This window comes from Bradyrhizobium sp. USDA 4502 (assembly GCF_054063355.1).
In genome coordinates this window covers 3690298-3747968 of record NZ_JBSSGF010000001.1, presented here as the reverse complement: position 1 = coordinate 3747968, position 57671 = coordinate 3690298, and the positions used below count along the sequence as shown (strand labels likewise).

Below are 57671 nucleotides of genomic sequence, written 5' to 3'. Positions count from 1 at the left end.
ATCGCCGGTCACCGGCAAATCGAGGATCGGCAGCGTCGCGATCGCGTGGGTAAGGTCGTCGCGGTCCGCCGGCGGCAGGTCGACGACGTCGAGCACCAGCGCGGTCGTGTTGTCGCTGCTGCCGGCCGCGAGGGCGGCGTCGACGATGCTGCGCGCGGACTCGTCGGGCGGCGTGCGTTCCTCCAGCAATTGCTGGAGACGCAAATCGCCGAGCGCGCCGTGAACCCCGTCGCTGCAGATCAGCAGGCGATCATGTTGCCGGAGCCCGAGGGACGTGTAGTCGAAGCGGGCGAACTCCTCGAAACCGATGGCGCGGCTCAGCATGTGGGCGAGGTCGCCGCGGCCGGCGATATGGTCCTGCGTCAGGCGTTCCAGCCGGCCGTCGCTCAGGCGATAGGCACGGGTGTCGCCGATATGGATCACATGGCATTGCCGCCGTGACAGGATGATCGAGGAGAACGCGCAGGCCATGCCGCTGCGCGCGGCATCGACGCGGCCCTGGCCGTGGATCCAGCTGTTGGCGGCTTCCAGCGCCCGCGCGGCGCGGCGGCGGACACCGAGCGTCTCGGGCAACGAATAATAGGCGTCGATGAAGCTGCGGACCGCAACCTCCGCGGCCTCGCGCCCGCCCTTGTGGCCGCCGACGCCGTCGGCGACCGCGGCGACCACATCGCGATGCAGCGTGCCCGGCTGGCCCAAGCAGGCCGCGACATAGTCCTCATTGGCGGCGCGCTTGCCGGTCTCGCTGGCAAAGCCGACGCGCACCCCCAAGTCCCGTTGCGAACCGTTCGCCACGTCCGGGCCCCGTCATGTTGCGGAGCGGAGTCCTCAGACGCGCGCTCCCGATACCGCGCCCCAGGTGGTGCGCCAGCGAACCTTGACCATGGCAAGTCCGATGAAGCCAAGCAACGCCAGCCCGCCGAAGAACAGGAAGCCGGCGCCGAAGCCGCCGGTCATGCCCTTGGCGGCGCCGAGCGTCTGGGCGAGGAAGAAGCCGCCGACGCCGCCGGCGCAACCGACCAGCCCGGTCATCAGGCCGATCTCGTGACGGAAGCGCAGCGGGATTAGCTGGAACACCGCGCCGTTGCCCATGCCGAGCGCCAGCACGCCGATCGAGAACAGCAGCACCGAGATCCAGGCGATGCGCGGCAGTTCCGTCAACGCCCAGCCGGCCTGCGTCGGCGCCGTCGGGCCCTCCGGCATGAAGGCAATGACGAGATAGGCCGCGACCACGACACCGAACAGGATCGACAGCGAACGGATGCCGCCGATCCGGTCGGCGATCATGCCGCCGACGGGACGGAATCCCGAGCCGAACGCGACGATCAGCGCGACCAGCATGCCGGCCGCGACGCCGGAGACATGATACTGCACGGTGAAATAGAGCGGCAGCGCGTTGGCGAGGCCGACGAAGCCGCCGAAGGTGATGAAGTAGAAGAACATGAACCAGCGGCTGTCGGAATCCTTCAGCAGTGCGCCGTAGGCCTGCAGCGAGACCTTCTTGCGCTCGCCCGGCGCGTCCTTGGCTGCGACCGCGTAATAGGCGAGCACCATCAGCATCGGAATAAGCAGGCAGCCGAACACGGCCTGCCAGCCCCAATGCTCGGCAATGGTCGGCGCGAGCAGCGTGTCGAGCACGACGCCCATATTGCCGGCACCGGCAATCCCCATCACCACGCCCTGATATTGCGGCGGATACCAGCGGCTCGCCTGGGGCAGGGCGACGGCGAACGAGGCGCCGCCGACGCCGAGCGCAAGCCCGAACAGCTCGATCGCGAGCTTGCTGGTCAGCCCGAAGTGCCACACCGCAGCAGTCGCGGCGATCACGACGAGCTGGGCGATGATGCCGGTGCGCTTGGCGCCGATGATGTCGGCGAGAATGCCCATCGGCACGCGCAGCAGCGCGCCGGCCAGCACGGGAATGGCGACCAGGGTGAACTTCTCGTTCACGGCCAGATTCATGTCTCGCGCGATGTAGACGATCAGCGGTCCGAGCGCGACCCACGCCATGAAACTGATGTCGAAGTACAGGAACGCGGCAAGCAGTGTCGGCCAGTGACCTGCCTTCTTGAACTCGGCTAGCTTCATCGCAAGCATCTCGCGTTGATGCGGCGGAGGCAGCCGCGAAAGCGCGGCCATCTCAGGCGCAGACAAATGGAATGTTGGTGAATCGTGAGTGCGCTCGTCGTTGAGACGCACTCCGTCAACAGCTGGGGTCAGCAATTACCGTGCCATCGATCAGGTCGCGTCGCTTTGCCGTGCAGTCGCAAGACGTTGCCGCGCAATCGCGAACAGCGTTCCGCCGCCGCGCGTGGCGTGGCTTGCGGCAAGTGCCGCTGCGCAAACGTGCATGCTGGTGCTTTTTTGTGCGATGCGCCAAGTCCGTGCGATCGCGCATCAAATGCGATTTCGCGATCGCCATCGCGGCCCGCGATGCTGTGATGCACAAGAGATCATCGGCGTGGCTAAAATTTCGGCCGGCTGTCGGCGCGGCGCGCGGACCGGTGGATTTTGATCGGCCGGAAACCTATTGATTTTGCAGCCGGATTCGCCCGCCACGAGTTGGCACGCGTTTTGAATATCAATCAATAACGGAACATTGGTCGTCATCGAAGACGGTCTGCGCCCGCGGCTGGGCTTCCTACAACTCCAAACCTTTATCGGTGCCCATCAACGACGCACGCCGCGTCGCTGCGCAGCGCCGTCGGAATTGAAAGGCAGACCATGCTCGACAAAGTGACCAAGCAGAAGCTCGTGGTGATCGGCAACGGGATGGCCGGCATCCGGACGGTCGAGGCGCTGCTGGAGCGCGCGCCCGATCTCTACGACATCACGGTGTTCGGCTCCGAGCCCTACGGCAATTACAACCGCATCCTGCTGTCGCCGGTGCTCGCCGGCGAGAAGACCGTCGACGACATCATGCTCAACACCGTCGACTGGTACGAGGACAACAACATCACGCTGCGCAAGGGCGAGACGATCACCATGATCGATCGCCGGACCTGCGAAGTCGTCACCGAGGCCGGCGAACGGGTGCCCTATGACCGCCTGCTGATCGCGACGGGCTCAAACCCGATCATGCTGCCGCTGCCGGGCAAGGAACTGCCGGGCGTGATCGGCTTCCGCGACATCTATGACGTCGATCGCATGATCAAGGCCTCGACCGACTATCGCAACGCGGTGGTGATCGGCGGCGGCCTGTTGGGCCTCGAGGCCGCCAACGGGCTGATGAAGCGCGGCATGAACGTCACGGTCGTGCATCTGCTCGACACGCTGATGGAGCGTCAGCTCGATCCGGTGGCCGGCGGTCTCTTGCGCAAGTCGCTGGAAGAGCGCGGCATGGTGTTCAAGATGCCCGCACAAACCCAGGCGATCCTGGGCGAGGATCGCGTCACCGGCGTGCGCTTCGGCGACGGCACCGAGCTGCCGGCCGATCTCGTGGTGATGGCGGTCGGCATCCGCCCGAATTTCGAGCTCGCCAAGAAGGCCGGGCTGTACTGCGAGCGCGGCATCGTCGTCTCAGACACCATGCAGACCTATGACGGCCGCATCTACGCGGTCGGCGAGTGCGTGCAGCACCGCCGCCAGACCTACGGTCTCGTCGCGCCGCTGTTCGACCAGGCCAAGGTCTGCGCCAACCACCTCGCGATGAAGGGGTTTGCCACCTATGACGGCTCGGTCACCTCGACCAAGCTGAAGGTCACCGGCATCGACCTGTTCTCCGCCGGCGACTTCGCGCCGGGGCCGGACAAGGAGGAGATCGTGCTGCAGGACGCCAACCGCGGCGTCTACAAGCGCATCATCCTGAAGGACAAGAAGATCGTCGGCGCCGTGCTCTATGGCGACACCATCGACGGTCCCTGGTACTTCCAGCACCTGCGTGACGGCACCGACGTCTCGCATATGCGCGAGCGCCTGGTGTTCGGCGCCGCCAATCTCGGCGATGGCGGCGTCAGCGGCCAGAGCTCGGTTGCCGCGATGAGCGACGAGACCGAAATCTGCGGCTGCAACGGCGTCTGCAAGGGTGCCATCGTCAAGGCGATCAGCGAGAAGAAGCTGTTCACGCTCGATGATGTCCGCGCTCACACCAAGGCATCGTCGTCCTGCGGGTCCTGCACCGGCCTTGTCGAGCAGGTGCTGGCGTTCACGCTCGGCGGCGACTATTCGGCGGCGCCGAAGGTCAAGCCGCTGTGCAAATGCACCGATCACAGCCACGACGACGTTCGCCGCGTGATCGTCGAGCAGCAGCTCAAGACCATTCCCGCGGTCATGCGCTTCATGGAGTGGAAGACCCTGAACGGCTGCCACTCCTGCCGTCCGGCGTTGAATTACTATCTGCTCGCGACCTGGCCCGGCGAATATCGCGACGATCAGCAGTCGCGCTTCATCAATGAGCGCGTCCACGCCAACATCCAGAAGGACGGCACCTATTCGGTGGTGCCGCGGATGTGGGGCGGCGTCACGACGCCGAGCGAGCTGCGCGCGATCGCCGACGTCGCCGAGAAGTTCAGCATCCCGACGGTAAAGGTCACCGGCGGCCAGCGCATCGACCTGCTCGGCGTCAAGAAGGAGGACCTGCCGGCGGTGTGGGCCGACCTCAACGACGCCGGCATGGTGTCGGGCCATGCCTACGCCAAGGGCCTGCGCACGGTGAAGACCTGCGTCGGCTCCGAATGGTGTCGCTTCGGCACCCAGGATTCCACCGGCCTCGGCGTCAAGCTCGAGAAGTTCATGTGGGGCTCGTGGACGCCGGCCAAGGTCAAGCTCGGCGTCTCCGGCTGCCCGCGCAACTGCGCGGAAGCGACCTGCAAGGACGTCGGCGTGGTCTGCGTCGATTCCGGTTACGAGATCCATTTCGCCGGTGCCGCCGGACTGCACATCAAGGGCACCGAGTTCCTGACCAAGGTCGAGACCGAAGACGAATGCCTCGAGGTGATCGTGGCGCTGACCCAGCTCTACCGCGAGGAGGGCTGGTATCTCGAGCGCATGTACAAATGGTGCGACCGCGTCGGTCTCGAGCAGATCAGGAAGCGGGTGGTCGATGACGTTGCGAACCGCAAGGCGCTGTTCGCTCGCTTTGCCTATTCACAGCAGTTCGCGCAGACCGATCCGTGGGCCGAGCGTGCCAGCCGCGGCGTCGATCGCAACGAGTTCGCGCCTCTCGCCGAATTGGAGCTCGCATGACCCAGTGGATCGAAATCGGCGCATTGACCGACATTCCGCGGCTCGGCTCGCGCGTGGTGCGCACGCCGGGCGGCAACATCGCGGTGTTCCGGACCGAGAGCGACGAGGTGTTCGCGCTCGACGACCGCTGCCCGCACAAGGGCGGGCCGCTGTCGCAGGGCATCGTGCACAACAAGCGCGTGACCTGTCCGCTGCATAACTTCGTCATCGAGCTGGCGAGCGGGCAGGCGGTCGCGCCCGACGAAGGCTGCACGCATACCCACCCGGCCAAGGTCGAGAACGGCGTTGTCTGGCTGTCGGTGCGGCAGGCGGCGGCGGTGAGCTGAGCGGTCAGGCAATGTCCGTCAAGACCACGTGTCCCTATTGCGGTGTCGGCTGTGGCGTCATCGCGTCGAAGGACGCGGCGGGCGCCGTCCAGGTCGAGGGCGACAAGCAGCATCCGGCCAATTTCGGCCGGCTCTGCAGCAAGGGTTCGGCGCTCGCCGAGACCATCGATCTCGACGGGCGTCTGCTCGAGCCGATGGTGGACGGCGCGCCGGCGGCGTGGGACGACGCGCTCGATCGCGTCGCCGATGGCTTTAGCAGGATCATTCGTGAGCACGGGCCCGACGCGGTTGCGTTCTATGTTTCCGGCCAGCTCCTGACCGAGGACTATTACGTCATCAACAAGCTCGCCAAGGGCTTCGTCGGCACCGCCAATATCGACACCAATTCGCGGCTGTGCATGGCCTCCAGCGTCGCCGGGCACAAGCGCGCCTTCGGCAGCGACACCGTGCCGGGCTGCTACGAGGATCTCGAGCAGGCGGAGCTTCTGGTGCTGGTGGGCTCCAACGCCGCCTGGTGCCATCCGATCCTGCACCAGCGCATGCTGGCGGCGAAGGAGAAGAATCCGGCCTGCAAGATCGTGGTGATCGATCCGCGCCGCACCGCGACCTGCGAGGGCGCCGATCTGCATCTGCCGCTGCGCTCGGGCAGCGATTCCGTGCTGTTCAACGGCCTGTTCGCCTTCCTCGCCGGCAGCAACGCGGTCGACCGCGGCTTTGTCGGCAATTGCACGACGGGTGTGGTCGACGCGCTGAAGCAGGTCGGCGGCCAGACCGTGGCGCAGACCGCGGCGACCTGCGGCCTGACCGAAGGCGCGGTCGGGCTGTTCTTCGACTGGTTCACGCGCACCGAGCGCGTCGTCACGCTCTATTCGCAAGGCATCAACCAGTCGTCGAGCGGCGTCGACAAGGTCAACGCCATCATCAATTGCCATCTCTTGACTGGACGCATCGGCCGTCCCGGCATGGGGCCGTTCTCGCTGACCGGCCAGCCCAACGCGATGGGCGGCCGCGAGGTCGGCGGGCTCGCCAACCAGCTCGCCGCGCATATGGAGATCGAGAATCCCGCGCATCGCGAGCTGGTGCAGCGGTTCTGGCGTGCGCCAGTGATCGCGGAGAAGGCCGGGCTGAAAGCGGTCGACATGTTCGACGCGATCGCCGACGGCCGCATCAAGGCGGTGTGGATCATCTCGACCAATCCGGTGGTGAGCCTGCCGGATGCCGATCGCGCGCGCGCCGCGCTCGACGCCTGCGAGCTCGTCGTGGTGACGGATTGCATGCGCGACACCGACACCACGCGCCATGCCGACGTGCTGCTGCCGGCGCTGGCGTGGGGCGAGAAGGACGGCACCGTCACCAATTCCGAGCGCCGGATCTCGCGGCAGCGGCCGTTTCTCGCAGCGCCGGGCGAGGCGCGCGCCGACTGGCGCATTATCTGCGACGTCGCCGGTCGCATGGGATATTCGGGCTTCGATTATGCCTCGGTGGCCGAGGTGTTCCGCGAGCACGCCGAACTGTCCGGCTTCGAGAATAGCGGCCGGCGCGATTTCGACATCTCGGCGCTGGCGGCGCTGGACGATACCGCCTATGACGCGCTGGCGCCGGTGCAGTGGCCGGTGACGTCGGACCATCCGGCCGGCACGTCGCGGATGTTCGAGAGCCAGCAATTCTTCACGCCGGACCGCAAGGCGCGCTTCGTGCCGGTGGCGCCGCGCGCGGCGCGCCACGCCACCAGCCGCGACTTTCCGTTGGTGCTCAACACCGGCCGCGTGCGCGATCAGTGGCACACCATGACCCGGACCGGCAAAACCGGCCGGCTGCTGGCGCATGTGTTCGAGCCCTATGCCGAGTTTCACCCCGAGGATGCGCGGCAGGCCGGGCTGCAAAACGAGGGATTGGTGCGGCTGACCAGCAGCTGGGGCGAGATGATCGCGCGCGTCGTGGTCAGCGCCGACCAGCGCCGCGGCTGCGTGTTCGTGCCGATGCACTGGAACGCGGAGTTCGCCGGCGAGGGGCGCGTCAACGCGCTGGTCAATCCGGCGACAGATCCAGTGTCCGGCCAGCCGGAGTCCAAGCACACGCCGGTCAAGGCCGATCGCTATACGCCGAAATGGCACGCCTTCATCCTGAGCCGCGACGCGATCAGGCGTCCGGCAAGCGGCTATTGGGTCTACGGCAAGGCCGGCGATTGCACGCGGCTGGAGCTCGCGCTCGACACTCGCCCGGAGAGCTGGCGCGACTGGGCGAGGGCGCAGCTCGGCCTCGAAGGTGTCGAGATCGAGTGGATCGCCTATCGCGATCCGGCGGCGGGACGCTTCCGCTACGCGGCGGTGCGCGACGGCCGGCTCGAGGGCTGCGTGTTCATCGCGCCCGATCACGCGCTGCCGTCGCGGGCCTGGCTGACCGGGCTGTTCGCCGAGCAGCAATTGTCGGCCAATGCGCGGATGTCGCTGCTCGCGGGACGGCCGTTCGGCGCGGGCGAGGATGTCGGCCCGATCGTCTGCTCCTGTTTCAGCGTCGGACGGCACCAGATCACCGCCGAGATCAAAAAGGGCGCCGACAGCGTCGATGCGATCGGCCGCTGTCTGAAGGCCGGCACCAATTGCGGCGGCTGCAAGCCCGAGATCGGCAAGCTGATCGGCGCCACCGCGCAGCCGCGGCAGGCGATCGCGTCGTAGGTCGCCGCGCCAGGGCCCAGCCGAGAAATGCGCGATTCAAGATTGTTGCGGCGCAAATTGACCGTGAGCCCTATTTCTACGGCCGCAATTTCCTGATGTGATCTTCAATATTGCGAGCCAGTTTGCGGTTACCCCTGCTGAGGCGCGCCGTGCCGATCACCATCATGTCGTGACCAAAGCCATAGAACAGGAAGGACATTACATGCCTTCACGCCGTCATCTTCTGACCGGCGCCGTCGCGACCGGTGTCGCGCTGTCAATGCAACGCGCCACTGTAGCAGTCGCGCAGCAAAAACGAGTGATCGTCGATTCGCAGGTTCACTTGTGGCCGGCAAGCACTCCGGAGAGACCCTGGCTCCCCGGTGCCAAGCCGCAGCTCCCGGAGCCCTTCACCATCGAGCGAGTCATTCCACTGATGGACGAGGCTGGCGTCGATCGCGTTGTCATCGTTCCGCCAGTGTCGCTTGAAGGTGAGCGCATCGATTATGCCCAGGAGGCAGTCAGACGGTACCCGGGCCGCTTCGCCATCATGGCGCGTGTCGCCCTCGACAAGCCCGACCGCGCGGCACGGCTTGCGACTTGGCGCGACCAGCCCGGCGTACTGGGCGTGAGGTTGAACGTCGGCCCCGGCGAAGCGGCGTGGCTGACAGACGGAACCGCGGACTGGTTCTGGCCGGCGGCGGAGAAGGCCCGCCTGCCGGTGATGTTTCTCACTGAGGGGCAGACGTCGCTGTTCGCCCGCATCGCCGAGCGGCACCCGCAACTTACGCTCATCATCGATCACATGGGCGTCGGCGCGGGACTTCGCCCTCGTCCCGGCTCATCGGAAAACAACATGGTGCCGGAGGCTATCGTCCAGGCGGCCGCGCTCGCAAAATATGCGAATGTATCGGTGAAGTTGTCGTCGGTCCCGCTGATTTCGACTGAGCGATATCCATTCCGCGACGTGATCCCGCACATCCACCGCCTGTTCGACGCCTACGGCCCGGAGCGCTGCCACTGGGGGACCGATCTAACCAACTCATTCGCCCGGGCCACTTACCGGCAGCGCGTGACGCAATTCACGGAGGAGCTTCCGTTCCTCAGCGAAAGCGACAAGGACTGGATCATGGGCCGCGCGATCCTGGCGCGGCTTCGCTGGACGTCGTCCTAGCAGCCGCGGCAGATGCTCTTCAGCTTGCTGTTGAGCAGGCGGTCCTCTTCGTCGGAGGCCGCCTTGGTGTAGGGGTCGTTGCCGTGGCGCTTGTCGTCGGCAAAACTGCCGGCGCCAGTGGCGCCGCCCACGTGCATGCCGTGCATCGCGTGCCCGCCGCCATGGCCGTGGCTGCCGCGCGCGTCCACCGGCGGCATCGCGGCCGCAAGCAGCGTCAGCAGCAACCCGACCGTCGTGATCGTCCGCATGTTTTCCTCCTCGTCGCGGCAAAATACCGCTGACGCTGAGGCAAATGGGTGTCGGCCATCTTCACAATTTCGCGTGGCGGCAATCGGGGCGGGGGCCGGCCGGTTCCGGCCAAATACCGCCGGTGCGCCGCACATAGGCCGCCCGGGGATGGCTTCATGCCGACAATGCAGTGCTCGTCACACCAAAATGGTGTATCGGCAGGCTTGAGCGCGCGCGGGCAGCGGCCCGGTGCGACACAATCAAGATATCGCAAGATTTGGAGGAAGGTTCATGTCGGCTCTGCCACTCTCGGGCATCAAGATTCTCGACCTGACGCGGGTGCTCGCGGGCCCGCTGTCGGCCCAGATGCTGGCGGATCTCGGCGCCGAGGTGATCAAGATCGAGCGGCCCGGCGGCGGCGACGATGCCCGCGCCTTCGGCCCGCCCTATCTCACCGATCCCGAAGGCAAGCAGAACAACAACAACTCGTTCTACCTCTGCGCCAACCGCAACAAGAAGTCGGTCACCGTCAACATCGCCAAGCCGGAAGGGCAGGCGATCATCCGCGAGCTCGCCAAGACGGCCGACGTGATGATGGAGAACTACAAGGTCGGCGACCTCAAGCGTTACGGTCTCGACTACGAGACCATCAAGCAGCTCAACCCCGGTATCATCTATTGCTCGGTGACGGGTTTCGGCCAGACCGGACCTTACGCGCCGCGCGCGGGCTATGATGCGATCCTGCAGGCGATGGGCGGCCTGATGAGCGTCACCGGCCATATCGACGGCGAGCCGGGCGAGGGCCCGATGAAGGTCGGCCCCTCGATCGTCGACTACATGACCGGCATGAACACCTCGATCGGCATCCTCTCGGCGCTCTACCATCGCGACGCCAACAACGGGGAAGGGCAGCACATCGACGTCTGCCTGTTCGACACGGTGATCGCATCGCTGTCGCACTGGCTGCAGATCTACCTCGTCAATGGCAAGACCCCGCCGCGCCGCGGCACCTGGGGCAATGGCGGCATGCCGGCCGGCGTGTTCCGCTGCACTGATGGCGAGCTGATGCTGGTGGTCGGCAATGACGGCCAGTTCCAGCGCACCTGCGCCGTGCTCGGCGAGCCCGAGCTCGCGAACGACAAGCGCTTCGTCAAGAACAACGACCGCGTCGTGCACGGCAAGGAGATCATGGCGATCTTCGCCGGGCTGTTCCTGAAGAAGCCGGTCGCCTACTGGCTGGAGAAGCTCGAGGAGGCCGGCGTGCCGTCGGGCCCGATCAACAATTTCGAGCAGGTGTTCAGCGATCCGCACGTGCAATCGCGCGGCATGCGGGTCAAGGTCGACCATCCGTTCGAGCCGAACCTGTCGCTGATCCGGAACGCGCTGACCTTCTCGGGCACGCCGATCACCGAATACCGCGCCCCGCCGCTGTTGGGGGCCGACACCAAGGAGATCCTGGCGACCATCGGCTATGACGACGCCAAGGTCGAGGGACTGAAGGCGCAGGGGATTCTGTAGGCACTGACTTCGAGGCCGCGGGCGGTGGAGTTTCTCCGTCATCCTGAGAGCCTGACTGAAAAATGGGTGAGTGATCTCAGTGGGGTGTGATTCCATCGGATTTGCAAAGATTCGAGGGAGAGCACGATGCCCTGGACCAAGATCACTCGGGAGCAATATCGGCGGGACGATCTGCGTTATGCAAGCGATATGACCGATGCGGAGTGGGCGGTGATCAGACGCCTGTTGCCGCGAGCGAACCGGCGCGGCCGGCCGCGTAAGACGGAGCTGCGTCGTGTGATCGAAGCGATCCTCTATATCGTTTCGACCGGCTGCCAGTGGCGGGCGTTGCCGCAGGAGTTCCCGCCCTATTCGACGGTGCAGGGCTATTTTTATAGATGGCGGGATACAGGCCGGTGGCAGAGGATTGTCAGCGTGCTTGTCCGACGGGCGCGAAAAAAGCTTGGACGGACACCGAAGCCGACGGCAGCCGTGATCGACAGTCAAAGTGCGCCGACCACGCAAGCTGGCGGACCGCGCGGCTACGATGCAGGCAAGCGCATCTACGGCCGCAAGCGGCATATCGTGACGGATACCAATGGCCTCCTCCTCGGGGTTCATGTTCATCCGGCCAACGTTCAGGACTGCCATGGCGCCGTACCGCTGCTGAAGAACGTGCGGATGAACTTCCCCCGGCTGCGCCACGTCTTTGCCGACCGGGTCTACCGCGGAAATCAACTCCTCGACGCGCTCTCAGACTGCGGTCCATGGACTGTCGAGATCGTCGAGCGGCCTCAAGGCGTCAAAGGCTTCCAGCTTCTGCCGAGGCGGTGGGTGGTTGAACGCACATTCGCTTGGTTCGGCAGATGCCGCCGCCTCGCCAAGGACTTCGAGGCGACGGTGGCAACCGAAGCTGCCTGGCTGCTGATTGCACACATCAGGCTCCTGACCCGCAGACTCGCGGCTGCAGCTAAGGTTGGGTGATTTATGAGTCAGACTCTGAGGTGCGAGCTCTTGCGAGCCTCGAAGGATGAACGGCCCCGCTGGTGGCCGTCGACCCTTCGAGACGCGCGCAAGGGCGCGCTCCTCAGGGTGACGGGACCAGGGTCGTCATTCCGCAACAACACTTCGACCAGCATCGAGGCATCATTGACATCCGCCTGCTAGGTTGGCGCCATCGATCCCTCATCGAAGGTGCCAATCATGAAACGGGAAGTGGTCCGCGTCGAACCGATCTCGAGTTGGCTGGAGCGCTGGAAGGCGCCGGCGTCGCCGGTGACCCGGGCCGGCAACATGGTGTTCGTCTCCGGCCTGCCGCCGTTCGATCCCGCGACCGGCGAGTTCGCCGCCGGCGCGTCGATCGAGCTGCAAAGCGAGCTGGTCATGGAGCAGCTCAAGCAATGCCTCGAGGCGGCCGGCGCCACGCTCGACAATGTGATGAAGTGCAACGTGTTCTGCACTTCGGCAAAGCACTTCACAACCTTCAATGCAGTCTATGCAAGGTACTTCCCACACCAGCCGCCGGCGCGGATCTTCGTCTGCATCCCGGAATGGACCGGGCCGTTCGACGTCGAGATCGACTGCATCGCGATGGTGTAAGGGCAGGGCGCCGCAGCGGCGCCCTCGCTTCACAAATCCTGCCGCGTCAGCCGCCCGTGCATCGCGACCGGTCGCGGCGCCGGCTTGCTCGGCACGTCGCCCATCGTCAGCGCCATCACCGAGACCGTGACCACGCGATCGATGATGCCGCGGACGTCGTCGAGATCGCATTTGCCTTCCGACAGCCGCAGCAGGCGTTCCTTCTCGCGGATGGTGTGGTGCGCCATCGCGAGCGCGAAGTGCAGGCCCCAATAGAGCTCGGTGTCGCTGCTGGCCGGCATCGCGCGGCGCATCGCCGCGGCGAACTTGCGCAGGTGATCGACCTCGCGATTCTTGATGCGGCGGATCGGCGGCACGGATTCGATCGAGGCGCGGATCATGAACCGCGCCGCGGTCGAGCCCTCGCGATCCGGCCCGAGGCAGCCGCGCAGGGTGGGGCCGACGAGGGCGCGCATGATGTCCTCGATCGCGGCGCGGCCGCCGCCTTTTTCCTCCGCCGCCCGCAATTCGTTGAGGCGCTCGCGGTTGGTCTGGATGCTGCGGGTGACGAACAGCTCCGCGATCAATTCGTCCTTGGAGCCGAAATGATAGTTCACCGCCGCGAGGTTGACGTTCGCTTCCGCGACGATGTCGCGCAGCGTGACGTCGCCGAAGCCGCGGTCGGCATAGAGCCGCTCGGCGGCGGCGAGAATGGCGGATCGGGTCTGGTCGCTGGCCATGGCTGAGAGCCTCCGGTCATTCCGGGGCGATGCGCAGCATCGAACCCGGAATCTCGCTCCACAATTTCCGGATTCCGGGTTCAGCCCTGCGGGCTGCCCCGGAATGACGAACGCAAGGTTGCATTTCAAACATTTGTATGAAACTATCGTTTGAACGGTCGGAAATGTCAATCCGCGGATCGCGGGGCAGCATTCTGGCACACCGCCGCCGCCCTTTCGCGAACGCCCTTGCGAGCCGCGGAGGCGGGGTCAACAATGTCGGCAAATGGCTACGGCCCAGGTCATCGGCCCAGGTCAGCGGCCCAAGTCTAGGAAACGAGGAGCGTCCCATGGATTTCACGATGTCGCCCAAGCAGAAGGAGTGGCTGGAGCGCGTTCAGGCCTTCATGAAAACGCACGTTCGGCCCGCCGTGCCGATCTACGACAAGCAGGATGCCGAGGGCCCGCGCTGGAAGGTGATCCCGATCCTCGAGGATCTGAAGAAGAAGGCGAAGGCCGAAGGCCTCTGGAATATGTTCATGCCGCCGTCCTCGCATGAGGACGATGAATTCCACGGCGCGGGATTGACCAATCTCGAATACGCGCTGCTGTCGGAAGAGATGGGTCGCATCTCCTGGGCTTCGGAAGTGTTCAACTGCTCCGCTCCCGATACCGGCAACATGGAAGTGTTCATCCGCTACGGCACCAAGGAGCAGAAGCGCAAATGGCTGCGCCCGCTGATGGACGGCGAGATCCGCTCCGCCTTCCTGATGACCGAGCCGGCGGTCGCTTCGTCCGACGCCACCAACATCGAGACCCGGATCGAGAAGGACGGCGATCACTACGTCATCAACGGCCGCAAATGGTGGTCGTCGGGCGTCGGCGATCCTCGTTGCAAGATCGCGATCCTGATGGGCAAGACCGACTTCAACGCCGCCAAGCATCAGCAGCAGTCGCAGATCCTGGTGCCGCTCGATACCCCCGGCATCAAGGTCGAGAAGATGCTGCCGGTGTTCGGCTTCGACGATGCGCCGCACGGCCACGCCCAGGTGCTGCTCGAGAACGTCCGCGTGCCGAAGGAAAACATCCTGCTCGGCGAAGGCCGCGGCTTCGAGATCGCCCAGGGCCGTCTCGGTCCGGGCCGCATCCATCACTGCATGCGCACCATCGGCCAGGCCGAGGAGGCGCTGGAGAAGATGGTGAAGCGGCTCGCCTCGCGCACCGCGTTCGGCAAGAAGATCATCGAGCATTCGGTCTGGGAGCAGCGCATCGGCGATGCCCGCACCGACATCGAGATGAACCGTCTGCTCTGCCTCAAGGCCGCCGACATGATGGACAAGGTCGGCAACAAGACCGCACAGGCCGAGATCGCGATGATCAAGGTCGCAGCTCCCAACATGGCGCTCAAGATCATCGACCAGGCGATCCAGGCCTTTGGCGGCGGCGGCGTCGCCGACGAAGCAGGGCTCGCCCGCGCCTATGCCCACATCCGCACGCTGCGCCTGGCGGACGGTCCGGACGAGGTGCACAATCGCGCCATTGCCAGACTTGAACTTCGGAAGTATGCAAACACGTCGCACTGAGCATGATGCGGAACGCATGGCGTTCGCGCGCACATCGTGCTCAGAATGAAAAAGAGAGATCAGGCTGGCGTGCCAGCCTGATTGATGGAGCGCCCCGACGCGCTCTTTGAAAAATCGAGTTGAGGGAGCGTCATCGTGGCGGACGGCGTCAGGAAAGACGAAGAATTTTCCGGCACAAGGGAAGTCGAGGAGCGCCATCGTATCAACGAGGCTAGTCTCGACGCCTGGATGAGGGAACACGTCGAAGGCTATCAGGGGCCGCTCACGGTCCTGCAGTTCAAGGGTGGCCAGTCCAACCCGACCTACAAGCTCGAGACCCCCGGCCGCAACTACGTGATGCGGCGCAAGCCGTTCGGTAAATTATTGCCGTCGGCGCATGCGGTCGATCGCGAGTTCCGCGTGATCGCGGCGCTCGGCAAGCAGAATTTCCCGGTTGCGAAAGCCTACGCGCTGTGCACCGACGACGCGGTGATCGGCTCGGCCTTCTACATCATGTCGATGGAAGAGGGGCGGGTGTTCTGGGATCCGACGCTGCCGACCCAGGAGCCCGACGCGCGCCGAAAGATCTTCGCCAGCAAGATCGAGACGCTGGCCAAGCTTCATCTGTTCAATCCCGAGGCGATCGGCCTCGGCGATTTCGGCAAGCCCGGCAATTATTTTGCGCGACAGGTCGATCGCTGGACCAAGCAGTACCGCGCCTCCGAAACGCAGCACATTCCCGAATTCGAGAAGCTCGCCGAGTGGCTGCCGAAAACCGTTCCGGAGCAGAAGCGCGTCTCGATCGTGCATGGCGACTATCGCCTCGACAACATGATCTTCCACGCCACCGAGCCGCGGGTGCAGGCGGTGCTCGACTGGGAATTGTCGACGCTCGGCGATCCCATGGCCGACTTCACCTACCTGTTGATGCAGTGGACCATGCCGGGCCTCGTCAATGCCGACCTCAAGGCATTGAACATTCCGAGCCAGGATGAAGCGGCGCAGATCTATTGCGACGTGACCGGCATCCCGGTGCCGGACCTGAACTGGTATTTCTCCTACAACCTGTTCCGCCTTGCCGGCATCACGCAGGGCATCGCGGGCCGGGTTCGCGACGGCACCGCGGCGAATGCCAAGGCCCTCGAGTCGGCCAAGCGCACCGTGCCGCTGTCGCAGGCGTCATGGGAATACGCGCAGAAGGCCGGCGCAACCTGATCCAAGAATGCGGCGCGATCCAACAGGGCTCGCGCCGCTTTTCTTTTTACCTCGCCCCGCTTGCGGGGAGAGGTCGGATCGCATGCAGCGAAGCGAAGTGCGATCCGGGTGAGGGGGAGTCTCCGCAACTCGTTTGCCGCCGTCTGTGCGGAGCAAGCCCTTCACTCAACCCACTAAGAGCGAGCTGCGCTCGTCTTGACCCGGCAAGAGCGGCGCGAGGGAGCAGCAGGCCGATCGCGATTCCAAAGGCTCGCGCCGCCGCTGCAAGGTGCGGCATGTTTCCGCATTGTAGCCATCTGTGACTTGAGTTCGCGCTGCCGCTTTGGCAAGTCAGTCCGGTCAACGCCCGCCCTGGTCCTGATCGGACATTTTCATTTTGGCTCTTTCCTCCAATCTTCGCGGCAGCCTGTTCATGGCTGCGGCCATGGCCAGCTTCACGGTCAACGACACCATCACCAAGGCGGTGTCGGCGGAGCTCAACATCGGCGAGATCCTGCTGGTGCGCGGCCTGGTTGCGATGGTGCTGGTCGCGGCGCTCGCCTGGTACCGTGACGCGCTGCGCAGTTTCAGCGTGCTGCTGATCTGGCCGGTCGGGCTGCGCGTCCTTGGCGAGATCGGCGGCACGCTAACCTATCTCTCCGCGATCGCGCAGATCCCGCTCGCCAACGCCTCGGCGATCTTCCAGGCGCTGCCGCTGGTCATCACGCTCGGTGCGGCGCTGGTGTTCGGCGAGCCGGTCGGCTGGCGGCGCTGGCTTGCGATCGCGGCCGGCTTCATCGGGGTGCTTGTCATCGTTCGGCCCGGTGCGGAAGGCTTTAGCCAGGCTGCGCTCTTGGCGCTGGCGTCGGTCGGCTTCTGCGCGGTGCGCGATCTCGCCACCCGCCGTATCCCGAAAGAGCTGCCGACCGTGTTCATCACGCTGCTCACCACCGTGACCGTGACGACGGCGGGTGCTGTCGTCCTTGTCCCGCTCGGCGGCTGGCGGCCGCCGTCCGGCACCGCGCTCGGCCTGCTCATATTGGCCGCGGTCCTGATCCTGATCGGTTATCAGTGCATCATCGTGTCGCTGCGCACAGGCGACATCTCGGCGGTGGCGCCGTTCCGCTATACCGCGCTGCCGTGGGCGATGCTGACGGGCTATCTCGCCTTCGGCCACAAGCCCGACGGTCCGATGCTCGCGGGTGCCGCGATCATCGTGGCCTCCGGCCTCTATGCCTTCTACCGCGAGCGCAAGCGCGACAAGCTCCGTCCCGCCGCAACGGGACCGGGGCTACCGCCGGACGGGTTGTGAGGCGTCCGTGATCCTACGCAATCATTTGCAAATCACTTGGCGCAATGTGCGATCAGCCGTGCGACGAATGCGCCGCACGCCTCGAGCTGCGACATCTCGACGAACTCATCCGGCGTATGCGCCTGTGCGATCGAGCCGGGGCCGATCACAACGGACGGCACGTCCGCCATGCTGACGAACAGGCTGGCCTCGGTGCCGAAGGCGACCTTGGCGTGGTCGTTGCGGCCGGCAAATTGCTTGGCGAGCGTGACGATGGCGGCGTCGGCGGCGGTGTCGAGCGCGGGGTAGTCGAGGATCTCCTCGAATTCGATGCCGCATTCGGGATGTCGCTTGCGCATGTCAGGCTCGATCTCGGCCTTGGCCCAGGCGATGATCGCGTCCGTCACCTCTCTCGACTCGGTGATGCCGATGCCGCGGCACTCGAATTCCACCACGCATTGGTCGGGCACGATGTTCAGCGCGGCGCCGCCATGCACGATGCTGGTGAGCAGGGTCGAGTGCGGGACATCGTAGAGGCTGCCTTGTTCGGCATCCGCGGTCAGCAACGCGGCGCGGCGGCGGATCTCGGTGATCAGGTCAGCGGCATATTCGATGGCGTTGACGCCGTCGGGCGCAATCGAGGAATGGCGGGCAAGCCCGCGGAACGTGGCGCGCACGCCGTGCTTGCCCTTGTGCCCGATGATGACCTGCATCTGGGTCGGCTCGCCGACGAAACAACCGAGCGGCTTGATCGGCTTGCGCGCGACCTCGCGCAGCATCGGACGTACGCCGACGCAACCGATCTCCTCGTCATAGGAGATGGCAAGATTGATCGGCGTCTTCAGATCGGCCGCGAGCATCTCGGGAACCATCGCGAGGCAGACGGCGACAAAGCCCTTCATGTCGGTGGTGCCGCGGCCGTACAGCCGGCCGTCGCGCTCGACGAGCTCGAACGGGTTGTGGCTCCAGTCCTGTCCCACAACTGGCACGACATCGGTATGCCCCGACAGCACCAGCCCGGCCTTGTCCTCAGGGCCGACAGTGACCCACAACGAGGATTTCTGCCCGGTTTCATCGACGATGCGTTGCCCCGCGAGGCCAAGCGAGGCGAGGTAGCGCTCGATGTAGTCGATCAGGGGCAGATTGCTGCGGTCGCTGACGGTGTCGAACGCGACGAGGTCGGCCAATAGCTTGCGGATGCGGTCGGAACGTTGATTTTGCATTGCCTGTTCGTTTGCGAGGGATTGTGCGAGGAATGACGAGTGTGCGAGCGATCCTGCCAGCGAAGTATAACAGCTGGTTGGCCTGCCGAGGCCAAGCAATATTCGGACCGTTGCCGGCGGTTATTGCGGTCCAGGCGTGTGGGATGGGTTGGGTAGAGCGAAGCGAAACCCATCGAATATATCCGCGCGGTGAGATGATGGGTTTCGTGGAGTTTATCATCGGGTCGCGCGTTGCGCGGACCTAGAGCGGAACGAAAGGCAAGACTCGGGCGATTCATGTCGCGAGAATGCGAAACTGTATCCCCATTCTCGGCTGTCATCGCCCGGCTCGGACCGGGCGATCCAGTACGCCGCGGCCTCTCGGCTCAAGCACAGAGGTCTCTGGAATACTGGATCACCCGCATGCGTATGCGCAGGTGATGACACCGCATTGTTTGGCACCTTGAATGCGAACCATCTCCAGCGTCGTCCCGGCGAAGGCCGGGACCCATTACCCCAAATGCCAATGAATGCGCGACGCTGGGGCAACAGCCTTCTTCAACTACTCGACCCTGTGGTTATGGGTCCCGGCCTTCGCCGGGACGACGGTCGTGAATGTGGAGCCATCGGGGCCGCAGCCGGGATAACCACGGAGACTGCCCTCGCTAGATCGGCTTGCCCGTATACGGCATCGATGCGGTGAGGCCGCCGTCGACCGGGATGGCCTGGCCGTTGACGTAGGACGCTTCATCGCTCGCCAAAAACAATCCCATCGCGGCGAGCTCATGCGGTTGGCCGGCGCGCTTCAGCGGATTGAGCTGGCCGATCTTGTCCTGGGTGCCGCGCTCCTTGGCGCGATCGAACACCGGTTTGGTCATGCCGGTCTCGATCAGGCCCGGGCACACCGCATTGATGCGGACGCCGGTGCCGGAGAGCGAGTAGGCGGTGGTCTGCACCAGGCTGATGACGCCGGCCTTGCTCGCGCCGTAGGGATGTCCGCTGGCACCCGACTTCAGGCCCGCGACGGAGGCGGTGCAGACGATCGAGCCGGAACCTTGCTTCGTCATATGCGGAATCGAATGCTTGATCGCGAGGAATGGGCCGATCAGATTGACGCGCAGCACCTCCTGCCAGTGTTCGACGGTCTGGTCGGCGAGTGGGACGAGACCGCCGCTGACGCCGGCATTGGCCCAGATCGCATCGAGCTTGCCGTACTTCGAGACCGCCTTCTCGATGAAGGCCTTCACGTCGCTCTCCGAGCCGGCATCGGCGGTGACGGCCTCGACAGTGCCGCCGGCATCGCGCACCAGCTTGGCGGTCTCGTTGACGCCCTCGGTGCGATCGACCGCGATCAGCTTGGCGCCTTCACTGGTGAACAGCAGCGAGGCGGCGCGGCCGATGCCGCTGCCAGCGCCGGTGATGATGACGGATTTGCCTTCGAGGCGGCCCATGAGTTTCTCCCTGTTCACGTGATTAGTTCGGGTGGTCCTTGGCGCGTCTGCCGCGCGACGGAATTCAAACAAAATTTCAAACGTCCGAAGCACTTGAGACGGTGTGCGGCGTGACGTACAGCGAGACGGGACACTATTGAAGGGCTCATCCGATGTCCAATCCAGACAAGCCTGAGGTGACGGTGACGCGGTGGTGGTGGGTTCGTCACGCGCCGGTGCGCAGCGACGGCGGCAACATCTACGGACAAGAGGATATCGACTGCGACACCGGCGATGTCGAGGTGTTCGAGGCGGTCGCCAAGATGCTGCCGCGCGATGCGGTCTGGTATTCGAGCAATTTGAAGCGCACACACAAGACTGCGGACGCGATCTGGGCTGCCGGGTTTCCAAAGCCTGAAAGCATGACGCAGGAACGCGACTTCGCCGAGCAGCATCTCGGCCAATGGCAGGGTATGAACCGCGCCGCGTTTCTCGCCAGTCGCCCGCCGGGTACGGCCTGGTTCGCCGACGTCAACGATCCCGCGCCCGGCGGCGAGAGCTACATGGATCTCTACACCCGCGTCTGCCGCACCATTGTGCGGATCACCGCCGCGGAAGCGGGCAGGAATATCATCGCCGTCGGCCATGGCGGCGTGATCAAGGCCGCGGTCGGGCTGGCGCTCGGCGGCCAGCCGGACAGGGGGCTGTCGTTCGATATCGATAATGTCTCGGTGACGCGGCTCGATCACATCGCGAGCGCCGGCCTGTCGACCTGGCGCTTGCCGATGGTGAACCAGCAGCCGTGGATTGCCGATCCGCGCCACGCCGCGATGCATCAGCCGTCCGGGCCTGAAGTCAGGCCGGCGAGCAAGCTTGCGTGATCGTCATACCGGGATGGTCCGAAGGACCAGACCGCAGATGCGCAATTGCGCATCGGGGAATCTCGAGATCCCGGGTCGACGCTGGTGCGTCGCCCCGGAATGACGCTAAGACGAACACTTAACATCAGGGAGAGAAACATGACCTTGTTCGACATGAAGGGAAAAGTCGCCGTCATCACCGGCTCGACGCGCGGCATCGGACGCGCGATCGCCGAGCGCATGGCCGAGCACGGCGCCAAGGTCGTGATCTCCTCGCGCAAGGCTGACGTCTGCGAGCAGGTGGCGAAGGAGATCAACGACAGCTACGGCAAGGGCACCGCGGTTGCGATCGCGGCAAACATCTCGTCGAAGGAAAACCTGCAGAACCTGGTTGACGAGAGCAACCGCGCCTTCGGCAAGATCGACGTGCTGGTCTGCAACGCGGCGTCCAATCCTTACTACGGTCCGCTCGCCGGCATCTCCGACGATCAGTTCCGCAAGATCCTCGACAACAACATCGTCGCCAACAACTGGCTGATCTCGATGGTGGTGCCGCAGATGATCGAGCGCAAGGACGGCTCGATCATCATCGTGTCCTCGATCGGCGGCCTGAAGGGCTCGACCATCCTCGGCGCCTACGCGATCTCCAAGGCCGCCGACATGCAGCTCGCGCGCAACCTCGCCTGCGAATACGGCAAGCACAATATCCGCGTGAACTGCATCGCGCCGGGCCTGATCAAGACCGACTTTGCGAAGGCGCTGTGGGACAATCCGGACAATCTGAAGGCCTCGACCGCGCGCTCGCCGCTGCTGCGGATCGGCGTGCCGGACGAGATCGCGGGCGCCGCCGTGATGATGGGCTCGCGGGCCGGCGACTTCATGACCGGCCAGACCATCGTGATCGACGGCGGCGCGACGATCAGCTGAGCATCACTCGTCATTCCGGGGCAGCCCGCAGGGCTGAACCCGGAATCTCGATGTTGTTGCGCGAGATTCCCCGATGCGCGATTGCGCATCTTAGGTTCGCGCCCCGGAATGACGGACTACTCCACCGCCGCGTACACCCCGTTGCGCACCAGCGAGCGGGTATATTCGCGCTGGCCCGGGCCCTGCATCATGAAGACCGCGATCAGGTCTTCGCTCGGATCGATCCAGAAGAATGTGCCGGCCATGCCGCTCCAGAAGTACTGGCCGACCGAGCCGGAGAACGGCGCGATGCCCTGCTGCATGCGCACGGCGAAGCCGAGGCCAAAACTGTGGCCGGGCGACACCAACGTGCCCTGGATTGCCACGCCGGCGCCGAGGTGATCGGAGGCCATGAATTCGAGCGTCTTGCGGCCGATGATCCTGGTGCCGTCGAGCGAGCCGCCGTTCAGCAGCATCTGCGCGAAGCGGGCATAGTCCATCGTGGTCGAAACCAGGCCGCCGCCGCCGGATTCCATCGCCGGCTTCTCCAGCATGTTGAACAGCTGCACCTTCTCGTTGGTCCAGGGATCGTTGGCAAAGGCCTCGGCGAGGCGGCCGGCATTGGCTTCCCCGGTGTGGAAGGCGGTCTCGGTCATCTGCAGCGGCGAGAGGATGTGCTCAGTGAGGTACGCGCCGAGCGTCTTGCCGCTGACGACCTCGATGATGCGGCCGAGTATGTCGGTGGAGCGGCTGTAGTTCCACTCGGCGCCGGGCTGGCAAACCAGCGGCATGCCGGCGAGCATGGTGGCGTGCTCGGCATTGGTGATCTTGCGGCTGCGCAGCCGCGACTGCTGGTAGAGCTGCTGCACCGGGCCGTTGCCGGTGTGGTCATAAGTAAGCCCAGACGTGTGGCGAAGCAGGTCCTGGATCGTCATCTGCCGCTGCACGGGTACCAGCTCGAGCTTGCCGTTGTTGTCGACGCCGACCTTGGTCTCGGCGAATTCGGGGATGAACTTCGCGACGGGGTCGTTGAGCAGGAAGTGGCCGTCCTCCAGCAGCTGCATGATGCCGATCGAGGCGATCGGCTTGGTCATCGAGAAGATGCGGAAGATCGTGTCATGCGCCATCGGCGCCGAGGCGGTCGGGCTTTGCCGGCCGATCGCGTCGAACCAGCCGATCTGGCCGCGCCGCGCCACCAGCACCGTCACGCCAGGCACGGTTCCCTTGTCGACCTCGCGGCGGAAGGTGTCGGACATCGCCTGCAGCCGCGCGCTCGACAATCCGATCGATTCGGGCTTGGCGAGGGGAAGAGAGGGGGTGGTCGGGCTGGCGGCGTGCTTGGTGGCGGTTTGGGCGTTCATGGTCTCTCCCTGGTTCTTGATTCTTGCGGCGAGGTGCCGACACGGGGTGATCGCCGAAGTCTGGCGCAGAAGTTTTGCAATGAACAGAAGCTTCACCGCTTCGCCCTTGCAAACCGGCCATGCCCTGTGCTTGAAACGGCGCGAACCGGCGGCGACGCCGGTTCCCTGCAGGAGTGTAGCTCAATTGGTAGAGCACCGGTCTCCAAAACCGGGGGTCGCAGGTTCGAGCCCTGCCACTCCTGCCAGCCTTTTCCCAATCATTTTAATGTCTTGGCCGAGGTCCCGGACCCCGGCCATGATCATGTTTGCCTACTTGATCAGCGGGCAGCCGCCGTCCTTCAGCGGCCGGAACGCCTGGTCGCCGGGCACTTCGGCGAGCACCTTGTAGTAATCCCACGGCGCCTTCGATTCCTCGGGCTTCTTGACCTCGAACAGGAACATCGAGTGCACCATGCGGCCGTCCTCGCGCACCACGCCGTTGTCGGTGAAGGCGTCGCGGACCGGGGTCGCGCGCATCTTGGCCAGCACCGGCCTGGTCTCCTTGGTGCCGGCGGCCTTCACCGCGTTGAGGTAGTGCAGGGTGGCGCTGTAGGTCGCGGCCTGGTTCATCGTCGGCATCCGCTTCATGCGCTCGAAGAAGCGCTTGCCGAAGGCGCGGGTGCGGTCGTTGAGGTCCCAGTAGTAGGCCTCGGTGATGATCAGGCCCTGCGCGAGCTTGAGCCCGAGGCTGTGGATATCCGAGATGAACATCACGATGCCGGCGAGGTTCTGGCCGCCCGCGACGATGCCGAATTCGGAGGCCTGCTTGATGGTGTTGATGGTGTCGGCGCCGCCATTGGCCATGCCAATGATCTTGGCCTTCGAGGCCTGCGCCTGCAGCAGGAAGGACGAGAAGTCCGGCGTGTTGAGCGGATGCCGCGCACTGCCGAGCACCTTGCCGCCGGCGGCGCGGACCACGTCGCCGGTGTCGCGTTCGATCGAATGACCGAACAGATAGTCGGCGGTGATGAAGAACCAGGTATCGCCGCCGTTCTTCACGATCGCGCTGCCGACGGTGTGGGCGTTGGCGTAGGTGTCGTAAGTCCAGTGCAGCGTGTAGGGCGAGCAGGACTTGCCGGTGATGTCGGAGCTCGCCGCATCCGTCACGATCATGATCTTCTCGAACTGCTTCGACATCTCCATGCCGGCGAGCGCGGTCGCCGAGGTCGGCATGTCGATGATCATGTCGACATTCTCGGCCTCGTACCATTTGCGGGTGATGGTGGCGGCGACGTCGGCCTTGTTGAGGGCGTCGGCGGTGACGAGCTCGATCGGCTTGCCGAACATCGACCCGCCGAACTCCTCGATCGCCATCTTGGTGGCCTCGACATTGCCGGCGCCGCCGATGTCCGAATAGACCGACTGGAAATCCGTGAGCACGCCGATCTTGAGCGGCGCCTGCTGGGCGAGCGCCGGCCCTGCCAGCACAGCCGCGATCAGGCCGGCGGCGGACAGACTCGTGACGATGGATTTCATGATGGTGTGCCTCCCCGAGGTGCTCTTATCAGTTTGTCCGACAAAGCTAGATTTGCCTGGTTCCGGTGTCAATTCCGCCCGCCTGGGTGCGACAATCAGGCTGGATATCGCTCATTTGACGCCCCAAAGGCCTTCGCCTATCCTTTGTCCGACAAACGACAATCGGGAGCCCCGGGGAGCTGAAGATGCCCACCACGCCGCTGTTCCGGCGCATCGATGTCGCGCCGGCCTATCAGAAGGTCGCCGACGCGATCGAACGCGAGATCATCAACGGGCGGATCAAGCCGGGCGAGCCGATCGGCACCGAGCAGCAGCTGGTTGCGCAGTTCGGCGTCAACCGCTCGACGGTGCGCGAAGGCATTCGCGTGCTCGAGGAGGGCGGACTGATCCGCCGCGATTCCAGCCGCCGGCTGCAGGCCTGCCTGCCGCGCTACAACAAGCTCGCGACGCGACTGTCCCGCGCGCTGATCCTGCACGAGGTGACGTTCCGCGAATTGTTCGAGACCTCGATGACGCTGGAGGTCGCGAGCGTCGAGGGCGCGGTGGAGCGCGCGACCGAGGAGAACATCGCCGAGCTCGCCGGCAATCTCGAGCGCAGCGCAGCTGTCGTTGGCAATCCCGCTGCGCTTGCCGAGCTCGATGCGGAATTCCATGTGCTGATGGCCAAGGCCTCGCAGAACCGCGTGCTGCAGCTGGCGCGCGAGCCCGCCGCGCAACTGTTCTTTCCGACCACCGAGATGATCGTGGGCGGCGTGCCTGAGGGCGGCGCGCGGCTGGTCGAGGCGCACCATCATCTGCTCGACGCGATCAAGCGGCGCGACAAGGAGGCCGGCGTGCTGTGGACGCGGCGGCACCTGCAGGACTGGCGGCGCGGTTTCGAGAAGATCGCCTCGCTCGATCGCTCGGTCGAGCACACCTACATGGAACACGCTTACGCCGCGCGGCAATAGCGACGGCGCGGCCGAGACAAGACAAAGACAACGACAACAAGCACATTCGGGAGGGACAAATGAGCGGAGACATCGCAGCAACCATCCAGCGCGCCCGCGAGCACAGCATCGGCGATCTGCTGCGCCGGTCGGCGAAGCGCTACCCCGGCAAGACCGCGCTGATCTGCGGCGCGGTGAGCTGGAGCTTTGCGGAGATGGACGCGATCTGCAATCGGCTCGGCCGCGGCTTGCTCGCGCTCGGCGTTGCGAAGGGCGATCGCGTCGCGGTGCTGTCGCGCAACTCGCACGGCTTCGCCGCGCTACGCTTTGCGGTGGCCCGGATCGGCGCCATCCTGGTGCCGATCAACTTCATGCTCAATCCGGACGAGATCAATTTCATCCTCGCCAATTCCGGCGCCAGGCTGCTCGCGGTCGGCCCCGATTTCGTGGAGACGGCGCACGCTGCGGCCGCCAAGGGCTCGGCGGTCGAGACCCTGGTCTGGCTGCCCGGCGAGGATCCGGCCACCGCGCCCAACGGCATCACGACGTTCGACAGCCTGTTGCACAGCGACGCGTCGGCGCCGGAGGCGTCGGTGGACAGCCTCGATCCCGCGCAGATCATCTACACCAGCGGCACCGAGTCGCTGCCGAAGGGCGCGATCCTCACCCACGAAGCCGTCATGTGGCAGTATGTCAGCTGCATCATCGACGGCGGCATGGCGACGGACGACACGGTGCTGCACGCGCTGCCGCTCTATCACTGTGCGCAGCTCGACGTCTTTCTGGGGCCCGCGATCTATCTCGGCGCCACCAGCCTCATTACCGGCAAGCCGGTGCCTGACAATGTCCTGGCGCTGATCGCGGCCCACAAGATCAATTCGTTCTTCGCTCCGCCGACGATCTGGATCGCGATGCTGCGCTCGGGCGCGTTCGACCGCACCGACCTGTCGACCCTGCGCAAGGGCTATTACGGCGCTTCGATCATGCCGGTCGAGGTGCTGCTCGAGTTGCAGCGCCGGCTGCCCGACGTGAAGTTCTGGAATTTCTACGGCCAGACCGAGATCGCACCGCTCGCGACCGTGCTGTCGCCGGAGGACCAGCTGCCGAAGGCCGGCTCGGCCGGCAAGCCCGCGATCAATGTCGAGACGCGGGTGGTCAGGCCTGATATGACCGACGTCGGGGTGGGGGAGGTCGGCGAGATCGTGCATCGCTCGCCGCATCTGTTGTCAGGCTATTACAACGATCCGGTCAAGACTGCGGCCGCGTTCGCCGGCGGCTGGTTTCATTCCGGCGATCTCGCGACCATCGATGCCGACGGCTACATCACCGTCGTCGATCGCGTGAAGGACATGATCAAGAGCGGCGGCGAGAATGTCGCGAGCCGCGAGGTCGAGGAGATGATCTACCGGTTGCCTTCGGTGTCGGAGGTCGCGGTGGTCGGGCTGCCTGATCCGCGCTGGATCGAGGCGGTGACCGCGATCGTCGTGGTCAAGGCCGGCCAGAGCCTCGATGCCGACGCCGTCATCAAGCATTGCGCGGCGTCGATGGCCCATTTCAAGGTGCCGAAGCAGGTCATCTTCGTGGATGCCTTGCCGAAGAATCCGAGCGGCAAGCTGCTCAAGCGCGAGCTGCGCCAGCGCTATCTCGGCGGCGCCACGCTCGACCAGGCGGTGCAGAAGAGCTTCGCCGGCTAGGCTGTCTATTGGCCAGCTGTCGCCGGCGCCTTGTCCGACCATTCCGGCGGCAAGCCGAGCTTGCCGGCGGCCATTCCGACCAGGCCGGGATTGCGGCCGAACGCCTCGCAGGCCGCGTATTTCGGCTTGCCGCCGAGCGTTGCGCCAATCTTGTCGAACGACGGCAGCTCCGGCGCCTTTCCGAATGGCGTGCTGCCGGTGACGACGAGCTTGCTGAAGTCGTCGCTGAAGGAAGGGGCGAGATCGTAGGCGTCACCGGCGCTCGAGACCATCGGCGAGTTGGTGAACGAATTCGCCCCGCGGGCCCAGATCATCGCCGCCTGCTGGCGGCTGGCCTGATCGCGCACCTCGGCTTCGACGGTCAGGCTGCCAAGCCCGACTGGCAACCGCGGCACCGGCACCGGCACGCCTGCGCCGAGCGCGCTCGGCAGGAAGCTGACCACCTTGGAAGTGCCCGCCGCGACCTCGTCGGTGGGCGCCGCCTGGGTGACAAGCGCGTGCACGGACAGATCCGCAGGCTGATCGGCACCAACGACCTGAAGCCGCTCGCTTAGGCCGACGCACAGCGAACGATCGATCGCGTTGGCCACCAGGTGCCGCTGCTCCTGGGACAGCGTCGGCGACGCTGCCTGCGAGAAGGTCGTCGGGACGATCCGCACCGTCTTCGCAGCGAGGACCTCGTCCTTGTTGACGCGAACCAGCGATTTCGCCAGCACGCCGTCGGACGGCGTGAGATTGTCGTAGGATGCCAGTGACCCGCCCCGCGTCATCGGTGCGCTGGCACAGCCCGACAACAACGCCACCACAACCGCAGCGCCCGGCAGAAATTCGATTCTCATGTACCCCTCGAACGACCGCTCACCCCACGAACGATCGCACGTCACGATAGGGCAGGGCCGCCCGGGTCGGGATTAAGAGATATTAAGTCAGATGTAGCTCGCGAAACCGCGCGACCTATTTGAGCCACATTTGGCCGTGCAGGCTTAACAAAACGCTATATTTGCGCACTGCGCATCCGGGGCCGAGGCCTCTAAAATGCCGTGATGCAAATCCTGGAATACGACCTCGTGGCTTTCCCCGTCACCAACGCACGCATCCTCTGCGTCGAGGACGATGCCGATATCGCGCGCATGCTGGCCGAGGTGCTTGAGGACAACGGCTTCAGGCCGGTGCTGGTCGGCTCGGCCGTGGAGATGGATGCGCTGCTCAAGCGCGAGAGCTTTGATCTCGTCGTACTCGACGTGATGCTGCCGGGCGAGGATGGGCTGAGCATCTGCCGGCGCCTGCGCATGTCGTCTTCGATTCCGATCATCATGGTCACCGCGCGCGGCGAGGACATCGACCGCATCCTCGGCCTCGAGCTCGGTGCCGACGACTACGTCACCAAGCCGTTCAATTCGCGCGAACTGGTCGCCCGCATCCGGGCGCTGCTGCGCCGCGTCGAGAGCGGCGCCACGTCGCGGTCACGGCCGCGTCCGCTGACCTTTGCCGGATGGCGCATCAACCCCACCACCCGTGAGCTGCATGACCCCGCGGGCGTCCGGATCACGCTGACCGGTGCCGAGTTCGATCTGCTGCTGGCGTTCTGCCGCAATCCTGGGCAGGTGCTGTCACGCGAGCAATTGATCGAGCAGGCCTTCGGCGGCCTGATCGCCTCAGTCGAGCGCAGCGTCGACGTTCATATCAGCCGCATCAGGCAGAAGATCGAACCGGATCCGAAGGACCGCTCGATGATCAAGACGGTGCGGCTCGGCGGCTACCTCTTCACGCCTGCGGTCGAGCAGATATGATGGGATGGGCGCAGCGGCTGATGCCGCGCAGCGTCGCTGCGCAACTCATGAGCCTCGTCGCGCTCTCGGAACTGATCGGCATCACGCTCGCGGCGGTGACCATCATTTTTCTGTTCGATTCTCCCTCGATCACCGACACGCAGAAGTTTCTTGCCGGGCAGGTCGCGGAGCTCACGCAGCTTGTGCGTTCCACGAAGACGCCGGCAGACGCGGATGAACTGCTGGCCGCAGCCAGGCGCGGCGGTCTCGACGTCAGGCGCGTCGCCTTGGGCGAACTGGTGCCTCGAACAGCCGCAGAGACGCGGTCGTTTTCCATGCGAGCGTTCCGGCAACTGGCTGCCGAGCCCGGAATTGAATTAATGGAGGATCTGCGCCATCCCGCAGGCTCGTCGTCACAGGTGATCGTGAGACTCGACGATGGCCACGCGCTGATGGCCGACGTTGCGGTCAAAGGCGGCCTTTGGTCTACTTTGCTCCGCCCGCTGGCCGGGGGGACGATCATCGTGCTGATCTCGATGCTGCTGCTGTCGGTCTATGCGGTGCGTTGGGTGATCGCGCCGCTGGCCGACGTCGCGCGTGCCGCGACCTCGTTCGGCCGCTCGCCGCGGGCTCCCGAGGTGCTGCGCCGGCGCGGTCCGCTCGAGATCGCCCAGGTCGCCGACGCGCTGAACGACATGCGCACGCGTATCGCAGCGCTGCTCGACGACCGCACCCGCATGCTCGCCGCCATCAGTCATGACCTGCGGACGCCGCTGACCCGGCTCAGGCTGCGTACCGAGCGCGTCGGCGACGACACCCTGCGCCCGGCGATGCTGGGCGATATCGCCAAGATGACGCGCATGATCAACGAGACCCTGGAGTATCTGCGCGAGGATGCCCGCTCGGAGGCGGCGTTGTTCATCGACCTGCCGAGCTTCCTGCAGACCATCTGTTCGGACTTCGCCGACATGGGCCACGCGGTATCCTATGCTGGGCCGGCGCGTCTGCCTTATGCCTGCCGGCCCCGCGCGCTGTCGCGCGCCGTCACCAATATCGTGGAGAATGCGGTCAAGCACGGCAGCAAGGTCGTGGTGACGCTTCGCCCCATGGAGGCCGGCCACATCGAGATCGAGGTGGCGGACGACGGTCCAGGCATCCCACCTGCGCTGCACGACAAGGTATTCGAGCCCTTCTTCAAGGCCGACAGCGCCCGGCATGAGGGGGGCTTCGGGCTGGGGCTATCGATCGCGCAGGATATCGCCAAGCGCCATGGCGGCAGCATCGCGTTGAGGCTGCGGGAGCCGAGCGGACTGCTCGTATCGATGCTGCTGCCGCCAAAACCCGGCCTGGCCTAGAGGGGCGAGACGAACGACGCTGATCGCGCCAGGACGCCAGGGGATCGCAGGGCGCCGGCTAAGCCCTTGATTTGGAGAGACCAATGCCCGATCTGCCCGAACCGGGCGGGAGCCGGACCCGACCCCGCCGACCTTGACGTTTGGCCGGTCTCGCAGTAGATACTCGCCACTCGCAGCCGGCCCGCTTTGATGGCGGATATCCGGCGCGGCCTAATTCCCCGAACATTCGAGCTCGTTTATCGGCTCAACCTTCCAAACGAGGGCTGGGTCCGCAAGGTCGGCTGTTCGGATTCCTTGAAACGTTGCAATCGTCCGGAGACGGACGCGGATCTCACGATGGCTTTCAGCCCGTTCAAATTCCTGCAGGAAGTGCGCTCGGAGACCGCCAAGGTCACCTGGCCGACGCGCCGCGAGACGACCATCACCACCATCATGGTGTTCGTGATGGTGGCGCTGGCCTCGGTCTTCTTCTTCGCCGCAGATCAGATCATCCGCTATCTGATTACCCTGATACTGGGCATCCACTGATGAGCATGGGAACTCAATTGATGGACAAGCGCTGGTACATCGTCCACGCCTATTCGAACTTCGAGAAGAAGGTTCAGGAATCGATCCGCGAGCAGGCCAAGCAGCGTGGGCTGGAAGAACTGTTCGAGCAGATTCTAGTGCCGACCGAGAAGGTCACAGAGGTGCGCCGCGGCCGCAAGATCGACGCCGAGCGCAAGTTCTTCCCGGGCTATGTGCTGGTGAAGATGAAGCTGACCGACGAGGCGTTCCATCTAATCAAGAACACCCCGAAGGTGACCGGCTTCCTCGGCGCGGAAAACAAGCCGATGCCGATCTCGGAAGCGGAGGCGATGCGGATCCTGCACCAGGTGCAGGAGGGCGTGGAGCGTCCGAAGGCGTCGGTGTCGTTCGAGATCGGGGAGAACGTACGCGTGGCCGACGGCCCGTTCGCTTCGTTCTCCGGCGTGGTGGAAGAAATCGACGAGGCGCGCTCGCGCGTCAAGGTCGCGGTGTCGATCTTCGGCCGCGCGACGCCCGTGGAACTGGAATTCGGTCAGGTCGAAAAGGTGGTCTGACCGGACGGCGCGGGGTATATGCCTCGCGTCAAGTCGAGAGGCCGTGGGAGGGAGGAGGCGGTCGCCAGCCCCTTCAACCGAACCACGGAACCTGAAACCGCCGGCCCGTCCGGCACAACAGGAGTGATAAATGGCAAAGAAAGTGACCGGATACCTGAAGCTTCAGGTCCCGGCCGGTGCGGCGAATCCTTCGCCCCCGATCGGCCCCGCGCTTGGTCAGCGCGGTCTCAACATCATGGAGTTCTGCAAGGCGTTCAACGCGCAGACCCAGAAGGAAGAGAAGAACACCCCGATCCCGGTGATCATCACCATCTATGCGGACCGGTCCTTCACCTTCGAGATGAAGACCCCTCCGATGTCCTACTTCCTCAAGCAGGCCGCCAAGATCCAGTCCGGATCGAAGGCGCCGGGCCGTGACAAGGCCGGCCAGGTGACCAAGGCGCAAGTGCGCGAGATCGCCGAGAAGAAGATGAAGGACTTGAATTGCGACACCATCGAATCGGCCATGAAGATGGTCGAGGGCTCTGCCCGTTCGATGGGTCTGGAAGTTGCGGGGTAACGGGCCATGTCAATCGGAAAGCGTTTGAAGAAGGCCCGCGAGGGCGTCGATCGCGAGAAGCTCTATCCGCTCGCGGATGCCATCAAGATGGTCAAGGAGCGCGCCAAGTCGAAGTTCGACGAGACGATCGAGATCGCGATCAATCTCGGCGTCGACCCGCGCCACGCCGACCAGATGGTCCGCGGCGTCGTCAACCTGCCGAACGGAACCGGCCGTACGCTTCGTGTCGGCGTGTTCGCGCGCGGCGCCAAGGCTGAGGAAGCCAAGGCCGCCGGTGCCGACGTCGTCGGTGCGGAAGACCTGGTCGAGAAGGTGCAGGGCGGCGCGATCGATTTCGATCGTTGTATCGCCACGCCCGACATGATGCCCCTGGTCGGCCGCCTCGGTAAGGTGCTCGGTCCGCGCGGCATGATGCCGAACCCGAAGATCGGCACCGTGACCATGGACGTCACCAACGCCGTGAAGGGCGCCAAGGGCGGCTCGGTCGAGTTCCGCGTCGAGAAGGCGGGCATCGTGCAGGCCGGCATCGGCAAGGCCTCGTTCTCCGAGGACAAGCTGGTCGAGAACGTCAAGGCGCTCGCGGACGCGGTCTCCAAGGCGAAGCCGGCGGGCTCCAAGGGCACCTACATCCAGCGCGTGGCGGTTTCCTCCACCATGGGCCCGGGCGTGAAGGTCGAGCCGGGCACAATCCTCGGCTGAGGTCTCTGGCCGTGACGAGATAAAGAGGGGCGGGACCGGGCAACCGGTTCCGCCCTTTGTTTTGCCAAAGCGTTTTCGAGCGAAGTGGCTACCGGTTCGCGTGAAGAAAACGCGCCAAGACAAGATCTGAAGCCTCTCGCAAGAAAGAACAACAATGCCCGATAAGGTCCTGGTCTATTCACGCTTTCCCAAGGCCCAGCTGATCCGCTTCGGCGAGCGCTATGAGCTGCTGAACGCGGCGGGCAAGCGATTGGATGAAGCGTTCCCGGCGGCCGAGCTCGCCGATATCCGCGCCATGATCACCGCGGGCGGCACGGCGCTCGGCACGGAGGCCATGGACATGCTGCCGAAGCTCGGCGCAATCGTCTGCTACGGCACCGGTTATGACGGCGTCGATCTCGCCGCGGCCGCCAGGCGCGGCATCGCGGTCGGCCACAGCCCGGGGGCCAATGCGGCCTCCGTCGCCGACACGGCGGTGACCTTGATGCTGGCGTCGGTGCGGCGGCTGCTGGTGGCTGACAATTACGTGCGGAGCGGCGACTGGGCCGGTGCAAAGCCGTCGCCGATGATGCGGCCGCAGGCCGGCATGCGCGGCCGCAAGGTCGGCGTCTACGGCATGGGCGAGATCGGCCGCAAGATCGCCGCCCGCGTCGCGGCCTTCGAGACCGAGGTCGGCTATTTCAGCCGCTCGAAGCAGGACGTGCCCTATCAATACTTTCCGACGCTGGAGGCGCTCGCCGATTGGTGCTGCGTGCTGCTGGTGGCCGTCCGCGCCGGCGCCGAGACCGAGCATGCGGTCAATGCCGACATCCTGCGCCGGCTCGGCAGCGACGGGTTCGTCGTCAACATCGCGCGCGGCTCGGTCATCGACGAGAAGGCGCTGGTCGCAGCGTTGACCGACGGCGTGATCGCCGGTGCCGGCCTCGACGTGTTCGCGAGGGAGCCGCATGGGCCCGATGCGCTGACGGCGTTGCCGAACGTGGTGCTGTCGCCGCATCTCGGCGGCCACACGCTGGAATCGCACGTCGCCATGCAGGATTGCGTGCTGGCCAATCTCGACGCGTTCTTTGCCGGCAAGCCGCTCGCCTATCCGGTGGCGACGGCGGCCTGACCGGAGCTTCAGCTCCGGCGCGGCGCGTGGCGCAGCTTGTCCGGGTTGCGGACGATGTAGATCGCCGCGATCCGGCCGGTCTCGCCGTCGATCGCCATGCTCAATGTGTGGTCGACTTCGCCATCGAGGAAGATCAGCGCGCCCGCGCTGCCATTGACCATCATCGGTTCGACGCGAACCTCGCTGCCGGCGTTCTTGCCGGCGATGCCGATGATGAAGCGGACGATCTTCTCTGCCCCCTTGATCGGCTTCAGCGCCGCCAGCTTGCGGCCGCCGCCGTCGGTGATCGCGATGGCATCCTCGCGCAGCAGGTTGGCGAGGGCGGAGACGTCGCCGCTGGCCGCGGCCTTGCAGAATGCCGTCAGCAGCCGTGCGTGGCCTTCGGGCGGCTCGGCGGGAACAGGGCGGTTGTCGCGGACCGATCGGCGGGCGCGCGCGGCGAGCTGCCGGCAGGCCGCCTCGCTGCGCTCGAGGGTGCGGGCGACTTCCGCGAACGGCCGGTCGAACACGTCGTGCAGCAGGAACGCGGCGCGCTCGAGCGGCGTCAGGGCGTCGAGCGCCAGCATCAGCGCGAAGGAGAGATCGTCGGCGAGTTCGGTCGCCGCCTCGGCCGACAGCGCCTCGTCGAACACCGGCTCGGGCAACCAGGCACCGACATAGACCTCGCGCTGGGCGCGGGCGCTCTTCAGCCGGTCGAGACAAAGCCGGGTCACCACCGTGACGAGGAACGCCTCGGGATTGCGGACGTCGTCGACCGCGGCGAACCGCAGCCAGGCGTCCTGGACCACATCGTCGGCATCGCCGCGGCTGCCGAGCATGCGATAGGCAAGCCCGGTCAGCCGCGCCCGATACGGCGCCAGCGGGTCGCGCTCAGGCCGCCTGCTTGATGACATCGATCTGATGGCCGGCCACGGTCACGCGGCGACACTCCCTGGCATATCCCAGCGCCAGCTTCATCATGGGGAAGATCCGGCCGATTTGTAGGGCCATGGCGAGGTCGATCACGCCTTTTTCGCCCCAGCGCGCGCGAACGGCGTCGCGGCAGGCGTCATCGTCGGTCGAGCGCTGCACGATGGCGTCGGCGAAGTGGAAGCCGAGCGCGGTGTCCGCGGTCATGGCGGCAACGTCACGACGGAGCACGGCGGTGACCTGCTGTTCCGCCATTCCGGCTCCGATCGCCATGTCGGCGACTAGTTGCGCACAGGGACCGCAATCTTCCGCCAGGGCGCCGGTCAGCTTGGCAGCATAGAAGGCCTCAACCGGCGCGACCGCGCGGTAGGCGGCGGCCTTCATCGCGCCGGCGAATTTGAAGAACGCGGCGGGCGATTCCTTCAGCATGATCTCGAGATAGGTGGTGTCGTAGCCGTAGCGCCTGGAATAGGCGCGCAGCATGCGGCGCGCGATGAAGCTACGCATGTCGTTCTCCTTGATTTGGCAGGGCGGAATAGAGGGCGAGCGCCGCGGGCAGGACGACCGCCACCAGATCGGATGCGGCATGGCGGTCGTGGCCGCCGGCGATCATCACGAGATGCAGCAGGCCGTGGCCGGCCAGGAACGCGGCGCCCGCGACCGCTGCCGGCCACCAGGCCGGCCACAAGGCTCGCGCGGCCAGGCCGAGCCCGGCCGCGATGAAGGCAATGCCGACGTCCTGGACCAAATGAGGGTTGAACGGACCGGTATCGGCGGCGCCGGGCACCAGCTGCCACCAGAGGGAACCGGCCGACAGCATCACCAGCCCATTGGCGAGGTTGAAGAGGGCGAGAATTCCTGCAATCCATCGTTTCATGCGAGCCTCCAGCGCCCAGACGAGCGGCGGCATTGGAGCGTGACGCCGTCCGGGAAGAAATTTTTCGCTGGGCCGGGCAGGTCGCCGAACTGGTCTGAAATTTGCTCTTGGCAAGCAGGGCAGGACCGGCTACATAGCGCCTTCCGGGCGTGCTGGCACTTGCTGGCATGTCCGTGCTCGCAATCCGAAAACCTGAGATGATAGGAGATCATTCCTTTCCGCATGCCCGCAAGGATGCTCGAAAGGAAGGAGACCCATCGCCTTCAGAGGAATGAGAGCAGGGGCCTTCAGCGTGCTGAAGTGCCTCGATCCTGTCCAAGACTGCAGGCGCCCGCGAGAACTTCGTGTTTTCAACGGCTTAATCGCATGGCCTGCATAGACGGGTGAAGACCGGATTTTGCACTCCACGTCGCGATCAGTTCGCGGCCGGGAGGCTGGTTTGGTTCGAACCTCGACAGCCCATGGCCGCAAGGCTTGGGAGGGCAGGCTTCTAGATGTCGTCTTGCCCGGCATGTCCGAAGGGTCTTGCGCCCCAAGGATCAGGTTTAGGGCGGGACGATGGGTGCAACCCGGCGGTCCTGCCTTCGCGGAAAGGCCGCCAACCGGAAAGAGCTTGCTGTGGAACGAGCGGCAAAAAAAGAGTCGGTCGAACAACTTAACGAGGTCTTCAAGACCACGTCGGTTGCGATCGTTGCTCACTATTCCGGCCTCACCGTGGCCCAGATGCAGAAGCTGCGCATGCAGATGAAGCAGGCGGGTGCGTCGGTGAAGGTCTCGAAGAACCGTCTCGCCAAAATTGCTCTTGAAGGCACTGACGTCGCTGCCATCGGCTCCCTGCTGAAGGGACCGACCGTGATCGCTACTTCGAACGATCCGGTTGCGGCGCCAAAGGTTGCCATCGAATTCGCCAAGGCGAACGAGAAGTTCGTCATCCTCGGCGGCTCGATGGGTAAAACCGTCCTGAATGTCGACAGCGTGAAGGCGCTTGCCTCACTGCCGTCGCTCGACGAACTGCGCGGCAAGATCGTTGGCCTCCTCGTGGCGCCGGCGACCAAGCTTGCTCAGCTCTCCAACGCGCCCGCGGCCAAGCTCGCACGCGTCATTCAGGCTCATGCCTCAAAGGGCGAAGCGGCCTGACCCTTCGCTAATCTCAAACCTGGTTCGAACCAAACGTTTAAGGAACTGAACAATGGCTGACTTGCAGAAAATCGTCGACGACCTCTCGAGCCTCACCGTGCTCGAAGCGGCCGAACTCGCCAAGCTCCTCGAAGAAAAGTGGGGCGTGTCCGCCGCTGCCGCCGTTGCGGTTGCCGGCCCGGCTGCTGGTGGTGGCGGTGCCGCTGCTCCGGCTGAAGAGAAGACCGACTTCACCGTCGTGCTGGCTGGGGCCGGCGACAAGAAGATCGAAGTCATCAAGGAAGTCCGCGCCATCACCGGCCTGGGCCTGAAGGAAGCCAAGGACCTCGTCGAAGGCGCTCCGAAGCCCGTCAAGGAAGGCGTCAACAAGGAAGAAGCCGACAAGATCAAGGCCCAGCTCGAGAAGGCTGGCGCCAAGGTCGAGCTCAAGTAATGCGCGATCCGGGAGCGCCGCAGGGCGCTCCCGGGCCATGCAAACGGCGTGCGACAGGTTGTCGCGTGGCACGCCGGACACAAAAAAGTGTGGGGATCCGTGGACTTAACCCTCGAATCTCCTTTATTGCCATCCCATATCGGGTTGGCAGCGGAAAAACACGGTAGGCGGCGGGGACGGCAGGGTCCTCGGCGGAAGCCGTTGGGAGACAGTCAGATTTCGGGCTTTTTCAGTCCGTAAAGCGGAGCGTTTGGACGAGCGGGTGCAGTGATGCGCCCCGCGCGTTGTTTTGCGTTTTGGAGGTGGTCGGGGCCGGGACGGGGATTTAATTCCTGACTTTGCGCTTCGTTCCTTCGAGACGATTCGAAATTCAACCCGGGGCCGATGGCAGTCGCTCCCGGAAGGTTCGCCCCACAAAGGCGACGAAAATGAGAGGCCACGATGGCGCAGCAGACATTCACCGGTCGCAAACGCGTACGCAAGTTTTTCGGTCACATCAAGGAAGTCGCCGAGATGCCGAACCTCATCGAGGTACAAAAGGCGTCCTATGACCAGTTCCTGATGGTCGACGAGCCGACCGGCGGTCGGCTCGACGAGGGCCTGCAGGCGGTGTTCCGCTCGGTGTTCCCGATCTCGGATTTCTCCGGCACCTCGATGCTCGAATTCGTCCGCTACGAGTTCGAGCAGCCGAAATATGACGTCGACGAGTGTCGCCAGCGCGGCATGACCTTCGCTGCGCCGCTCAAGGTGACGCTGCGCCTCATCGTGTTTGATATCGACGAGGAAACCGGCGCCAAGTCGGTGAAGGACATCAAGGAGCAGGACGTCTACATGGGCGATATCCCGCTCATGACGATGAACGGCACCTTCGTCGTCAACGGCACCGAGCGCGTCATCGTCTCGCAGATGCACCGTTCGCCGGGCGTGTTCTTCGACCACGACAAGGGCAAGACCCATTCGTCCGGCAAGCTGCTGTTTGCCGCGCGCGTGATTCCGTATCGCGGTTCCTGGCTCGACATCGAGTTCGACGCCAAGGACATCGTGTTCGCGCGCATCGACCGCCGCCGCAAGCTGCCCGTGACCTCGCTGATGTACGCGCTCGGTCTCGACGGCGAGCAGATCCTGTCGACCTTCTACAAGAAGATCACCTACAAGCGGACCAAGGACGGATGGCGCGTGCCGTTCGATGCCAACCGCTTCCGCGGCTATTCGACCGTCAACGACCTGATCGACGCCGACACCGGCAAGGTGGTGCTCGAGGCCGGCAAGAAGCTGACAGTGCGCCAGGCGCGCCAGCTTCAGGAGAAGGGCCTGAAGGCGCTGCGCATGTCGGACGAGGAACTCGTCGGCAACTATCTCGCCGAGGATCTCGTCAACCCGAAGACCGGTGAGATCTACGCCGAAGCCGGCGAGGAGATCACCGAGAAGTCGCTCAAGGTGCTGAACGAGCAGGGTTACAAGGACCTGCCGCTGCTCGACATCGACCACGTCAATGTCGGCGCCTACATCCGCAACACGCTGTCTGCCGACAAGAACATGACGCGCGAGGACGCGCTGTTCGACATCTACCGCGTGATGCGTCCGGGCGAGCCGCCGACGCTGGATTCGGCGCAGGCGATGTTCCAGTCGCTGTTCTTCGACGCCGAGCGCTACGACCTCTCCGCGGTCGGCCGCGTCAAGATGAACATGCGCCTCGAGCTCGATGCGCCCGATACCCATCGCACGCTGCGCAAGGAAGACATCCTGGCGGTCATCAAGACGCTGGTCGACCTGCGCGACGGCAAGGGCGAGATCGACGACATCGACCACCTCGGCAACCGCCGGGTGCGCTCGGTCGGCGAGCTCATGGAGAACCAGTACCGGATCGGCCTGCTCCGCATGGAGCGCGCGATCAAGGAGCGCATGTCGAGCGTCGATATCGACACCGTGATGCCGCAGGACCTGATCAACGCCAAGCCCGCGGCTGCCGCGGTGCGCGAGTTCTTCGGCTCATCGCAGCTGTCGCAGTTCATGGACCAGACCAACCCGCTGTCGGAAATCACCCACAAGCGGCGCCTGTCGGCGCTTGGCCCGGGCGGTCTGACCCGCGAGCGCGCCGGCTTCGAAGTCCGCGACGTGCATCCGACGCATTACGGCCGCATCTGCCCGATCGAGACGCCGGAAGGTCCGAACATCGGCCTGATCAACTCGCTGGCGACGTTCGCGCGCGTCAACAAGTACGGCTTCGTCGAGACGCCCTATCGCAAGATCAAGGACGGCCGGGTCACCGACGAGGTGATCTATCTGTCGGCGATGGAAGAGGGCCGCTACCGCGTCGCGCAGGCCAACGTGCCGCTCGATGCCAAGGGCCGCTTCACCGACGACCTCGTGGTCTGCCGTCACGCCGGCGAAGTGCTGCCGGTGACGCCGGACAAGGTCGACTACATGGACGTGTCGCCGAAGCAGCTGGTTTCGGTCGCCGCGGCGCTGATCCCGTTCCTCGAGAACGACGACGCCAACCGCGCGCTGATGGGCTCGAACATGCAGCGCCAGGCGGTGCCACTGGTCCGCGCCGAGGCGCCGTTCGTCGGCACCGGCATGGAAGGCGTGGTCGCCCGTGACTCGGGCGCGGCGATTGCCGCGCGCCGCTCGGGCGTGATCGACCAGATCGACGCCACCCGCGTCGTGATCCGCGCCACCGAGGATCTCGATCCGACCAAGTCGGGCGTCGATATCTACCGGCTGATGAAGTACCAGCGCTCCAACCAGTCGACCTGCATCAACCAGCGTCCGCTGGTGAAGGTCGGCGACATCGTCAAGAAGGGCGACATCATCGCCGACGGTCCGTCGACCGATCTCGGCGAGCTCGCGCTCGGCCGCAACGTGCTGGTCGCGTTCATGCCGTGGAACGGCTACAACTTCGAAGACTCGATCCTGCTCTCCGAGCGGATCGTGAAGGACGATGTCTTCACCTCGATTCACATCGAAGAGTTCGAGGTGATGGCCCGCGACACCAAGCTCGGTCCTGAGGAAATTACCCGCGACATTCCGAACGTCTCGGAAGAAGCGCTGAAGAACCTCGACGAAGCCGGTATCGTCTATATCGGTGCGGAAGTCCGCGCCGGCGACATCCTGGTCGGCAAGATCACGCCGAAGGGCGAGAGCCCGATGACGCCGGAAGAGAAGCTGCTGCGCGCCATCTTCGGCGAGAAGGCCTCCGACGTCCGCGACACCTCGCTGCGCGTGCCTCCGGGCGTGCAGGGCACCATCGTGGAAGTCCGCGTGTTCAACCGCCACGGCGTCGACAAGGACGAGCGTGCGCTGGCGATCGAGCGCGAGGAGATCGAGCGTCTCGCCAAGGACCGCGACGACGAGCAGGCGATCCTGGACCGCAACGTCTACAACCGCCTCGCCGAGCTGCTGGAGAACCGCCAGGGCATCGCCGGCCCGAAGGGCTTCAAGAAGGATACCAAGATCACCCGCGCGGTGCTCGACGAGTATCCGAAGTCGCAGTGGTGGCTGTTCGCCTCGCCGAACGACAAGCTGATGGCCGAGATCGAGGCCATGCGGAAGCAGTACGACGAGTCGAAGAAGGGCCTCGAGCAGCGCTTCCTCGACAAGGTCGAGAAGCTGCAGCGTGGCGACGAGCTGCCGCCCGGCGTGATGAAGATGGTCAAGGTCTTCGTCGCGGTGAAGCGCAAGATCCAGCCCGGCGACAAGATGGCCGGCCGTCACGGCAACAAGGGTGTGGTGTCGAAGATCGTGCCGATCGAGGACATGCCGTTCCTCGAGGACGGAACGCACGCCGACATCGTGCTCAATCCGCTCGGCGTGCCTTCGCGCATGAACGTCGGTCAGATCCTTGAGACCCATCTCGGTTGGGCCTGCGCCGGCCTCGGCAAGCGCATCGGGCAGACCATCGACGCCTATTATCACAAGCAGGATCTCAAGCCGCTGCGCGAGACCCTGAAGAAGATCTACGGCGAGGATGAAACCATCAAGTCGCTGAACGACAACGAGCTGGTCGAACTCGGCCGCAATCTGAGCCACGGCGTGCCGATCGCAACGCCGGTGTTCGACGGCGCCAAGGAAGCAGACATCGAGGAGATGCTGAAGCTCGCGGGCTTCGACGCCTCCGGCCAGTCGACCGTTTATGACGGCCGTACCGGTGATCAGTTCGATCGTAAGGTGACGATGGGCTACATCTACATGCTCAAGCTGCACCATCTCGTGGACGACAAGATCCACGCGCGTTCGATCGGTCCGTACTCGCTCGTCACCCAGCAGCCGCTGGGCGGCAAGGCGCAGTTCGGCGGCCAGCGCTTCGGCGAAATGGAGGTCTGGGCGCTGGAAGCCTACGGCGCCGCCTACACGCTGCAGGAGATGCTGACCGTGAAGTCGGACGACGTCGCCGGCCGTACCAAGGTGTACGAGGCGATCGTGCGCGGCGACGACACCTTCGAGGCCGGTATTCCGGAATCGTTCAACGTGCTGGTCAAGGAAATGCGCTCGCTCGGCCTCAACGTCGACCTGCACAATTCCAAGGTGGGACCGGCGTCGACGTCGGAAGCGGCCGAGTAACGCTGTGATCATGCCCGGCGCCAAACGCGCCGGGCCTCCGCACCCCGCTCGGACGTTGGGCGGGGCGCGCGCTGAATAAAAGTTTCGAATTTGCTGCCGGTGACGATCGGCACGCGAGGAGAAGACCATGAATCAAGAGATTATGAATCTTTTCAATCCGACGACCCCGGCCCAGGTCTTCGACCAGATCCGGATTTCGATCGCGTCTCCGGAGAAGATTCTGTCCTGGTCCTACGGCGAGATCAAGAAGCCGGAGACCATCAACTACCGCACCTTCAAGCCGGAGCGTGACGGCCTGTTCTGCGCGCGCATCTTCGGGCCGATCAAGGACTACGAATGCTTGTGCGGCAAGTACAAGCGGATGAAGTACAAGGGCATCATCTGCGAGAAGTGCTCGGTCGAGGTGACACTGTCGCGCGTCCGGCGCGAGCGCATGGGCCATATCGAGCTGGCGGCGCCGGTCGCCCACATCTGGTTCCTGAAGTCGCTGCCCTCGCGCATCGGCCTCCTGCTCGACATGACGCTGAAGGATCTCGAGCGGATCCTGTACTTCGAATACTACGTTGTGCTCGAGCCGGGTCTCACCGCGCTGAAGGACCGTCAGCTGCTGTCGGAAGACGAGTATCTGAAGGCGCAGGACGAGTACGGCCAGGATTCCTTCACCGCCATGATCGGCGCCGAGGCGATCCGCGAGCTGCTCAAGGGGCTCGAGCTCGAAAAGCTCGAGGCGACGCTGCGTGCCGACATGGCGGAGACCGACTCCGACATCAAGCACAAGAAGCTCGCCAAGCGTCTGAAGATCGTCGAGGCTTTCCGCGTTTCCGGCAACAAGCCGGAATGGATGATCATGACGGTCGTGCCGGTGATTCCGCCGGACCTGCGTCCGCTGGTGCCGCTCGACGGTGGCCGGTTTGCGACCTCGGACCTCAACGACCTGTACCGCCGCGTCATCAACCGCAACAACCGCCTGAAGCGGCTGATGGAGCTGCGTGCGCCCGACATCATCATCCGCAACGAAAAGCGCATGCTGCAGGAGGCCGTCGACGCACTGTTCGACAACGGCCGCCGCGGCCGCGTCATCACCGGCGCCAACAAGCGTCCGCTGAAGTCGCTCGCCGACATGCTGAAGGGCAAGCAGGGCCGGTTCCGCCAGAACCTGCTTGGCAAGCGCGTCGACTATTCGGGCCGTTCGGTGATCGTGGTCGGTCCCGAGCTGCGCCTGCATCAGTGCGGCCTGCCGAAGAAGATGGCGCTCGAGCTGTTCAAGCCGTTCATCTACTCGCGGCTCGACGCCAAGGGCCTGTCCACCACGGTGAAGCAGGCCAAGAAGCTGGTCGAGAAGGAGCGTCCGGAGGTCTGGGATATCCTCGACGAGGTGATCCGCGAGCATCCGGTGCTGCTCAACCGCGCGCCGACGCTGCATCGCCTGGGCATCCAGGCGTTCGAGCCGGTGCTGATCGAGGGCAAGGCGATCCAGCTGCATCCGCTGGTCTGCGCCGCCTTCAACGCCGACTTCGACGGCGACCAGATGGCCGTGCACGTTCCGCTGTCGCTCGAAGCGCAGCTGGAAGCGCGCGTCCTGATGATGTCGACCAACAACATCCTGCATCCGGCGAACGGCCAGCCGATCATCGTGCCGTCGCAGGACATCGTGCTCGGCCTCTACTACGTCTCGATCATGCGCGAAGGCCTGCCCGGCGAGGGCAAGATCTTCGGCGACATGGCCGAGCTCGAGCACGCCCTGCATTCGAAGGTCATCCACCTCCACACCAAGATCAAGTACCGGTGGGAAGGCCTCGACGAGGAAGGCAAGCACTCCAAGCGCTGGATCGAAACCACTGCGGGCCGCGTCATGCTCGGCAACCTGCTGCCGAAGAACCCGAAGATCTCGTACGACATCATCAACAAGCTGATGACCAAGCGCGAGATCTCCGGCGTGATCGATCAGGTCTACCGGCACTGCGGTCAGAAGGAGACGGTGATCTTCTGCGACCGAATCATGGCGCTCGGCTTCTACAACGCCTTCAAGGCGGGCATCTCGTTCGGCAAGGACGACATGGTCGTGCCGGCGTCGAAGTGGAAGATCGTCGATCAGACCCGTACGCTGGCGAAGGATTTCGAGCAGCAGTACAATGACGGCCTGATCACCCACGGCGAGAAGTACAACAAGGTCGTCGACGCCTGGTCGAAGGCCGGTGAAGAAGTCGCCAAGGCGATGATGAAGGAGATCTCGTCCACCAAGAAGACGGCGGCGGGCGCGGATGCCGACATCAACTCGATCTACATGATGGCGCACTCCGGTGCGCGTGGTTCGCCGGCCCAGATGCGCCAGCTCGCCGGCATGCGCGGCCTGATGGCCAAGCCGTCGGGCGAGATCATCGAGACGCCGATCATTTCCAACTTCAAGGAAGGTCTGTCGGTGCTCGAGTACTTCAACTCGACCCACGGCGCCCGCAAGGGCCTCGCGGACACCGCGTTGAAGACCGCGAACTCGGGTTACCTGACCCGCCGTCTGGTCGACGTAGCGCAGGACTGCATCATCACGCAGACCGACTGCGGCACCACGCTCGGCATCAAGATGCGCGCCATCGTCGACGCCGGCACCGTGGTCGCCTCGCTCGGCTCGCGCATCCTGGGCCGCGTGGCCTGCGATGACGTGCGCGATCCCGCCACCAACGAGGTCGTCATCAAGCGTGACACCTTGATGGAGGAGAGCCACGTCGACGCGATCCAGCAGGCCGGCATCCAGGAAGTGAAGATCCGCTCGGCGCTGACCTGCGAGCTGATCAACGGCATCTGCGCCAAGTGCTACGGCCGCGACCTGGCCCGCGGCACCCCGGTCAACCACGGTGAGGCCGTCGGCGTCATCGCGGCACAATCGATCGGTGAGCCCGGCACGCAGCTGACGATGCGCACGTTCCACATCGGCGGTGCCGCGCAGCTCAACGAGCAGTCGTTCGTCGAATCGAACTTCGACGGCAAGATCGTGATTAAGAACAAGGCGATCGCCCGCAACAGCGAAGGCAGCCTGATCGCTATGGTGCGCAACATGGTCGTTGCGATCGTCGATGCCGACGGCACCGAGCGTGCGACCCACCGTATTCAGTACGGTTCGAAGATGCACGTCGACGAAGGCGATATGGTCAAGCGCGGCCAGCGCATCGCCGAGTGGGATCCCTATACCCGCCCGGTGCTGAGCGAGGTCGAGGGCACGATCGGTTTCGAGGATCTGGTCGAGGGACAGTCGATCTCGGAAACGCTCGACGAGTCGACCGGTATCGCCAAGCGCGTGGTCATCGACTGGCGCACGACGCGCGGCGGTTCGGACCTGCGTCCGGCCATCGTGGTCAAGGGCAAGGACGGCAAGGTGATGAAGCTCGCGCGTGGCGGCGATGCCCGCTACATGCTGTCGGTCGACGCCATTCTGTCGGTCGACACCGGCGGGAAGGTGATGCCGGGCGACATCCTGGCGCGTATCTCGACCGAGAGCGCCAAGACGCGTGACATCACCGGCGGTCTGCCGCGGGTGGCGGAACTGTTCGAGGCTCGCAAGCCGAAGGATGCGGCGATCATCGCGGAGACCGCGGGAACGATCCGCTTCGGCCGCGACTACAAGAACAAGCGCCGCATCTCGATCGAGCCGATGGACAAGACCGAGGAGCCGCGTGAGTACCTGATCCCGAAGGGCAAGCACATCCACCTTCAGGACGGCGACATCGTCGAAAAGGGCGATTTCATCGTCGAAGGCAATCCGGCGCCGCACGACATCCTGGCGATCAAGGGCATCGAGGAGCTCGCTGCCTATCTGGTCAACGAAATCCAGGAGGTCTACCGGTTGCAGGGCGTGCTCATCAACGACAAGCACATCGAGGTGATTGTCCGTCAGATGCTGCAGAAGGTCGAGGTCACCGATCAGGGCGACACCGACATGATCTCGGGCGAGCAGGTCGACAAGATCGAGTTCGACGCGCTCAACACCAAGGCCAAGGAGGAGGGCAAGAAGCCCGCCACGGGTACGCCGGTTCTGCTCGGCATCACCAAGGCGAGCCTGCAGACCCGCTCCTTCTTCTCGGCGGCGTCGTTCCAGGAGACCACGCGCGTGCTCACCGAAGCTGCCGTCAACGGCAAGGTGGACCCGCTCGAGGGCCTCAAGGAGAACGTCATTGTCGGCCGCCTGATCCCGGCCGGCACCGGCGCCTCGATGGCGCGGATCCGCGAGGTCGCGGTCAAGCGCGACAAGCTGATCCTCGACGAGCGCGAGAAGCAGCAGGCGGCGATCGTGCCGACGGCTCCGGAAGCGGAGCCGCTGGCGCTGCCGCCCGCCGAATAGGCATCCGCAAGACTACGGGTATGGCGAGAAGGCCGGCGTTTAGCCGGCCTTTTTGCTGCTTTCTTTGCTTGCTGCGGTGCAGGGACGCAGTTTGTTCATCTTTCCTTCAGGCAAAAAAGTGCCTTTGCTAGGGTGACTTAGACCGGCTGTTTGGCTCGCGCCGGAGACGACGGAATCCATATGCTCGACTTGGCTATCGTAGGCGGCGGCCCCGGGGGGCTGATGAGCGCCTGGTATTTGAAGCGCAAACTCGGCGACCTCTGCCGCGTTACCATCTTCGAGGCGTCGAACCGCCTTGGCGGCAAGATCGTCACGCGCAAATTCGACACCGCGCCCGCGATGTATGAGGCCGGCGTCGCCGAGATCTATGATTACTCGATGACGGGGCCGGACCCGCTGCGCGAGCTGATCCAGCATTTCGGCCTGCAGACGATCCCGATGGACGCCGAGCAGGTGCAGCTCGACGGCGAGTTGCTTGCCGACGTTCCCGGCATGCGCCGCAAATACGGGGCGAAGACCGCGGCCGCGATCGAGGCGTTCCGCAAGCGCTGCAGCGACCTGGTGTCGCCGATCGAATATTACGAGGGCGTCGGCGCCCACGACAACGAACACCCGTGGGCCTACAAGACCGCCGAGCAGGTCCTCGACGAGGAGGTCGAGGACGCGACCGCCAAGCGTTTCTTCAAGGTGATGGCGCGTTCCGACATCGCGACCGAGAGCCACAACACCAACGGCCTCAACGCGCTGAAGAACTACGTGATGGACGTCGACGGCTATATCGGCCTGTATTCGATCCAGAACGGCAACGAGCAGCTGATCGATTGTCTGCGCTCGGAAGTCAGCGCCGACATCCAGCTCAACCATCGTGTGCTCAAGGTCGGCAAGACCGCTGGCGGCCGCTACCAGCTCAACATGATGAACGGCAAGGGGCCGGAGACGCGCGACTTCGATCTCGTGCTGGTCTGCCTGCCGCACTCCTGGCTCGCGACCATGCGCTGGGACGGCGAACAGCTGCGCAAGTCGATGGTCAAGCACGTCGCCTATTTCGACCGGCCCGCGCATTATCTGCGGGTCTCGATCCTGTTCGACGAGCCGTTCTGGGGCGAGAAGATCCCGGGCGCCTGGTTCATGTCGGAAGCGTTCGGCGGCTGCTGCGTCTACAACGAGGGCGCGCGTCACGATGTCGGCAAGCACGGCGTGCTGAACTGGCTGATCGCAGGCTCGGATGCGCTGGCCTTCGCCAATCTCAGCGATCAGGAGCTGATCGATGCCGCGTTGAAGTCGCTGCCTGCCTCGCTCGGCGATGCGCGCGAGCATTTCCTGGAAGGCAAGATCCATCGCTGGCTGTCGTCGGTCAACGCGCTGCCGGGCGGCCTGCCGGTGCGCGACGTCATGACCAACCACCGGCCCGAGCCGAAGGAGCATCCCGGCATCGTGGTGGTCGGCGACTATCTGTTCGATTCGACGCTGAACGGACTGCTCGATTCCTCCGATGCCGCGACCGACATCATTGTCACCGAGATGATGCGGCTGCGCCGTAGCCGCGCGCAGGACGAGAGCTCGCTGTCCGACAAGATCGACCGCAGCTATTTCGACGATTATCGCGGCGTCGGCCCTTACAGCGAGGTCTGGCGCAACTTCACCGACCCCGCCTATCTGACGGACCTGATCAAGACGGTTTGGGGCAGGGCGAAGGGCTACAAGCTGCTGATCGCCGGCTCCGCCAGCGGCGAACTGGTCGGCGCGCTGCGCGAACGTGGCATCGATGCCTGGGGCATCGAGAACAACCGCTACATCCACGGCAAGACGCCGAAGGCGCTCAAGAAGTACAACAAGCTCGGCTCGATCGCCGACATGCCGTTCAAGGCCAACGAGTTCGACTTCGTGTTCGAGACCTCGCTGTGCCATCTCGGCGAGAAGCAGGTGGTGCGCGGGGTGCGCGAGCTCAACCGCGTGGTCAAGACCGGCGTCGTGTTCGCGTCGGTGACTTCCGACATGGCGGCGGCAGTGATCGATCGCTACGACCTGCTGCGCGGGGTGAAGAAGCTCGGCACCTGGTGGGAGTGGTCGGAATTGTTCTTCGGCAACGGCTTCGATCTGTCGATGCACCGCCGCGACTGCACCGATGCGCTGTGGACATTGACGCTGGCCGCCAACAAGGGGCCAGGGCAGTGGTACGCCGACTCCGACAGCCTGCGCTATTCCTTCTTCGACAAGGTCGAAGCCGACCTCGACGACTAGCGGGACCGACCGGAAGCTTTTGCCGCGAGCCGACCGGCCTCGTGTCAACCAGCTGTCAAACGGCGGCAATGCTTTGCTCCGCGAATCCGCGCGAGCGCGCCGCGGCGCGTCGGCCGTTCCAAACGCTTTGCCGAATTCGTCGTGATCGCATAGGATTACGGGCGCAGTGTTATCAGCTGCGGTTTCGATTTGCGGTCATGCCGGCCGTGGAGCATCGGTTGGTTTCATGGCGCCAAGACCTCCTGCATCAGACGATCCGACGAGAGCGGCGGCCGACAATCCCGAGCTGAAGAAGAAGCCCGCGTCCGGTCCGCCCGCGGCGGCCGCCTCCACGAAGCCGTCCGCGGCGCCGGCTGACGACGAAGAGGAAGACGACGCGGACGACGAGTTCGAGCTCGATGACGACGATGATGACGAGGACCTCGTCGTCTTCACCGCCAAGGAAGCCGCCGGCGCGCTCTCCACGATCTTTGGCTTCGTCAGGCCGATCCTGGCGAACTACAGGAAGCCGTTCGCCTGCGTCGCCTTCGGCGTGCTGGTCGAGACGTTGTTCAACGTCATCATGCCGCTCAGCCTGAAATTCCTGATCGACGACGCGCTCGGCGAGGAGGATTTCGGGGCCCTCTACAAGATCCTCGGTGTGCTCGCGGTTGCCGGCATCGTCACCTCGATCATCGCGGTCTGGTACGAGCGCTGGGATGCGCGGCTGGGCGCCGGCATCATCGCCGACGTGCGGACGCGGCTGTTCGACCATGTCCAGAACCTGCCGTCGGCCTATTTCGCGCGCACCAAGCGCGGCGAGATCCTGTCGCGCTTCTCGATCGATCTGTCGGCGTTCGAGGGCTCGGTCAAGACCTTCGCCAACAGCGCGGCGCTGCCGGGCCTCGAGCTGGTCGCGGGCATCATCCTGATGCTGTTCCTGAACTGGCAGCTTGCCGTGGTCGCCTTGCTGGTGTTTCCGATCACCCTGATCGGGCCGCGCATCCTGACGCCGAAGGCGGTGCAGGCCAATTACGAGCAGAAGCAGAACGAGGCCGCGCTGCTCGGAACCGTGCAGGAGAACGTCGCCGCGCAGGCGGTGGTGAAGGCGTTCAATCTGCAGCGCCGGGCGCTCGGCTGGTTCACGATGCGCAACCGCGACGTCCGGGCCAAGGCCGCGTCAGCCATGTTCCTGTCGACCATGGTGGAGCGCACCGTCACCATCGCGGTGCTGCTGCTCCACCTCGTGGTGCTGGCGATCGGCGCCTATCTCGCCACCAAGGGGCAGATCACCGTCGGCACCTTCGTGACCTTCGAGAGTGCGTTCTGGGAGGTGTCGTACAACATCGCCCATCTGATGCATTTCATCCCGGTGTCGATCCAGTCGGCGGCGGCGGTGCGGCACATCCAGGAACTGCTCGACGAGCCGACCCGCGGCGCCGACCGTCCCGGCGCGCCGGATCTGCCGCGCATCACCAACGACATCTCCTTCGATCGCGTCACCTTCCAGTATGAGGGGGCACAGACGCCGGTGCTCGACAATCTCAGCCTCAAGCTCAATGCCGGCAAGAGCATTGCGATCGTCGGTCCCAGCGGCTCGGGCAAGAGCACGCTGATCAACCTGATCCTGCGGCTCTACGTGCCGGACGAGGGCCGCGTCGCCGTTGACGGCGTCGATATCCGCCGGGTGACGCGCGAGTCGCTGCGGGCCAACATGGCGGTCGTGTTCCAGGAGAACATGCTGTTCAACATGTCGATCCGCGAGAACATCCGGCTCGGCAAGGAAGGCGCGACCGACGCGGAGGTCGAGGACGCTGCCCGCAAGGCCGAGATCCATCGCTACATCATGAGCCTGCCGCAGCGCTACGACACGCCGGTCGGCGAGCGCGGCGATACCTTGTCGGGCGGCCAGCGCCAGCGCATCGCGATCGCGCGCGCGATCATCCGTAACCCGTCCGTGCTGCTGCTCGACGAGGCGACTTCGGCGCTCGACCAGACCACGGAGGCTGCGATCAATCGCACGCTGCTCAAGGTCGCCGAGGGCCGCACCATGATCTGGTCGACGCATCGCCTGACTTCGGTGGTCGAGATGGACGAGATCATCGTGATCTCCGGCGGCAGGGCGATCGAACGCGGCTCGCACGAGGAGCTGCTGGCCCGCAATGGCGTCTATCGCAAGCTGTGGGACGACCAGGGACATCTGAATCACGACGAGGACGCCGACGACGCGGATGATGACGATGATGACGATGATGAAGATGAGGACGAAGACGAGGATGAGGAGGCGTGAGGCCCGCGTCGCGGGCGATGGTCGAGCGCCAGATTTTTCGTTACGCCCGGTCCGCGGCGTGCGGACGTTGCCGGAAGTGGTTGGCCGGCTGCGTCGTTGACGCCGCCGCCGCAGGGTTGTGCAGCCGGCGCAGCCAGCCGCGGCCGAGATAGCCGAAAAAGCGCGCCCAGCGCTGGGCCTGCCACGTGGGCCCGCTGCCGACCGACACCTCGCGGAAGCTGAATGCCTTGGCGTTCGACCAGGCGTCGCAGGCGGTCTTGACCGGATCGTCGTAGAACGCGGTGATCTTCTCCTCGCCCATGCCGTCGGTCGACAGCCAGGCCGGGATGTAGACGTTGCAGAGCTGGGCGACGTCGGTGAACACCTTGTCGGTACCGGTGCCGGTGACGGGGCAGGTGCTGGCGAAGGCATCACCGACCAGCACCACGCCGGCCTGCCGATAGCCGGTGCTGACAAAGATGTCGGCGGGCCTGATCTTGATATCGCCGGCGATGTCGAACTCGCCGGTGAGCCGGCGCAGCCGCGGCAGCGCGGCGTTCAGCGTCTCCACCGGATTGCGCCGCATCGCCCGCAGCCAGGGATCGTCGGCCTTGCGATAGGTGAAGAGGTTGGCGCGCATCCGGTTTCCGATCGGAAACAGCGTGATGTAGGGGATGCGATCGCTCGGCCGCTCCGAGAAGTAGGTCATGGCCGCGAACGGGAAGGCGGGGCGGCCGACGGGGACGAAATCGAAGCCGAGCGAGATCGAGTGGCAGAAGCTCGTGACCAGCCGCTCGATGCCGAGCATCCGGCGCAACCCGACGTTCAGGCCGTTGGCAAGCACCACAAGGCGCGCCGAGATCTCCTCGCCATTGGCAAGCACGAGCCGCTGCCGCTCGGAACTGGTCGCGACATTGATCACCTTGTCGCAGATGAATTCCGCCGGCCCGGCGATTTCGTTCCGAATCGCCGCAATCAGCGCGTCGTACATGATGCCGTATTGCCGGCTCGGCTGCCGGTCGAGCAACCGGCCGAATCGCGCGATCCAGTTCTCGCCGTCCAGCGTCGCCGAGCGGAGCACCGACTCGGCGAGGCCGGTCCTGGCGAATCGCTCGAGCTGGAGGTCGCCGCCGATCTTTTCGACACGGAAATCGAACGGGTAGACCCGGTGGGGGTCGATCAGGATCGTCGGTATCCCGGCACGGCCGAGCATGGCGGTTGCGGTCGAGCCCGCAAGACCGCCGCCGATGATCGCGATGTCGGTGTACCGCATGAGAATTCCGTGGCTGTGACCCCGATTTTTGCGCTGCGAATGGCAAATAAAGGCTTAGTTTCGAAGTTTGCCTTCGGGACTAACTTGGGGAGAGTTGTTTCTATTCATATTTTACCCGGATGTAATATGATTCCGCACGCGTCCGAAGATTCGGATGAAGTGCGCGGGGAGGTCGGTCGGCCGTCACATTTCGCCTTGCGCCGAACCTCGGTGAAATGCGAAATCCGCAAGTGCCAGAGGCGTTTCTTCGCTTGTCGTTTTGCTTGACTTCACTATCTCTCGATTATACAAGGCGCCCACTTAACGACAGGCGGTGAGCTACGCCAGCGTCGGAACGGAACACCCGAAGGTCCTTTTTGAGGAGCCGGACGGGCACCAACCTCGACGAATGCCGCTCAAACGCTGTCGATGATAGCTAGGCAATGCCAGGACGATATTAGTTCTCTTGAGCACGTCCTCTTGAGAGTGAATTCGGATGCATGACCTCGGTGGCGGACCGAACAGCGAACGCTGAACGGTTCGGGATCGCGGTCCTCTGTGGCGTCGATGCGCTTTCCGCTCAGCGATGAGTGGTTGGCGCGATTTCGCTTTGCGCGGTTGTTTGTTCCGTGTCGAGCGGGCCGTGCGGGACGGCTAGTCCTGAGAAGAAATTTGCGGAGCCATTCAAGGTTTTCGCGCGAACTAAAGGGTGAAGGCTGCATGCCGACGATCAACCAGCTGATCGCAAATCCGCGTGAAGTGCAGAAGTCGCGTAAGAAGGTGCCGGCGCTGCAGCAGTCGCCGCAGAAGCGCGGCGTGTGCACGCGCGTCTACACCACGACCCCGAAGAAGCCGAACTCGGCGCTTCGTAAGGTCGCCAAGGTGCGCCTGACCAACGGCTTCGAGGTGATCGGCTACATCCCGGGTGAGGGCCATAACCTGCAGGAGCACTCGGTGGTCATGATCCGCGGCGGCCGCGTCAAGGACTTGCCCGGTGTGCGCTACCACATCCTCCGCGGCGTGCTGGATACCCAGGGCGTCAAGAACCGTAAGCAGCGTCGTTCGAAGTACGGCGCGAAGCGTCCGAAGTAAGCGGGAACCGATCAGATGTCGCGTCGCCATTCTGCCGAGAAGCGTGAAGTTCTTCCGGATCCGAAGTTCGGGAACATCATCATTACGAAGTTCATGAACTCGGTGATGTACGCCGGGAAGAAGTCGGTTGCCGAAAACATCGTCTACGGTGCGCTCGGCATGATCGAGGCCAAGACCAAGCAGAACCCGCTCGGCGTGTTCGAGCAGGCGCTCGAGAACGTGATGCCGACCATCGAGGTTCGTTCCCGCCGCGTCGGCGGCGCGACCTACCAGGTTCCGGTCGAAGTCCGTTCGGTGCGCCGTCAGGCGCTCGGCATCCGCTGGCTGATCTCGGCCGCTCGCGAGCGCAACGAGAAGACCATGACGGAGCGTCTCTCGGCTGAGCTGCTCGACGCCTCGAACAATCGCGGCAACGCCGTCAAGAAGCGGGAAGACGTGCACCGGATGGCGGAAGCCAACCGCGCGTTCTCGCACTATCGCTGGTAAGGCGAACAACGGAATTTAAGGAACAGTCTCATGCCCCGCCAACATGCCATCGAGGACTACCGCAACTTCGGTATCATGGCGCATATCGACGCCGGCAAGACCACGACCACCGAACGCATCCTGTATTACACCGGCAAGAGCCACAAGATCGGCGAAGTGCACGAGGGTGCCGCGACGATGGACTGGATGGAGCAGGAGCAGGAGCGTGGCATCACGATCACCTCGGCTGCGACCACCGCGTTCTGGAACGGCAAGCGCCTGAACATCATCGACACCCCCGGCCACGTCGACTTCACCATCGAGGTCGAGCGTTCGCTGCGCGTGCTCGACGGCGCCGTTTGCGTCCTCGACTCCAACCAGGGCGTCGAGCCGCAGACCGAGACCGTCTGGCGCCAGGGCGACAAGTACAAGGTTCCGCGCATCGTCTTCGCCAACAAGATGGACAAGACCGGCGCCGACTTCTTCAAGTGCCTGTCCGACATCGTCGACCGCCTCGGCGCCAAGCCGATCGCGATCCAGCTGCCGATCGGTGCCGAGAACAACTTCAAGGGTCTCGTCGACCTCGTGAAGATGAAGGGCGTCATCTGGAACGATGAATCGCTCGGCGCCAAGTTCGACTATGTCGACATTCCGGAAGATCTGGTCGAGCAGGCCAAGGAGTATCGCGAGAAGATGGTGGAAGCCGCCGTCGAGCTCGACGACGACGCTTTGGCTGCCTTCCTCGACGGCAAGGAGCCGGACGAGGCGACCCTGAAGCGCCTGATCCGCAAGGCCGTGCTGACCGGCGCGTTCTATCCGGTGCTGTGCGGCTCCGCGTTCAAGAACAAGGGCGTGCAGCCGCTGCTCGACGCCGTCGTCGACTATCTGCCGTCGCCGATCGACGTGCCCGCGATCAAGGGTACCGACGATGACGGCAACGAAGTCGTGCGCAAGGCGGACGACAAGGAGCCGCTGGCGCTGCTCGCGTTCAAGATCATGGACGACCCGTTCGTCGGCACCATCACCTTCTGCCGCATCTACTCCGGCATCCTGCAGTCGGGCACCGGCGTGGTGAACTCGACCCGCGAGAAGAAAGAGCGTATCGGCCGCATGCTGCTGATGCATGCGAACAACCGCGAAGACATCAAGGAAGCCTATGCCGGCGACATCGTCGCGCTGGCCGGCCTGAAGGAAGCGCGCACCGGTGACACGCTGTGCGATCCCGACAAGCCGGTGATCCTCGAGAAGATGGAATTCCCGGAGCCGGTGATCGAGATCGCGATCGAGCCGAAGTCGAAGGCCGACCAGGAAAAGCTCGGCGTGGCGCTTGCCAAGCTCGCCGCGGAAGATCCGTCGTTCCGCGTGTCGACCGACCAGGAGTCCGGCCAGACCATTCTCAAGGGTATGGGCGAACTGCATCTCGACATCAAGGTCGACATTCTCAAGCGCACCTACAAGGTCGACGCCAACATCGGCGCGCCGCAGGTGGCGTTCCGCGAACGCGTGACCAAGAAGGCCGAAGTCAAGTACACCCACAAGAAGCAGACCGGCGGTACCGGTCAGTTCGCCGAAGTGTCGATCGTCGTCGAGCCGAACGAGCCCGGCAAGGGCTATGAGTTCGAGTCGAAGATCGTCGGCGGTGCGGTGCCGAAGGAATACATCCCCGGCGTCGAAAAGGGCCTCAACAGCGTGATGGGCTCCGGTGTCGTTGCCGGCTTCCCGGTCGTGGACGTCAAGGTGCAGCTGGTCGACGGCAAGTATCACGACGTCGACTCGTCGGCACTGGCGTTCGAAATCGCATCGCGGGCTGCGTTCCGCGAAGCGTTGACGAAGGGCAAGTCCGTTCTGCTCGAGCCGATCATGAAGGTCGAGGTGGTGACCCCGGAAGACTACACCGGTTCGGTCATCGGCGACCTGAATTCCCGGCGTGGCCAGATCCAGGGCCAAGACATGCGCGGCAACGCCAACGTCATCAACGCGATGGTGCCGCTCATGAACATGTTCGGTTACGTGAACAACCTGCGCTCGATGAGCCAGGGTCGCGCGACCTTCACCATGCAGTTCGATCACTACGCCGAAGCTCCGGCGAACGTGTCGGCTGAAGTCCAGAAGAAGTTTGCCTGATTGTCGTTGATGGCAGTCAACGATTGAACGGAGAGTCAAATGGCCAAAGCTAAATTCGAACGTAACAAGCCCCACTGCAACATCGGCACCATCGGTCACGTCGACCATGGCAAGACCTCGCTGACCGCAGCGATCACCAAGGTGCTCGCAGAAACCGGCGGCGCGACGTTCACCGCCTACGACCAGATCGACAAGGCGCCGGAAGAGAAGGCCCGCGGCATCACGATCTCGACCGCTCACGTCGAGTACGAGACGACCAACCGCCACTACGCCCACGTCGACTGCCCCGGCCACGCCGACTACGTGAAGAACATGATCACCGGTGCCGCCCAGATGGACGGCGCGATCCTGGTCGTGTCGGCTGCTGACGGCCCGATGCCGCAGACCCGCGAGCACATCCTGCTCGCCCGCCAGGTCGGCGTGCCCGCGCTCGTCGTGTTCCTCAACAAGTGCGACATGGTCGACGATCCGGAGCTGCTCGAGCTCGTCGAGCTCGAAGTCCGCGAGCTGCTCTCGAAGTACGAATTCCCGGGCGACAAGATCCCGATCATCAAGGGCTCGGCGCTCGCCGCCCTCGAAGACAAGGACAAGAAGCTCGGCCACGACGCCATCCTCGAGCTGATGCGCAATGTCGACGAGTACATCCCGCAGCCGGAGCGTCCGATCGACCAGCCGTTCCTGATGCCGGTTGAAGACGTGTTCTCGATCTCGGGCCGCGGCACCGTCGTCACCGGCCGTGTCGAGCGCGGCGTGATCAAGGTCGGCGAGGAAATCGAAATCGTCGGTATCCGCGACACCCAGAAGACCATCGTCACCGGCGTCGAAATGTTCCGCAAGCTGCTCGATCAGGGCCAGGCCGGCGACAACATCGGTGCACTGCTCCGCGGCACCAAGCGCGAGGAAGTCGAGCGTGGCCAGGTGCTGTGCAAGCCCGGTTCGGTCAAGCCGCACACCAAGTTCAAGGCTGAGGCTTACATCCTCACCAAGGAAGAGGGCGGTCGCCACACCCCGTTCTTCACCAACTACCGTCCGCAGTTCTACTTCCGCACCACCGACGTGACCGGTGTCGTGCACCTGCCGGAAGGCACCGAGATGGTGATGCCGGGTGACAACATCGCGATGGAAGTGCACCTGATCGTGCCGATCGCGATGGAAGAGAAGCTGCGCTTCGCGATCCGCGAAGGCGGCCGCACCGTCGGCGCCGGCGTCGTCGCCGCGATCATCGAGTAACTACGCGAATAGGGAATGGCGAGTAGCGAGTGGGTCACTCCATTCGCTATTCGCTACTCGCCACTCACTAAAGAAAGAATACGGCAATGAACGGCCAAAATATTCGCATCCGTCTCAAGGCGTTCGACCATCGAATCCTCGATACGTCGACCCGCGAGATCGTGAACACGGCGAAGCGCACCGGTGCGCAGGTTCGCGGACCGATTCCGCTGCCGACCCGCATCGAGAAGTTCACCGTCAACCGTTCGCCGCACGTTGACAAGAAGAGCCGCGAGCAATTCGAGATGCGCACCCACAAGCGCCTCCTCGACATTGTCGACCCGACCCCGCAGACCGTCGATGCGCTGATGAAGCTCGACTTGGCCGCCGGTGTCGACGTCGAGATCAAGCTCTAAGGTTTTGGATTTTTACGTCCGCCGCTTGCGGACAGAAAGACAGGAAGCACGCCGATGCGCTCCGGAGTGATCGCACAAAAGGTCGGGATGACGCGGGTCTTTACGGAGACCGGCGAGCATATCCCTGTGACCGTGCTGAAGTTGGGCAACTGCCAGGTGCTGGGCCACCGCACGACCGAGAAGAACGGCTATGTCGCTCTTCAGCTCGGCTCGGGCGCCCGCAAGACCGTGTACATGCCCAAGGCCGAACGTGGCCAGTTCGCGGTCTCCAAGGTCGAGCCGAAGCGCAAGGTCGCCGAGTTCCGCGTGTCCGAGGATGCGCTGATCCCGGTCGGCGCGGAAATCCAGGCGGACCATTTCGTGGTCGGCCAGTTCGTCGACGTGACCGGTACCTCGATCGGTAAGGGCTTCGCCGGCGGCATGAAGCGCTGGAATTTCGGCGGTCTGCGCGCCACCCACGGTGTGTCGATCTCGCACCGTTCGATCGGTTCGACCGGTG

Annotated in this window: 46 protein-coding genes and 1 tRNA gene (2 of these 47 only partly in view); 34 read left to right on the top strand and 13 right to left on the bottom strand. The window is 64.5% G+C overall.

Going from position 1 to position 57671, the window contains the following annotated elements; genetic code table 11:
- A protein-coding gene (locus ACVW1B_RS17340; protein ID WP_253608190.1) for a protein kinase domain-containing protein crosses the window boundary here: on the bottom strand, positions 1-765 show its beginning. It extends 909 nt beyond the left edge of the window; the window shows 765 of its 1674 coding nt (coding positions 1-765); the start codon lies at positions 763-765; its stop codon lies beyond the left edge, outside the window.
- A gap of 63 nt (positions 766-828) precedes the next feature.
- A complete protein-coding gene (locus tag ACVW1B_RS17335) occupies positions 829-2088 on the bottom strand; it encodes an MFS transporter (RefSeq protein ID WP_076831717.1) in 1260 nt (419 codons plus the stop codon).
- A gap of 636 nt (positions 2089-2724) precedes the next feature.
- Here ACVW1B_RS17335 and nirB point away from each other — a divergent pair.
- From nirB to ACVW1B_RS17315, 4 genes are all read left to right on the top strand, one after another.
- Positions 2725-5184, top strand: a complete 2460-nt coding sequence (gene nirB, locus ACVW1B_RS17330; protein ID WP_253608191.1) for a nitrite reductase large subunit NirB — start codon at positions 2725-2727, stop codon at positions 5182-5184.
- Positions 5181-5510, top strand: a complete 330-nt coding sequence (gene nirD, locus ACVW1B_RS17325) for a nitrite reductase small subunit NirD (RefSeq protein ID WP_028335429.1) — start codon at positions 5181-5183, stop codon at positions 5508-5510. Before nirB ends, nirD begins: the two co-directional genes overlap by 4 nt.
- An 11-nt stretch (positions 5511-5521) precedes the next feature.
- Positions 5522-8185, top strand: coding sequence for a nitrate reductase (locus ACVW1B_RS17320; protein WP_456792416.1), 2664 nt, complete (start codon positions 5522-5524; stop codon positions 8183-8185).
- Between the two features lie 97 nt (positions 8186-8282).
- Positions 8283-9338 carry an amidohydrolase family protein gene (locus tag ACVW1B_RS17315; RefSeq protein WP_233442899.1) on the top strand — a complete coding sequence of 352 codons (1056 nt, stop codon included), beginning with the start codon at positions 8283-8285 and terminating at the stop codon, positions 9336-9338.
- On the opposite strand, the gene ACVW1B_RS17310 is transcribed toward ACVW1B_RS17315, so the two are convergent.
- Positions 9335-9586 carry a hypothetical protein gene (locus ACVW1B_RS17310; protein WP_141339650.1) on the bottom strand — a complete coding sequence of 84 codons (252 nt, stop codon included), beginning with the start codon at positions 9584-9586 and terminating at the stop codon, positions 9335-9337. The two genes, ACVW1B_RS17315 and ACVW1B_RS17310, sit on opposite strands and share 4 nt — an antisense overlap.
- Positions 9587-9857: 271 nt before the next feature.
- Here ACVW1B_RS17310 and ACVW1B_RS17305 point away from each other — a divergent pair, with 271 nt between their 5' ends.
- The 3 genes from ACVW1B_RS17305 to ACVW1B_RS17295 all read left to right on the top strand — a co-directional run bounded on the left by ACVW1B_RS17305 (position 9858) and on the right by ACVW1B_RS17295 (position 12662).
- Positions 9858-11084, top strand: coding sequence for a CaiB/BaiF CoA transferase family protein (locus ACVW1B_RS17305; RefSeq protein WP_253608193.1), 1227 nt, complete (start codon positions 9858-9860; stop codon positions 11082-11084).
- 126 nt (positions 11085-11210) lie between these two features.
- Positions 11211-12047, top strand: coding sequence for an IS5 family transposase (locus ACVW1B_RS17300; RefSeq protein ID WP_253625200.1), 837 nt, complete (start codon positions 11211-11213; stop codon positions 12045-12047).
- A gap of 219 nt (positions 12048-12266) precedes the next feature.
- Complete coding sequence (locus ACVW1B_RS17295; RefSeq protein WP_253608195.1) at positions 12267-12662, top strand: RidA family protein; 396 nt, start codon at positions 12267-12269, stop codon at positions 12660-12662.
- A gap of 29 nt (positions 12663-12691) precedes the next feature.
- Here the strand turns inward: ACVW1B_RS17295 and ACVW1B_RS17290 are convergent, their stop codons facing one another.
- Positions 12692-13381: a TetR/AcrR family transcriptional regulator gene (locus ACVW1B_RS17290; RefSeq protein WP_057019566.1), complete on the bottom strand. Its 690-nt coding sequence runs from the start codon at positions 13379-13381 to the stop codon at positions 12692-12694.
- 329 nt (positions 13382-13710) lie between these two features.
- Here ACVW1B_RS17290 and ACVW1B_RS17285 point away from each other — a divergent pair, with 329 nt between their 5' ends.
- From ACVW1B_RS17285 to ACVW1B_RS17275, 3 genes are all read left to right on the top strand, one after another.
- Positions 13711-14943 carry an acyl-CoA dehydrogenase family protein gene (locus tag ACVW1B_RS17285; RefSeq protein ID WP_456821812.1) on the top strand — a complete coding sequence of 411 codons (1233 nt, stop codon included), beginning with the start codon at positions 13711-13713 and terminating at the stop codon, positions 14941-14943.
- 135 nt (positions 14944-15078) lie between these two features.
- A complete protein-coding gene (locus ACVW1B_RS17280; RefSeq protein ID WP_092082388.1) occupies positions 15079-16137 on the top strand; it encodes a phosphotransferase family protein in 1059 nt (352 codons plus the stop codon).
- Positions 16138-16513: 376 nt separating this feature from the next.
- Entirely contained in the window at positions 16514-17428 is a 915-nt protein-coding gene (locus tag ACVW1B_RS17275; protein WP_092082390.1) for a DMT family transporter, read from the top strand.
- Between the two features lie 32 nt (positions 17429-17460).
- Here ACVW1B_RS17275 and argE read toward each other — a convergent pair whose 3' ends face one another.
- Both argE and ACVW1B_RS17265 read right to left on the bottom strand, forming a co-directional pair.
- Positions 17461-18630 (bottom strand): acetylornithine deacetylase, encoded by a 1170-nt coding sequence (gene argE / locus ACVW1B_RS17270; protein WP_253608197.1) that lies wholly within the window; start codon positions 18628-18630, stop codon positions 17461-17463.
- Between the two features lie 644 nt (positions 18631-19274).
- Positions 19275-20060, bottom strand: a complete 786-nt coding sequence (locus ACVW1B_RS17265) for an SDR family NAD(P)-dependent oxidoreductase (RefSeq protein WP_253608198.1) — start codon at positions 20058-20060, stop codon at positions 19275-19277.
- Between the two features lie 152 nt (positions 20061-20212).
- Between ACVW1B_RS17265 and ACVW1B_RS17260 the strand changes: the two genes are divergently transcribed.
- Complete coding sequence (locus tag ACVW1B_RS17260) at positions 20213-20920, top strand: histidine phosphatase family protein (protein WP_168857052.1); 708 nt, start codon at positions 20213-20215, stop codon at positions 20918-20920.
- A gap of 138 nt (positions 20921-21058) precedes the next feature.
- Complete coding sequence (locus ACVW1B_RS17255; protein WP_026192903.1) at positions 21059-21826, top strand: SDR family NAD(P)-dependent oxidoreductase; 768 nt, start codon at positions 21059-21061, stop codon at positions 21824-21826.
- 116 nt (positions 21827-21942) lie between these two features.
- Here ACVW1B_RS17255 and ACVW1B_RS17250 read toward each other — a convergent pair whose 3' ends face one another.
- Complete coding sequence (locus tag ACVW1B_RS17250; protein ID WP_253608199.1) at positions 21943-23166, bottom strand: serine hydrolase domain-containing protein; 1224 nt, start codon at positions 23164-23166, stop codon at positions 21943-21945.
- Positions 23167-23335: 169 nt separating this feature from the next.
- Here ACVW1B_RS17250 and ACVW1B_RS17245 point away from each other — a divergent pair.
- Positions 23336-23411, top strand: a tRNA-Trp gene (locus ACVW1B_RS17245).
- 64 nt (positions 23412-23475) lie between these two features.
- Here the strand turns inward: ACVW1B_RS17245 and ACVW1B_RS17240 are convergent.
- On the bottom strand, positions 23476-24681 hold the full coding sequence (locus ACVW1B_RS17240; protein ID WP_253608200.1) for an ABC transporter substrate-binding protein: 1206 nt from the start codon (positions 24679-24681) through the stop codon (positions 23476-23478).
- A 185-nt stretch (positions 24682-24866) separates the two neighbouring features.
- Between ACVW1B_RS17240 and ACVW1B_RS17235 the strand changes: the two genes are divergently transcribed.
- Both ACVW1B_RS17235 and ACVW1B_RS17230 read left to right on the top strand, forming a co-directional pair.
- A complete protein-coding gene (locus ACVW1B_RS17235) occupies positions 24867-25631 on the top strand; it encodes a FadR/GntR family transcriptional regulator (RefSeq protein WP_018272155.1) in 765 nt (254 codons plus the stop codon).
- 59 nt (positions 25632-25690) lie between these two features.
- On the top strand, positions 25691-27304 hold the full coding sequence (locus ACVW1B_RS17230; RefSeq protein ID WP_253608202.1) for an acyl-CoA synthetase: 1614 nt from the start codon (positions 25691-25693) through the stop codon (positions 27302-27304).
- Between the two features lie 5 nt (positions 27305-27309).
- On the opposite strand, the gene ACVW1B_RS17225 is transcribed toward ACVW1B_RS17230, so the two are convergent.
- On the bottom strand, positions 27310-28143 hold the full coding sequence (locus tag ACVW1B_RS17225) for a DUF3313 domain-containing protein (RefSeq protein WP_456780375.1): 834 nt from the start codon (positions 28141-28143) through the stop codon (positions 27310-27312).
- 204 nt (positions 28144-28347) lie between these two features.
- Between ACVW1B_RS17225 and ACVW1B_RS17220 the strand changes: the two genes are divergently transcribed.
- The 7 genes from ACVW1B_RS17220 to ACVW1B_RS17190 all read left to right on the top strand — a co-directional run bounded on the left by ACVW1B_RS17220 (position 28348) and on the right by ACVW1B_RS17190 (position 33879).
- Positions 28348-29094 carry a response regulator gene (locus tag ACVW1B_RS17220; protein ID WP_057019557.1) on the top strand — a complete coding sequence of 249 codons (747 nt, stop codon included), beginning with the start codon at positions 28348-28350 and terminating at the stop codon, positions 29092-29094.
- 20 nt (positions 29095-29114) lie between these two features.
- On the top strand, positions 29115-30428 hold the full coding sequence (locus ACVW1B_RS17215) for an ATP-binding protein (protein ID WP_456821811.1): 1314 nt from the start codon (positions 29115-29117) through the stop codon (positions 30426-30428).
- 336 nt (positions 30429-30764) lie between these two features.
- Positions 30765-30956, top strand: a complete 192-nt coding sequence (secE, locus tag ACVW1B_RS17210) for a preprotein translocase subunit SecE (RefSeq protein WP_028335448.1) — start codon at positions 30765-30767, stop codon at positions 30954-30956.
- Positions 30957-30976: 20 nt separating this feature from the next.
- Complete coding sequence (gene nusG, locus ACVW1B_RS17205; protein ID WP_021081670.1) at positions 30977-31510, top strand: transcription termination/antitermination protein NusG; 534 nt, start codon at positions 30977-30979, stop codon at positions 31508-31510.
- A gap of 130 nt (positions 31511-31640) precedes the next feature.
- Positions 31641-32069 carry a 50S ribosomal protein L11 gene (gene rplK, locus ACVW1B_RS17200; protein ID WP_016840552.1) on the top strand — a complete coding sequence of 143 codons (429 nt, stop codon included), beginning with the start codon at positions 31641-31643 and terminating at the stop codon, positions 32067-32069.
- Positions 32070-32075: 6 nt separating this feature from the next.
- Positions 32076-32768 carry a 50S ribosomal protein L1 gene (rplA, locus tag ACVW1B_RS17195; protein WP_018272150.1) on the top strand — a complete coding sequence of 231 codons (693 nt, stop codon included), beginning with the start codon at positions 32076-32078 and terminating at the stop codon, positions 32766-32768.
- A 154-nt stretch (positions 32769-32922) separates the two neighbouring features.
- Positions 32923-33879, top strand: a complete 957-nt coding sequence (locus tag ACVW1B_RS17190; protein WP_253608208.1) for a 2-hydroxyacid dehydrogenase — start codon at positions 32923-32925, stop codon at positions 33877-33879.
- Positions 33880-33887: 8 nt separating this feature from the next.
- On the opposite strand, the gene sigJ is transcribed toward ACVW1B_RS17190, so the two are convergent.
- The 3 genes from sigJ to ACVW1B_RS17175 are packed head-to-tail and all read right to left on the bottom strand — an operon-like array spanning position 33888 to position 35665.
- Positions 33888-34772: an RNA polymerase sigma factor SigJ gene (sigJ, locus tag ACVW1B_RS17185; RefSeq protein WP_253608210.1), complete on the bottom strand. Its 885-nt coding sequence runs from the start codon at positions 34770-34772 to the stop codon at positions 33888-33890.
- Complete coding sequence (locus tag ACVW1B_RS17180) at positions 34750-35295, bottom strand: hypothetical protein (RefSeq protein WP_253608211.1); 546 nt, start codon at positions 35293-35295, stop codon at positions 34750-34752. The genes sigJ and ACVW1B_RS17180 overlap by 23 nt, the downstream gene beginning before the upstream one ends.
- Positions 35288-35665 carry a hypothetical protein gene (locus ACVW1B_RS17175; protein WP_253608212.1) on the bottom strand — a complete coding sequence of 126 codons (378 nt, stop codon included), beginning with the start codon at positions 35663-35665 and terminating at the stop codon, positions 35288-35290. Before ACVW1B_RS17175 ends, ACVW1B_RS17180 begins: the two co-directional genes overlap by 8 nt.
- A 618-nt stretch (positions 35666-36283) precedes the next feature.
- Between ACVW1B_RS17175 and rplJ the strand changes: the two genes are divergently transcribed.
- The 6 genes from rplJ to ACVW1B_RS17145 all read left to right on the top strand — a co-directional run bounded on the left by rplJ (position 36284) and on the right by ACVW1B_RS17145 (position 50635).
- Entirely contained in the window at positions 36284-36802 is a 519-nt protein-coding gene (gene rplJ, locus ACVW1B_RS17170; protein WP_028335452.1) for a 50S ribosomal protein L10, read from the top strand.
- Positions 36803-36854: 52 nt separating this feature from the next.
- On the top strand, positions 36855-37235 hold the full coding sequence (rplL, locus tag ACVW1B_RS17165; RefSeq protein ID WP_028335453.1) for a 50S ribosomal protein L7/L12: 381 nt from the start codon (positions 36855-36857) through the stop codon (positions 37233-37235).
- Between the two features lie 441 nt (positions 37236-37676).
- A complete protein-coding gene (gene rpoB / locus ACVW1B_RS17160) occupies positions 37677-41795 on the top strand; it encodes a DNA-directed RNA polymerase subunit beta (protein WP_057019553.1) in 4119 nt (1372 codons plus the stop codon).
- A gap of 127 nt (positions 41796-41922) precedes the next feature.
- Entirely contained in the window at positions 41923-46125 is a 4203-nt protein-coding gene (gene rpoC, locus ACVW1B_RS17155) for a DNA-directed RNA polymerase subunit beta' (RefSeq protein WP_057019552.1), read from the top strand.
- 180 nt (positions 46126-46305) lie between these two features.
- Complete coding sequence (locus ACVW1B_RS17150; RefSeq protein WP_253608213.1) at positions 46306-48366, top strand: FAD-dependent oxidoreductase; 2061 nt, start codon at positions 46306-46308, stop codon at positions 48364-48366.
- 226 nt (positions 48367-48592) lie between these two features.
- A complete protein-coding gene (locus ACVW1B_RS17145) occupies positions 48593-50635 on the top strand; it encodes an ABC transporter ATP-binding protein (RefSeq protein ID WP_456821810.1) in 2043 nt (680 codons plus the stop codon).
- A gap of 40 nt (positions 50636-50675) precedes the next feature.
- Here the strand turns inward: ACVW1B_RS17145 and ACVW1B_RS17140 are convergent, their stop codons facing one another.
- Complete coding sequence (locus ACVW1B_RS17140) at positions 50676-51887, bottom strand: FAD-dependent oxidoreductase (protein WP_253608214.1); 1212 nt, start codon at positions 51885-51887, stop codon at positions 50676-50678.
- A 699-nt stretch (positions 51888-52586) separates the two neighbouring features.
- Between ACVW1B_RS17140 and rpsL the strand changes: the two genes are divergently transcribed.
- The 6 genes from rpsL to rplC form a co-directional block, all read left to right on the top strand.
- Positions 52587-52958 (top strand): 30S ribosomal protein S12, encoded by a 372-nt coding sequence (rpsL, locus tag ACVW1B_RS17135; protein WP_006611834.1) that lies wholly within the window; start codon positions 52587-52589, stop codon positions 52956-52958.
- Positions 52959-52973: 15 nt separating this feature from the next.
- Positions 52974-53444 carry a 30S ribosomal protein S7 gene (gene rpsG / locus ACVW1B_RS17130; protein WP_016843741.1) on the top strand — a complete coding sequence of 157 codons (471 nt, stop codon included), beginning with the start codon at positions 52974-52976 and terminating at the stop codon, positions 53442-53444.
- A 30-nt stretch (positions 53445-53474) separates the two neighbouring features.
- The gene (gene fusA / locus ACVW1B_RS17125; protein ID WP_092082422.1) at positions 53475-55547 is read left to right on the top strand and encodes an elongation factor G; all 2073 of its coding nucleotides are present in this window, start codon (positions 53475-53477) and stop codon (positions 55545-55547) included.
- Between the two features lie 39 nt (positions 55548-55586).
- On the top strand, positions 55587-56777 hold the full coding sequence (tuf, locus tag ACVW1B_RS17120) for an elongation factor Tu (RefSeq protein WP_018272140.1): 1191 nt from the start codon (positions 55587-55589) through the stop codon (positions 56775-56777).
- A gap of 86 nt (positions 56778-56863) precedes the next feature.
- Positions 56864-57172, top strand: a complete 309-nt coding sequence (gene rpsJ, locus ACVW1B_RS17115) for a 30S ribosomal protein S10 (protein ID WP_002712302.1) — start codon at positions 56864-56866, stop codon at positions 57170-57172.
- Between the two features lie 54 nt (positions 57173-57226).
- Positions 57227-57671, top strand: the 5' portion of a protein-coding gene (rplC, locus tag ACVW1B_RS17110) for a 50S ribosomal protein L3 (protein ID WP_253608215.1). It continues 275 nt past the right edge of the window; only the first 445 of its 720 coding nucleotides appear in the window; it begins with the start codon at positions 57227-57229; the stop codon falls past the right edge of the window.

What these genes read in the sequence shown, in the direction of transcription:
- ACVW1B_RS17335 (WP_076831717.1), bottom strand. Translation starts at nt 2,088, where the DNA reads ATGAAGCTAGCCGAGTTCAAGAAGGCAGGTCACTGGCCGACACTGCTT.
- nirB (WP_253608191.1), top strand. Translation starts at nt 2,725, where the DNA reads ATGCTCGACAAAGTGACCAAGCAGAAGCTCGTGGTGATCGGCAACGGG.
- nirD (WP_028335429.1), top strand. Translation starts at nt 5,181, where the DNA reads ATGACCCAGTGGATCGAAATCGGCGCATTGACCGACATTCCGCGGCTC.
- ACVW1B_RS17320 (WP_456792416.1), top strand. Translation starts at nt 5,522, where the DNA reads ATGTCCGTCAAGACCACGTGTCCCTATTGCGGTGTCGGCTGTGGCGTC.
- ACVW1B_RS17310 (WP_141339650.1), bottom strand. Translation starts at nt 9,586, where the DNA reads ATGCGGACGATCACGACGGTCGGGTTGCTGCTGACGCTGCTTGCGGCC.
- ACVW1B_RS17305 (WP_253608193.1), top strand. Translation starts at nt 9,858, where the DNA reads ATGTCGGCTCTGCCACTCTCGGGCATCAAGATTCTCGACCTGACGCGG.
- ACVW1B_RS17300 (WP_253625200.1), top strand. Translation starts at nt 11,211, where the DNA reads ATGCCCTGGACCAAGATCACTCGGGAGCAATATCGGCGGGACGATCTG.
- ACVW1B_RS17295 (WP_253608195.1), top strand. Translation starts at nt 12,267, where the DNA reads ATGAAACGGGAAGTGGTCCGCGTCGAACCGATCTCGAGTTGGCTGGAG.
- ACVW1B_RS17290 (WP_057019566.1), bottom strand. Translation starts at nt 13,381, where the DNA reads ATGGCCAGCGACCAGACCCGATCCGCCATTCTCGCCGCCGCCGAGCGG.
- ACVW1B_RS17285 (WP_456821812.1), top strand. Translation starts at nt 13,711, where the DNA reads ATGGATTTCACGATGTCGCCCAAGCAGAAGGAGTGGCTGGAGCGCGTT.
- argE (WP_253608197.1), bottom strand. Translation starts at nt 18,630, where the DNA reads ATGCAAAATCAACGTTCCGACCGCATCCGCAAGCTATTGGCCGACCTC.
- ACVW1B_RS17265 (WP_253608198.1), bottom strand. Translation starts at nt 20,060, where the DNA reads ATGGGCCGCCTCGAAGGCAAATCCGTCATCATCACCGGCGCTGGCAGC.
- ACVW1B_RS17260 (WP_168857052.1), top strand. Translation starts at nt 20,213, where the DNA reads ATGTCCAATCCAGACAAGCCTGAGGTGACGGTGACGCGGTGGTGGTGG.
- ACVW1B_RS17255 (WP_026192903.1), top strand. Translation starts at nt 21,059, where the DNA reads ATGACCTTGTTCGACATGAAGGGAAAAGTCGCCGTCATCACCGGCTCG.
- ACVW1B_RS17250 (WP_253608199.1), bottom strand. Translation starts at nt 23,166, where the DNA reads ATGAACGCCCAAACCGCCACCAAGCACGCCGCCAGCCCGACCACCCCC.
- ACVW1B_RS17240 (WP_253608200.1), bottom strand. Translation starts at nt 24,681, where the DNA reads ATGAAATCCATCGTCACGAGTCTGTCCGCCGCCGGCCTGATCGCGGCT.
- ACVW1B_RS17235 (WP_018272155.1), top strand. Translation starts at nt 24,867, where the DNA reads ATGCCCACCACGCCGCTGTTCCGGCGCATCGATGTCGCGCCGGCCTAT.
- ACVW1B_RS17230 (WP_253608202.1), top strand. Translation starts at nt 25,691, where the DNA reads ATGAGCGGAGACATCGCAGCAACCATCCAGCGCGCCCGCGAGCACAGC.
- ACVW1B_RS17225 (WP_456780375.1), bottom strand. Translation starts at nt 28,143, where the DNA reads ATGAGAATCGAATTTCTGCCGGGCGCTGCGGTTGTGGTGGCGTTGTTG.
- ACVW1B_RS17220 (WP_057019557.1), top strand. Translation starts at nt 28,348, where the DNA reads ATGCAAATCCTGGAATACGACCTCGTGGCTTTCCCCGTCACCAACGCA.
- ACVW1B_RS17215 (WP_456821811.1), top strand. Translation starts at nt 29,115, where the DNA reads ATGCCGCGCAGCGTCGCTGCGCAACTCATGAGCCTCGTCGCGCTCTCG.
- secE (WP_028335448.1), top strand. Translation starts at nt 30,765, where the DNA reads ATGGCTTTCAGCCCGTTCAAATTCCTGCAGGAAGTGCGCTCGGAGACC.
- nusG (WP_021081670.1), top strand. Translation starts at nt 30,977, where the DNA reads ATGGACAAGCGCTGGTACATCGTCCACGCCTATTCGAACTTCGAGAAG.
- rplK (WP_016840552.1), top strand. Translation starts at nt 31,641, where the DNA reads ATGGCAAAGAAAGTGACCGGATACCTGAAGCTTCAGGTCCCGGCCGGT.
- rplA (WP_018272150.1), top strand. Translation starts at nt 32,076, where the DNA reads ATGTCAATCGGAAAGCGTTTGAAGAAGGCCCGCGAGGGCGTCGATCGC.
- ACVW1B_RS17190 (WP_253608208.1), top strand. Translation starts at nt 32,923, where the DNA reads ATGCCCGATAAGGTCCTGGTCTATTCACGCTTTCCCAAGGCCCAGCTG.
- sigJ (WP_253608210.1), bottom strand. Translation starts at nt 34,772, where the DNA reads ATGTCATCAAGCAGGCGGCCTGAGCGCGACCCGCTGGCGCCGTATCGG.
- ACVW1B_RS17180 (WP_253608211.1), bottom strand. Translation starts at nt 35,295, where the DNA reads ATGCGTAGCTTCATCGCGCGCCGCATGCTGCGCGCCTATTCCAGGCGC.
- ACVW1B_RS17175 (WP_253608212.1), bottom strand. Translation starts at nt 35,665, where the DNA reads ATGAAACGATGGATTGCAGGAATTCTCGCCCTCTTCAACCTCGCCAAT.
- rplL (WP_028335453.1), top strand. Translation starts at nt 36,855, where the DNA reads ATGGCTGACTTGCAGAAAATCGTCGACGACCTCTCGAGCCTCACCGTG.
- rpoB (WP_057019553.1), top strand. Translation starts at nt 37,677, where the DNA reads ATGGCGCAGCAGACATTCACCGGTCGCAAACGCGTACGCAAGTTTTTC.
- rpoC (WP_057019552.1), top strand. Translation starts at nt 41,923, where the DNA reads ATGAATCAAGAGATTATGAATCTTTTCAATCCGACGACCCCGGCCCAG.
- ACVW1B_RS17150 (WP_253608213.1), top strand. Translation starts at nt 46,306, where the DNA reads ATGCTCGACTTGGCTATCGTAGGCGGCGGCCCCGGGGGGCTGATGAGC.
- ACVW1B_RS17145 (WP_456821810.1), top strand. Translation starts at nt 48,593, where the DNA reads ATGGCGCCAAGACCTCCTGCATCAGACGATCCGACGAGAGCGGCGGCC.
- ACVW1B_RS17140 (WP_253608214.1), bottom strand. Translation starts at nt 51,887, where the DNA reads ATGCGGTACACCGACATCGCGATCATCGGCGGCGGTCTTGCGGGCTCG.
- rpsL (WP_006611834.1), top strand. Translation starts at nt 52,587, where the DNA reads ATGCCGACGATCAACCAGCTGATCGCAAATCCGCGTGAAGTGCAGAAG.
- rpsG (WP_016843741.1), top strand. Translation starts at nt 52,974, where the DNA reads ATGTCGCGTCGCCATTCTGCCGAGAAGCGTGAAGTTCTTCCGGATCCG.
- fusA (WP_092082422.1), top strand. Translation starts at nt 53,475, where the DNA reads ATGCCCCGCCAACATGCCATCGAGGACTACCGCAACTTCGGTATCATG.
- tuf (WP_018272140.1), top strand. Translation starts at nt 55,587, where the DNA reads ATGGCCAAAGCTAAATTCGAACGTAACAAGCCCCACTGCAACATCGGC.
- rpsJ (WP_002712302.1), top strand. Translation starts at nt 56,864, where the DNA reads ATGAACGGCCAAAATATTCGCATCCGTCTCAAGGCGTTCGACCATCGA.